The sequence below is a fragment of the Pseudomonas sp. TH04 genome (genome assembly GCF_016651355.1).
In the GTDB taxonomy this organism is placed as follows: Bacteria; Pseudomonadota; Gammaproteobacteria; order Pseudomonadales; family Pseudomonadaceae; genus Aquipseudomonas; species Aquipseudomonas fluorescens.
The window spans coordinates 6,227,206-6,269,627 of record NZ_JAEKEA010000001.1; the positions used below are offsets into that span (position 1 = coordinate 6,227,206).

32 protein-coding genes (1 of these 32 running past the window's edge) are annotated in these 42,422 nt (G+C 62.5%); 19 read left to right on the forward strand and 13 right to left on the reverse strand.

The genetic code is table 11. From position 1 onward, the window contains the following. On the forward strand, positions 1-635 hold the 3' portion of the coding sequence (locus JFT85_RS28185; protein WP_069552706.1) for an L-iditol 2-dehydrogenase. It extends 139 nt beyond the left edge of the window; 635 of the gene's 774 nt are visible here — the last part of the coding sequence; its start codon lies off the left edge, out of view; the stop codon is at positions 633-635. A 139-nt stretch (positions 636-774) separates the two neighbouring features. On the opposite strand, the gene JFT85_RS28190 is transcribed toward JFT85_RS28185, so the two are convergent. Beyond that, positions 775-1,467, reverse strand: a complete 693-nt coding sequence (locus JFT85_RS28190) for an NUDIX hydrolase (protein WP_053256623.1) — start codon at positions 1,465-1,467, stop codon at positions 775-777. 146 nt (positions 1,468-1,613) lie between these two features. Between JFT85_RS28190 and JFT85_RS28195 the strand changes: the two genes are divergently transcribed. From JFT85_RS28195 to JFT85_RS28210, 4 genes are all read left to right on the forward strand, one after another. After that, a complete protein-coding gene (locus JFT85_RS28195; RefSeq protein ID WP_053256622.1) occupies positions 1,614-2,261 on the forward strand; it encodes a nicotinamidase in 648 nt (215 codons plus the stop codon). Positions 2,262-2,272: 11 nt separating this feature from the next. Further along, the gene (pncB, locus tag JFT85_RS28200; RefSeq protein ID WP_201230834.1) at positions 2,273-3,490 is read left to right on the forward strand and encodes a nicotinate phosphoribosyltransferase; all 1,218 of its coding nucleotides are present in this window, start codon (positions 2,273-2,275) and stop codon (positions 3,488-3,490) included. Position 3,491: 1 nt separating this feature from the next. Continuing rightward, positions 3,492-4,331, forward strand: a complete 840-nt coding sequence (gene nadE / locus JFT85_RS28205; RefSeq protein ID WP_073637747.1) for an ammonia-dependent NAD(+) synthetase — start codon at positions 3,492-3,494, stop codon at positions 4,329-4,331. A 99-nt stretch (positions 4,332-4,430) separates the two neighbouring features. Further along, positions 4,431-4,916 carry a hypothetical protein gene (locus tag JFT85_RS28210; RefSeq protein ID WP_139372233.1) on the forward strand — a complete coding sequence of 162 codons (486 nt, stop codon included), beginning with the start codon at positions 4,431-4,433 and terminating at the stop codon, positions 4,914-4,916. Positions 4,917-4,955: 39 nt separating this feature from the next. On the opposite strand, the gene JFT85_RS28215 is transcribed toward JFT85_RS28210, so the two are convergent. From JFT85_RS28215 to JFT85_RS28245, 7 genes are read right to left on the reverse strand one after another with little or no spacing between them, the layout of a single operon-like run. Beyond that, complete coding sequence (locus tag JFT85_RS28215; RefSeq protein WP_078828464.1) at positions 4,956-5,987, reverse strand: ABC transporter substrate-binding protein; 1,032 nt, start codon at positions 5,985-5,987, stop codon at positions 4,956-4,958. A gap of 13 nt (positions 5,988-6,000) precedes the next feature. Beyond that, the gene (locus JFT85_RS28220) at positions 6,001-7,098 is read right to left on the reverse strand and encodes an NAD(P)/FAD-dependent oxidoreductase (RefSeq protein WP_078828463.1); all 1,098 of its coding nucleotides are present in this window, start codon (positions 7,096-7,098) and stop codon (positions 6,001-6,003) included. Further along, positions 7,095-8,438 carry an FAD/NAD(P)-dependent oxidoreductase gene (locus JFT85_RS28225; protein WP_069552702.1) on the reverse strand — a complete coding sequence of 448 codons (1,344 nt, stop codon included), beginning with the start codon at positions 8,436-8,438 and terminating at the stop codon, positions 7,095-7,097. Before JFT85_RS28225 ends, JFT85_RS28220 begins: the two co-directional genes overlap by 4 nt. After that, the gene (locus JFT85_RS28230; protein WP_069552701.1) at positions 8,435-8,725 is read right to left on the reverse strand and encodes a (2Fe-2S)-binding protein; all 291 of its coding nucleotides are present in this window, start codon (positions 8,723-8,725) and stop codon (positions 8,435-8,437) included. Before JFT85_RS28230 ends, JFT85_RS28225 begins: the two co-directional genes overlap by 4 nt. Further along, positions 8,725-9,519, reverse strand: a complete 795-nt coding sequence (locus tag JFT85_RS28235) for an ABC transporter permease (RefSeq protein WP_053256614.1) — start codon at positions 9,517-9,519, stop codon at positions 8,725-8,727. The genes JFT85_RS28230 and JFT85_RS28235 overlap by 1 nt, the downstream gene beginning before the upstream one ends. Before the next feature lie 4 nt (positions 9,520-9,523). Then, positions 9,524-10,369 carry an ABC transporter permease gene (locus JFT85_RS28240; RefSeq protein WP_201230836.1) on the reverse strand — a complete coding sequence of 282 codons (846 nt, stop codon included), beginning with the start codon at positions 10,367-10,369 and terminating at the stop codon, positions 9,524-9,526. Beyond that, the gene (locus tag JFT85_RS28245; RefSeq protein WP_073637743.1) at positions 10,366-11,394 is read right to left on the reverse strand and encodes an ABC transporter ATP-binding protein; all 1,029 of its coding nucleotides are present in this window, start codon (positions 11,392-11,394) and stop codon (positions 10,366-10,368) included. Before JFT85_RS28245 ends, JFT85_RS28240 begins: the two co-directional genes overlap by 4 nt. A gap of 242 nt (positions 11,395-11,636) precedes the next feature. Between JFT85_RS28245 and JFT85_RS28250 the strand changes: the two genes are divergently transcribed. After that, positions 11,637-12,467 (forward strand): IclR family transcriptional regulator, encoded by an 831-nt coding sequence (locus JFT85_RS28250; RefSeq protein WP_201230837.1) that lies wholly within the window; start codon positions 11,637-11,639, stop codon positions 12,465-12,467. A gap of 120 nt (positions 12,468-12,587) precedes the next feature. Here JFT85_RS28250 and JFT85_RS28255 read toward each other — a convergent pair whose 3' ends face one another. Further along, entirely contained in the window at positions 12,588-13,253 is a 666-nt protein-coding gene (locus JFT85_RS28255) for a response regulator (protein ID WP_053256610.1), read from the reverse strand. Then, positions 13,228-16,611 (reverse strand): ATP-binding protein, encoded by a 3,384-nt coding sequence (locus JFT85_RS28260; RefSeq protein ID WP_201230839.1) that lies wholly within the window; start codon positions 16,609-16,611, stop codon positions 13,228-13,230. The genes JFT85_RS28255 and JFT85_RS28260 overlap by 26 nt, the downstream gene beginning before the upstream one ends. Before the next feature lie 302 nt (positions 16,612-16,913). Between JFT85_RS28260 and urtA the strand changes: the two genes are divergently transcribed. From urtA to JFT85_RS28315, 11 genes are all read left to right on the forward strand, one after another. Further along, positions 16,914-18,122 carry an urea ABC transporter substrate-binding protein gene (gene urtA / locus JFT85_RS28265; protein WP_053256608.1) on the forward strand — a complete coding sequence of 403 codons (1,209 nt, stop codon included), beginning with the start codon at positions 16,914-16,916 and terminating at the stop codon, positions 18,120-18,122. Between the two features lie 136 nt (positions 18,123-18,258). Next, positions 18,259-19,176 (forward strand): urea ABC transporter permease subunit UrtB, encoded by a 918-nt coding sequence (gene urtB / locus JFT85_RS28270; RefSeq protein WP_053256607.1) that lies wholly within the window; start codon positions 18,259-18,261, stop codon positions 19,174-19,176. A gap of 10 nt (positions 19,177-19,186) precedes the next feature. Then, positions 19,187-20,347: an urea ABC transporter permease subunit UrtC gene (gene urtC / locus JFT85_RS28275; protein WP_201230841.1), complete on the forward strand. Its 1,161-nt coding sequence runs from the start codon at positions 19,187-19,189 to the stop codon at positions 20,345-20,347. Then, a complete protein-coding gene (gene urtD, locus JFT85_RS28280) occupies positions 20,344-21,102 on the forward strand; it encodes an urea ABC transporter ATP-binding protein UrtD (protein ID WP_053256605.1) in 759 nt (252 codons plus the stop codon). Before urtC ends, urtD begins: the two co-directional genes overlap by 4 nt. Before the next feature lie 10 nt (positions 21,103-21,112). Further along, a complete protein-coding gene (gene urtE, locus JFT85_RS28285; protein ID WP_069552693.1) occupies positions 21,113-21,802 on the forward strand; it encodes an urea ABC transporter ATP-binding subunit UrtE in 690 nt (229 codons plus the stop codon). A gap of 218 nt (positions 21,803-22,020) precedes the next feature. Next, on the forward strand, positions 22,021-23,250 hold the full coding sequence (gene fmdA / locus JFT85_RS28290) for a formamidase (protein ID WP_069552692.1): 1,230 nt from the start codon (positions 22,021-22,023) through the stop codon (positions 23,248-23,250). A gap of 2 nt (positions 23,251-23,252) precedes the next feature. After that, the gene (locus tag JFT85_RS28295) at positions 23,253-23,600 is read left to right on the forward strand and encodes an FmdB family zinc ribbon protein (protein WP_053256602.1); all 348 of its coding nucleotides are present in this window, start codon (positions 23,253-23,255) and stop codon (positions 23,598-23,600) included. Between the two features lie 15 nt (positions 23,601-23,615). After that, positions 23,616-24,659 carry an aliphatic amidase gene (locus JFT85_RS28300; RefSeq protein ID WP_053256601.1) on the forward strand — a complete coding sequence of 348 codons (1,044 nt, stop codon included), beginning with the start codon at positions 23,616-23,618 and terminating at the stop codon, positions 24,657-24,659. A 3-nt stretch (positions 24,660-24,662) separates the two neighbouring features. Next, on the forward strand, positions 24,663-25,646 hold the full coding sequence (locus JFT85_RS28305) for an AAA family ATPase (protein WP_053256600.1): 984 nt from the start codon (positions 24,663-24,665) through the stop codon (positions 25,644-25,646). Between the two features lie 40 nt (positions 25,647-25,686). Next, positions 25,687-26,259, forward strand: a complete 573-nt coding sequence (locus tag JFT85_RS28310; RefSeq protein WP_201230842.1) for a DUF2239 family protein — start codon at positions 25,687-25,689, stop codon at positions 26,257-26,259. Positions 26,260-26,284: 25 nt separating this feature from the next. Beyond that, positions 26,285-27,640, forward strand: coding sequence for an MATE family efflux transporter (locus JFT85_RS28315; protein WP_053256598.1), 1,356 nt, complete (start codon positions 26,285-26,287; stop codon positions 27,638-27,640). On the opposite strand, the gene JFT85_RS28320 is transcribed toward JFT85_RS28315, so the two are convergent. Next, positions 27,624-28,217 carry a TetR/AcrR family transcriptional regulator gene (locus JFT85_RS28320; protein WP_069552688.1) on the reverse strand — a complete coding sequence of 198 codons (594 nt, stop codon included), beginning with the start codon at positions 28,215-28,217 and terminating at the stop codon, positions 27,624-27,626. The two genes, JFT85_RS28315 and JFT85_RS28320, sit on opposite strands and share 17 nt — an antisense overlap. A 142-nt stretch (positions 28,218-28,359) precedes the next feature. Here JFT85_RS28320 and JFT85_RS28325 point away from each other — a divergent pair, with 142 nt between their 5' ends. Further along, positions 28,360-29,550 (forward strand): MFS transporter, encoded by a 1,191-nt coding sequence (locus JFT85_RS28325; protein WP_201230843.1) that lies wholly within the window; start codon positions 28,360-28,362, stop codon positions 29,548-29,550. Here the strand turns inward: JFT85_RS28325 and JFT85_RS28330 are convergent. After that, positions 29,533-29,898, reverse strand: coding sequence for a toxin-antitoxin system HicB family antitoxin (locus JFT85_RS28330; RefSeq protein ID WP_201230844.1), 366 nt, complete (start codon positions 29,896-29,898; stop codon positions 29,533-29,535). The genes JFT85_RS28325 and JFT85_RS28330 overlap by 18 nt on opposite strands. Then, positions 29,895-30,146: a type II toxin-antitoxin system HicA family toxin gene (locus JFT85_RS28335; RefSeq protein WP_053256594.1), complete on the reverse strand. Its 252-nt coding sequence runs from the start codon at positions 30,144-30,146 to the stop codon at positions 29,895-29,897. The genes JFT85_RS28330 and JFT85_RS28335 overlap by 4 nt, the downstream gene beginning before the upstream one ends. 208 nt (positions 30,147-30,354) lie before the next feature. Between JFT85_RS28335 and JFT85_RS28340 the strand changes: the two genes are divergently transcribed. Further along, positions 30,355-42,422, forward strand: a 12,068-nt coding sequence (locus JFT85_RS28340) for a non-ribosomal peptide synthase/polyketide synthase (RefSeq protein WP_201230845.1), incomplete at its 3' end; no start/stop codon positions are given.

Sequence of the window (42,422 nt, forward strand, 5' to 3'; positions counted from 1 at the left end):
CGGCAGAGCTGGGCCCACAGGCTTATGCGGTGGCGATGGACGTCACCGACCAAGCCTCCATCGACGGCGCGCTTGCCGCCGTGGTCGCCCACGCCGGCAAGCTCGATATTCTGATCAACAACGCCGCGCTGTTCGACCTCGCACCCATCGTCGACATCACCCGCGACAGCTATGACCGGCTGTTCACGATCAACGTGGCCGGCACGCTGTTCACCTTGCAGGCGGCGGCGCGGCAAATGATCAGCCAGGGCCATGGCGGCAAGATCATCAACATGGCCAGTCAGGCCGGGCGGCGGGGTGAGCCGTTGGTGGCCATCTATTGCGCGACCAAGGCCGCAGTGATCAGCCTTACGCAATCGGCGGGGTTGAACCTGATCAAGCAGGGCATCAATGTCAACGCCATCGCCCCCGGTGTAGTCGACGGTGAGCATTGGGACGGTGTGGATGCACTGTTTGCCAGGCATGAAGGCCTGGCGCCCGGTGAGAAAAAAGCGCGGGTCGGCGCCGAGGTGCCTTATGGACGGATGGGCACGGCGGAGGATTTGACCGGGATGGCGATTTTTCTGGCGTCGAAAGAGGCCGACTATGTGGTTGCCCAAACCTACAACGTCGATGGCGGCAATTGGATGAACTGAAGCCGAGCACCCATCAACCGTGTGGGAGGGGGCTTGCGCCCGATTGCGGTATGACCGTCAGCAAATGCAGTGGCTGACCCGCCGCTTTCGGCAGCAAGCCCGCTCCCACCGTTGATTTTCATTGTGGGTGAATAGCGAGTTACTCGGCAAAACTGCGATCAAAGAAGTAAATCTCTCCAGGCTTCAGGTTCTGCACCGTCGCCTGCGGCCTGCCGCCATTGCCGTGCTTCTTGCGCCCGGTCTCGCGCAGATATCCCGCCTCCGTCAGCTTCAACAAGCGCTGGCGAATACTGGTCTTCAGTACCGGCCGTGAAAGCACCAGCGAGAAAATCGTGGTGGCTTCCGGCGCGCTGAATTCATTGCCCAGGAACATCAGCGGCAGGTTGCTGTACAGCGACTTGGACAACAGCCGCTCCTGCACCGCCGCCACGATCAGGTTGTGATCGAATGGCAGCTTGATACTGCCAGCGGCCACTGCGTTCAGCGAAAACCAGCCTTGATGCTCACCCAGGCTCACCTCATCGGCGACGATGGCCAGGTAGTAAGTGGAGGATGACCAGCAGCGTGGGTCACGAAACGCATCGCCCACCGTCCCGACCTGTTCACTCAAGGCCAGGTTGAAACCTACCTTGTCACTCGCCCGCAAGCGTTCTACCGCATCCTTGAGGCTCAGATCTTGCACGCCGCCGTTCACCACCACGCCCGGTAATGCCCAGTGCCCGGCAAAAGGCTCGGCTTCGCGCTTATTCAGCAGCAGCTTCAATTCCCCGGCAGCACGGCAGTAGAACAGCACGCACAGGTCGACGGTATGGAGGTAAGCGCTAAGTGGCATGTGAAATCCTTGTAGACAGCGGTGGAGCACAGTCTAACCCATCGAACAGCCATGTCATGTACTGAATAAAGCCTAGTCAAATAAATGTTTCTTGCAATGAAAGTACACGACGTGTACTTTTGTTTGCAGGCCACAGGAGAACTGCCATGCCCCTTTCGAAAACTGCCATTGCTTCATTCGACGTCGATGCCCAGAAAAGCTTCACGCCACTGTGCCCCAACGAATTGCCTGTGGCCGGCGGCGACCAGATCGGCGCTGAACTCAACTACATGGCCAGCCTGGCCGGCCGTCGTGTCGGCAGCAAAGACGCGCACACCCCGCACGCGCCCTGGGTGGTCACGCAGCACAGCGAGATGCTGCAACCCACCGGCCTGGCCCACGCGGATGTCACCTGGGTCAGCCACTGCGTACCGGGCACCGACGGTTTTACATTGCTGGATGAATTACCCGTTCCGTATGACTACGACTACTTCATCTGGAAAGGCGTCGAACCCGATCTGCACCCCTACGGTGCCTGCTACCACGACTTGCACGACAAGCTGTCCACCGGCGTTATCGAGTATCTGAACGCCCACGGCGTCACCCGGGTGATCGTCGGCGGCCTGGCCCTGGATTACTGCGTCAAGACCACCGCGTTGCAACTGCTCAAGGCCGGCCTGGAGGTGATCCTGCACTTGCCTGCGTGTCGAGCAATCAGCGAGGAGGGCGGCGTGCAGGCCGTTGGTGAATTGCAAAAGGCCGGTGCCGTGATCAGCAACACCCGCGAAGAACTGGCCGCGATGGCCACGCGTTAAGGAGAACCACCATGGAAAGTGCGTACGACTATGAATCCCCGGTGATCCAGGGCTTGCTCGACACTGATTACTACACCTTCACCATGATGCAGGCGGTATTGCACCAGCACCCGAATGTCGATGTGGAATACAACTTCATCGTCCGCTCGCCGGAAAAGCTTGGCCACTTGATCCCGGCACTGCGTGACGAGCTGGAAAAGCTCGCCGGCCTGCACATGCGCGAAGGCGAGCTGCGCTTTCTGTTCAACCCACGCTTTCGCGAATACCTCACTGCGGATTACGAGCGTTTTCTGGGGTTGTTCCGCTTTAATCTGCGCTATATCCACGTCAGCGAGGTTGACGGCCAACTGAACATCCGCGTGGTGGGCCCGATGCTGCACTGCATCATGTTCGAACAGCCGGTTTTGGCGCTGGTCAGCGAACTGCGCAACCGCGACAAGTACCCCGACGTAAGCCTCGAAGACGTCACCCGCAAGCTTTACCAGAAGTTCGACTGGCTGGAGAAAAACCTCAGCCGCGATGAGCTGGCCGACTTGCGTGTCTCCGACTTTTCAACGCGCCGGCGGCTGTCATTCAAGGCCCAGCGCGAAGTGGTCGATATCATGCGCCGTGACTTCCCTGGCCAATTTGTCGGCACCAGCAACGCGCACCTGGCCTATGAGTTTGACCTGCCGCTGATCGGCACCATGGCGCACCAGTGGCTGATGGTGCACCAGCAACTGGGCCGCTTGCGCGAGAGTCAGAACGCCGCGCTGGAAAACTGGGTGCGTGAATACCGCGGCCGCCTCGGCATCGCCTTGACCGACTGCATCAGCACCGATTTTTTCCTCAAGGACTTCGACCTGTACTTCGCCAAGCTTTACGACGGCCTGCGCCAGGACTCCGGTGACCCGATCTTATGGGCTGACAAAGTTCTGGCGCGCTACAAAGCAATGGGCATCGACCCGATGACCAAGGACCTGATGTTTTCCGACGGCCTGAACTTCGAAAAATGCCTGCCGATCCTGCGGCACGTGCGTGGCAAGGCCCGGTTCGGTTTCGGTATGGGCACCAGCCTGGCCTGCGATGTCGAGGGCGTGCAACCGCTGAGCATCGTCATGAAGCTGGTGCGGGTGCACGGCGAGCCGGTGGTGAAATTTTCCGATGATCCGATCAAGAACGTCTGTGAAGACGCCTCGTTCTTGCAGTACGCGGCGAAGGTGTTCAACGTGGGCAGTGTGGAGGTGTGACATGCAAGCACGTATCGCTGAGGAACTGAACATCAACCGCGCGTTGGTCAGTGGCGGTGAGCCTCGGGAAATCCAGCGGCGCATCGATTTCATCAAGGCCACCTTGCGCAGCTCCGGCTGTAAGGCTCTGGTGCTGGGCATCAGCGGCGGCGTCGATTCGCTGACCGCGGGCCGTCTGTGCCAATTGGCGGTGGAGCAATTGCGTAGCGAAGGCTACGCCGCGCGCTTTATCGCGATGCGGCTGCCCTATAAAACCCAGGCCGACGAGCGTGATGCCCAGGCCTCGCTGAACTTCATCACAGCGGACCACGTCGACACGTTGAACATCGCCGCCAGTGTCGACGGCCTGATGGCCAGCCTCACCGCCACCGAGGCTGGCGCCGCTCAGGTCGACTTCATCAAAGGCAACGTCAAGGCCCGCACGCGGATGATCGCGCAATACGCCGTGGCCAATCTGCACAACGGGCTGGTGGTCGGCACCGACCACGGCGCTGAAGCACTGATGGGGTTCTTCACCAAATTCGGTGACGGTGCCTGCGACCTCGCACCGCTGTCAGGCCTGACCAAAACCCAGGTACGCCTGCTTGCCAGCGCCCTGGGCGCGCCCGCTGAGCTGATCCACAAACAACCCACCGCCGACCTCGAAGACCTGGCGCCAGGCAAGGCGGATGAGCAGGCGTATGGCTGCACCTATGCAGAGATTGACGCGTACCTGATGGGCGAACCGGTGAGTGCGCGGGTGAGGGCGATTGTCGAACGGGCTTATGCCAATACGGCGCATAAACGCGCATTGCCGGTGGTTCCCGACTCGATCGGCAACACCCACCGCGTCAAAAAATAAGAACTTTCTTAGATTTTTGCAGGACGCGACTCACTACTCTCTGTGTTTTTACACCCGCGGCTTCGGTCCGTGCCACGGCTTGACTGGGGAGGCCAGAGAGTGAGGGAGTCAACCATTAACCGTCTTGCCCAATGCTTGCCGGAAATGACCGCCATGGTGTTCATGGCCCAGTTCTCAGCGGCCACCGTTACGTTGCTGACTAAAAAGACCTACCTGTGCTCTGTGGCCGCGCCGCTGCAAACCGGAGGCTGCCTGGGCCTCTTTGTCGGCTTGACGGCTTTTTCTGCGTTTGCCCATTGGATGCTGGCGCGCGGGCGCAGCTGCGCAACCGGCTTGCAGCTGGGGTATTTCATTTTCTGCCTGCTGCTGGTGACACCGACCCTGCAATACCGGCCCCACGCGCTGGTTTACGCATTGGGTATCGTGCTTCCGCTGCTGGGCCTGATTCTGATGAGCACGCAGCGTTATCAAGACATGCAACTGAAACTGGCGGAAATTCGCGTGCGCAAAACTGCCACTCAAGCGCTCTTGAAGAAGTACTCACATAACCCAACCACCGAATCGCGCCACACGAGCCGCCCGTAACGCTCGCGCAAGATCACGCGAGCGCTGCTGGCTTTGCGGTTAGCGTTCGATCGAGCGGCTCCACCGCGCATTCCACTCCGGCCGCGCCTGATTGACCTGGTCCCAATCAATTGAAATCGCCGTCTGCAGGTAACCCTGCATTGCCTCCACCCGCGCACGGGTTTTGTCGGTGGTCGGTGTAGTTGGGTTCGACGGAATCTGGTCGCCGTCCTCCAACGCCGGCGCCTGGGCTTGTGCCGTCAACAAAAACGCCGCGAGTTTTTGCGCCAGTTCCGGTTGGTCATTACGGGCAATCACGCATTCGGCCACGTTGAGCACCACCGCGCCTTCCTTCGGTTGCGCATATTCCATCGGGATGCCCAGCAGTTGCTGAGTGGTGACTTGGGTCGGGGTCAGGGGGAAGATCGCGGCTTCATCGGTTTGCACCATCTCGGAGATCTTCGCGGAGCTGGCGATGTATTCCAGCACGTTGGGGCCGATGGTCTTCGGCCAGGCCTTGAAGCCCGGTTCCACGTTGGTTTCGGAGCCGCCCTGGATACGGTTGAACATCAAAAAGCCGTGCAGGCCGAAGGTGGAGGAGGCGAGGGACTGGAACACCACTTTGTCCTTGAAGCGCGGGTCGGCCAGGTCCATCCACGAGGTGGGTGCGGCCCAGCCTTTTTCCTTGAACATCTTGGCGTTGTAGCCCAGGCCGGTAACGCCCAGCGTCACGGCCACAGCCTCTTGCTTGATTTTCGCCTTGGCCGGGATCTGCTCCAGCGACGGGCTCGGCGCCAGCTTGTCGCACAGGCCCATGGCGATGGCGCGGTACATGATGCCGTCGTCGAGGAACATCACGTGCATCTGCGGGTTGTCTTTATTGGCCTGGACCTTGGCGAGGATGTCCGACGAGGTGCCGGGCACGATCACCACCTTGACGTTATTGGCTTTTTCGAAGGCGGGCAGCACCTTGTCGGCGTACACCCGCTCCATGGTGCCGCCGTTCATGCCCAGGTACAGCGTCGGCGCAGCATGGGCGAGGGAGGCGAGCAGTGCGAGGGGCAAGCAGGACAGCGCGATATGTGTGTTCATTGGGTTTTTCCTCTCAGGCTTGGAAACGACGGATGGAAAACGCTTCGATGGGTTGGCGGCTGGCCCCGGCGCAGACGATCTCTGCCAGGGCTTCACCGACGGCGGGGCCGAGCTGGAACCCGGCGCCGGCAAAGCCGAAACCGTGGAGCAGGCCAGGTTGGGTGCTGCTTGGGCCGATCACCGGCTCATGGTCGGGGAGGTAACCTTCGGTGCCGCTCCAGGTGCGGATCGCCTGGGCGCCCTTGAGGAACGGGTACAACTCGCCGGCATTGCGCAAAATCTCCAGCACTGCCGCTTGCCCCGGGCGCGCCGTTTGCGGGCCCAGCGCAAACCCGCGGCCGCCGCCAAGGATGCAATTGCCCCGGGCGACCTGACGCGCGTATATCCCACCGCCTTCAACCCCGGTACTGACGTTCATCACCACCGGCAGCGGCTCGGTGACCAGCATGGCCGGGTGCGCCGCGGTGATCGGCACCGGCTCGCCGAACTGTTCGGCGACGTGACCGGCCCAGGCGCCGGCGCAGTTGAGCAGCCAGGCTGCTTGCAGGTGCAGGCCGTTGGCGCAGTGCACGTGGAAGCGTTGGCCGTCATGTTCGATGCGAATCACTTCGGCCTGCTCGTACACCGAGGCGCCGAGGCGCTGCGCTGCACGGGCGAAGGCGGGCGAGACCAGGCGCGGGTTGGCATGGCCGTCTTCAGGGCACAGTGACGCGCCGACCGCCACATCGCCGACCCAGGGAAAGCGTGCGCGCAATTGCGCGTAATCCAGCAGTTGCAAGCCCAGGTCAAAGTCCCGGGTTTGCTCGGCATACGCCTGCAGCGCGGCGAAATCCGCCTGGCTGCGCGCCAATTTCAAATGCCCGCAGCGCACGTACTCGCCGTCAATGCCGATCAACCCCGGCAAGTCGGCCCACAACTGATGGGCGCGTTGCGACAACGGCAACTGATGCACCGGCCGCCCCTGGCGCCGCACGCCACCATAGTTGACGCCGCTGGAATGAGAGCCACAGAAATCTCGCTCTACCAGGGCCACACGCTGGCCTTTGTGTGCCAGCGTCCGCGCCGCCGAAGCACCGACGATGCCGCCGCCCAGTACGATGACGTCGATCATGGCTGCACCTCCACGCCAAACGGCAGCGGTTTGATCGGCGCCTGGCCACGCAGGCGGCCTACGCTTTCAATCCCTCGACCACTGCGCTCGGCCACAATCTCGGCTGCGGCCAGCCCGCACATGCGGCCCTGGCAACGGCCCATGCCGACCCGGCAATGGGCCTTGACGCGGTTGAGTTCCCAATGGCCTTCATCCACCACCGCGCGCACCTCGCCGACGCTTACCTCTTCGCAGCGGCACAGGATCAGTGCATCCGGCGCCTGCGCAGCCCACTGTTGAGGAAAGGGGAAGGCGGTTTCCAGGCCATGGCGAAAGCGCTGGATGCCTGCCAGTTGCTGCTCCAGTTGGGCAGCGCGGCGCTGATCGATGGTGCTGCCTGAATCTTCCAGCACGGCCAATGCCGCGCGTTCACCGGCGATTTGCGCGGCGTCGGCGCCCATGATGCCGGCCCCGTCGCCCGCCAGGTACACGTTGTTTACGCTGCTGCGCCCGGCGCTGTCGCGCTGCGGCAACCAGGCACGGTTCAAGCTGCTCCAGGCAAAGTCACAGCCGAGCAGGTCCGCCAATTGTGTCTCGCTGCGCAAGGCATGGGCGAAGGCCACGGCGTCGCAGTCCAACCGGTGCTCACCCCAGCGAATCCCGGTGACCCGCAGTTCGCCGTCAATCTGCGTGAGCGTTGCGCCCTGATGCACGGGAATGCCATGGGCTGTCAGCCAGGCGCGATAATACAAACCTTTGGCCAGGGTCGCCGGTTGCCCGAGTAACGCCGGTAATGCACGGCACTGTGCGCTGAACGGCGCGCTGTCGAGCACTGCGACTACCTTGGCGCCGGCCTTGGCGTATTGGTAAGCCACCAGGTACAGCAACGGCCCGCTGCCACACAATGCGACCCGTTCACCGATGGCGCAGCCTTGATATTTCAAGGCGATTTGCGCCGCGCCCAGGCTGTAGACCCCCGGCAAGGTCCAGCCGGGCACCGGCAGGATACGGTCCGTGGCGCCGGTCGCGACAATGATCCGGGCATACTCGATGCTCTGCGCACGGTGGTTATTCAACATGTCCAGCCGACCGTCCTCGGCGTTCCAGACCAGGGTTTGCGGTCGGTAGTCGATCAATGGCGCCAGCTCATCCAGGGTGCGGTGCACGGCCTCGGCCTTGCGCGCTTCAAACCCATAAAGTTGCTTGGGCGAGCGCTGGAAGTTCGCCGGTTGGCGCCGATAGATCTGCCCGCCACCGCGCAGGCTTTCATCCACCAGACAAGGCTGGATGCCATGGTCGAGCAGGGTACGCGCCGCGCTGATACCTGCCGGGCCGGCGCCGACAATCACGATGGGTTTCATGCCTGGCGCCCCGGATCGCGGCTGATCGCCTGGCCTTCTTCCAACAGCGTCGAACACGCCCGCACACGGCGCCCGTCGCCCAGCCGCACCCAGCAATCCTGGCAGGCGCCCATCAGGCAGAAACCGGCACGCCGCTCGGCACTGAAATCGCTGCCGCGCAGGTGATCGGCGCAGGTCAGCATGGCGGTCAGCAGCGTGTCGCCCAGCAAGCCCGTGGCCGGCTGCCCATCCAGGGTGAAGGCCAGGGCAGGGCGCGCGGTTTCGGCCAATCGTTTGAACAATGCCATCAATGTTTCCCCACCAGCACGCGGTCCAGGCCGTAGACCCGGTCGAGCAGGATCATGGTCGCTGCGGTCAGCGCAATCACCAGTGCCGAGACCGCCGCCATCATTGGGTCGATGGACTCCGTGGCGTACACGTACATGCGCACCGGCAAGGTTTGCGTGGCCGGCGAGCTGACGAAGATCGACAGGGTCACTTCATCGAAGCTGTTGATAAACGCCAGCAACCAGCCGCCGGCTACACCGGGCAAAATCATCGGCAAGGTAATCTGACGAAACAGCGTAAAGCGGCTCGCACCCAGCGACTCCGCCGCCTGCTCGGCACTGCGATCAATGCCGATTGCCGCGGCCAGCACCAGGCGCAGCACATACGGCGTGATGATCACCACGTGGGCGAGCATCAGCCAGGTGAAGCTGCCATTCACGCCCATCAAGGCAAACAGCCGCAGCATCGCCACCCCCAGCACCAGGTGCGGGATGATGATCGGCGACAGGAACAGCGCACTGAAAAAATTGCGCCCCGGGAATTGATATCGGCTGATCGCCAAGGCCGCCGGCACTGCGATCAGTGTGGCCAGGGTCGCGGCGGTAAACGCCAGGATCAGGCTGTTATAGAACGCCTGGATGAAGTCGGCACGCTCGAACACCGCGCGAAACCAGCGCAGGGAGAAGCCCGACGTCGGCAGGCTCAAGGTGTTTTCGGGGGTGAAGGCCACCAGGCATACCACCACCAGCGGCGCCATCATGAACAGCACCACCAAACCGTGGAAACCCAGGGCCAAAGGACCGTTTCTGGACATGCGCTTAAACCCCCAGGGACTTTTTGTAGCGGCTTTCGACCATGCGGTTCCAGCTCAGCATGATCAGCAGATTGACCAACAGCAGCACCACCGCGATGGTCGCGCCCATGGGCCAGTTGAGTTCCGAGAGGTACTGGTCGTACACCACGGTGGCGACCATTTTCAGGCGGCGCCCGCCAAGCAGGCCGGGGATCGCAAACGAACTGGCGGCCAGGCCGAACACGATCAGGGTGCCCGAGAGCACGCCGGGCATGACCTGCGGCAACACGATCTTGCGCATGACCGTGGCCTGGCTCGCACCCAGCGACAGGGCGGCCTGTTCGGCCGACGGGTCGAGCTTTTGCAGCGAGGTCCACACCGGAATGATCATGAACGGCAGCATCACGTGCACCAGCGCGATGATCACCGCAAACGGCGTATACAGCAGTTTCACCGGGCGCCCGCCGAGCGCCTGGATCACCTGGTTCACCAGCCCGTCGGCACCGAGCAGCAGGCTCCAGCCGAAGGCGCGCACCACCACCGAAATCAACAGCGGCGTGAGGATCAGGATCAGGAAGATCGAGCGCCACGGGGTGCCCATGCGGCTGAGGATGTAGGCCTCGGGCACGCCGATGACCACGCACAACAAGGTCACCAAGGCACTGATCCAGAAGGTGCGCCAGAAGATCTCGTAAAAGTACGAGTCACTGAACAGCGACAGGTAATGCGCGACGGTCCACTGATCGGCCTTCACGCCGACCTGGTAGTCGAACACGTTGAACGACAGCACCAGCGTCATCAGCAGCGGCAGGATCAACAGCCCGGTAAACAGCACCAGGGCCGGTAACGACAACACATAACCCCGACTCATGCGCGCACCTCATCCGCCGCCAACACGCGCAGCAGCCCGGCGTGCCAGTCCAGGCCCACCGCGGCGCCGCAAGCGAGCGGCGCGCTGCCGTCGTTGCTGCGCACCACGGTGATTTCACCCAGAGGGGTATGGACGCGGTACAGCCATTGGCTGCCGAAGAAGTAACTGTCGAGGACCTTGCCTTGCACGCGCCCGGTGCCGGCGTCCACCAGGGTGATTTTTTCCGGGCGCAGGCTCAGGGTCAGTTCACCTGCGCCGCTGATGTAACGCACCTGGGGGGCGCCGAGTTCGTCATAGTCGCCCGGCAACAGGTTGGCTTTGCCGACAAAATCCGAGATGAAGCGCGTGCGCGGGTGCTCATACAGGTTGTACGGCGCGTCGATCTGGGTCACGCGCCCGGCCTGCATCACCACCACGCGGTCGCTGATGGACAGCGCTTCGGCCTGGTCGTGGGTGACCATCAAGGTGGTGATGCCCACGGCGCACTGGATGCGGCGAATTTCAAACTGCATTTCTTCGCGCAAGTTGGCGTCAAGGTTGGACAGCGGTTCGTCGAGCAGCAACACCGGCGGCTCGATCACCAAGGCGCGGGCCAGGGCCACACGCTGGCGTTGGCCGCCGGACAGTTCACGCGGGTAGCGCTCGGCGTGGGGCGCCAGGCGCACCAGCTCGAGCACGGTTTTGACTTTGCTGGCGATCTCGGCGACCGGCACTTTGCGCATCTTCAGGCCGAAGGCGACGTTGTCGCGCACGGTCATGTGCGGGAACAGCGCGTAGCTTTGGAACACCACACCCAGGCCACGGCTGGCGGGCTTGGCGTGGGTGATGTCACGCCCGTCGAGCAGAATCTGCCCGCCGCTCACGTCGACGAAACCGGCGATCATTTGCAGGGTGGTGGTCTTGCCGCATCCCGAGGGGCCGAGCAGGGAAACGAACTCGCCTTTTTCCACCGCAAGGTCGGTAGCGACCACCGCGTCGACGGCGCCGTAGCGTTTGCTCAAGGCGTTGAGTTGGAGAAATGCCATGTCTGCGTTCCACCTTTTTTGAGTCGCGTCGAAACGCGCTTTTTTGTTTTGGGCAGATGCGAAAAGAGTGTTGCGGGTGCGTTGGCGCTCGATCTCGAGTCGGCTGCCATTTGTTGTTCATTTCGCCCCTGTGGACGCAGATTAGGACGAAGACTAGGATGGGCGAAAGATGGAATTTCACTGAATGGACTATTATTTTCAGTTTTATTCATTCACTAGAATTTATGCCTGGGTTTAGCCTTATGGATTCCACTGAGCGGAATGAAACCAGTAAAGAAGTCGGTGCGGGCGGCGTGTCTCGGCTGTTCGCGCTGCTGCGCACCTTGGGCGAGGTGCCGGAAGGCGGCGAACGGGTGACCCAACTCGCGCAACAGGTCGGCTTGTCCCAACCCACCACCCACCGCCTGCTGCGCAGCCTGATGGACGAAGGCATGGTCGAGCAGGACGCACGCAGCAAACGCTATCGCCTGAGCCTGGAGTTTTTCGCGCTGGCAGCCAACGCGGGCAAGACCGGCAACCTGCGCGACCTGGTACGGCCGAGCATGTTGCGCCTGAGTGCTTCCCTCGGCGATTCGCTGTTCCTGCTCGCGCGCAGCGGCTTTGATGCGATCTGCCTGGACCGCAGCGAGGGGCCCTATCCGATCCGTACGTTTACCGGCGATATCGGTGGGCGCGTGGCGTTGGGCGTGGGGCAGGGCAGCTTGGCGATTCTGGCGTTCTTGCCGGAGGAAGAGCGTGAGACGGTGATTCGCTACAACCTGCCACGCCTCAAGGACTTTCACCTGTATGACGAAGTGCTGCTGCGCTCGGAGGTCGAGAACGTACGGCGCCTGGGCTATGCAGCGCGCAATACCGGGGTGTTGGAAGGCATGGCGGGGGTGGCGGTGCCGATTCTGAATCGGGATGGGCATGCGGTGGCGGCGCTGAGTGTGGCGACCATCAGTGATCGGTTGGGGACGAGCCGCTTGCCAATGGTGGTTGAGTTGCTCAAGCGCGAAGCGGCGGCGATTGGGCCGAGGATCAACCCGTTTGATCCGACCCTGCGCAGGCCGTCGCAGACCTTCGGTGGGTAATCCGTCTGCGCCACGATGAAGCACCCGTGTGGGAGCGGGTTTGCTCGCGAATGCGATAGATCAGTTATGGATAGGTCAACTGACACACCGCTTTCGCGAGCAAGCCCGCTCCCTCCGTGTTCAGATCGCCGCCAGGGCCACGGACGTCGCGGCCGTGCGAGTCTCCACACCCAACTTCACGTACACATGCTCCAGGTGCTTGTTCACCGTCCTGGGGCTCAACCCCAAAATATCGCCGATATCCCGATTGGTCTTGCCGCACGCCACCCAGCGCAGCACTTCCACCTCGCGCTCGGTCAGTTGGAACCTGGCCGACAACAGCCGCTGCGCTGGCGCGTCTTCCAGGGTCAGCACACTCGGCTGCGTCGCCGCCCGTGCCGAGAGCAAGATGCGTGAGGTGCGCAAATGCGCTGCCACCCGTGCCAATACTTCGTCGGTCTGGATCGGCTTGGTCACATAGTCGCTGCCGCCCACTTCAAAGCCCTGCACCACATGCTTGCTGTCGGTCAGCCCGGTCATGAACACCACCGGGATGTCGGCGCTGGCGGGCTGCGCCTTGAGCCGCCGGCAGGTTTCGAAGCCATCCAGGCCGGGCATCATCGCGTCCAGCAGGATCAGGTCCGGGCGCCGTCGTTGCACGCGGTTCAGTGCGCTGAGGCCGTCGAGGGCGACCAGCACCATGTAGCCGGCGTCGTCGAGTGCATCGGAGAGCATGGCGAGGTTGTCCGGGGTGTCGTCGACGATCAGCACCACGCCGGGTTCAGTGCTGCGGGTGAGTGCATTCATCTTCGGCCTCCTTGAGGGTTCGGTTGAGTTCATCCAGGCGGAAACCCTTGAGCAAACCGCGCACTTTGCTGATGAATGCTTCAGTGTCCGGGCGGTGTTCAAGGATCTTGTCGAGTTTGTCGTGCAGGCCGCGCACATAGCCGATGGCGCTGAGTTCGGCGAGCGCGGCGAGGTCTTCAGGGCTGGGCAGGACCCTGGGCGGCGCCGGCGCCCTGGAGGTCTTGGTGCGGCGTAACCACTGCAACTGCAGATGCTGTTGCAGGCGCCCCAGCAGCTCCGGGGTGCGCACCGGCTTGGCCAGGTAGTCATTGCAGGCGGCGGCGATGCTGCGTTCGCGGTCGTCGGTAAAGGCGTTGGCCGAGATCACAATAATCGGCGCGCTGGACAGCGCGTTGCGGCGGATCAAACGGCTGGTTTCCAAGCCATCCAGCGTCGGCATCGACAAGTCCATCAGGATCAAGTCCGGTGCCAGCAACGCCACCTGGCGAATCGCCTCCTGGCCGTTACTGGCCTGGATCACTTCAAAACCCAAGGGGGTGAGCATGCCGCTCAGCACCTTGCGATGGTCGACGTGGTCGTCCACCACCAGGATGCGTCGGCGCGCACCCTGATAGCCGATGATGTCGTGCTCCACATGCACCACCGCTTGCGGCGCGCGCACCTGGGAAAGAAACAGCCGCACCTGGAAGCACGTGCCCTTGTCGAGTTCGCTGGAGACCCGCAGTTCACCGCCCATTAACGAGGTGAGCATGCGTGTGATGGTCAGCCCGAGGCCCACGCCCTTGTCCTGGCGCATTAAATCGCCGCGTTCGAACGGCTGGAAAATCCGTTCGATCTGCTCCGGATCAATCCCGATGCCGGTGTCGATGATTTCAAAATTGGCGGTCTCGCGCATGTAGCTGACCCGCAGGCACACCTCACCGCTGTCGGTAAAATTCACCGCGTTGCCCAGCAGGTTGATCAGGATCTGCCGCACGCGCTTTTCATCGCCACGCACCACGGCCGGGATCTTGCCCACGCAGTCGAGGCGAAAGCGCAGGCCCTTGTCCTGCGCCTGCGGAGTAAACATCTGCTCCAGGTCGTGAATCAGCTCCGGGAAGGGGATTTCGGTGAGTTCCAGGCGCAGCTTGCCGGCCTCGATCTTGGCCACGTCGAGCAGGCCGTCGATCAGCGACAACAGGTGCGAGCCGCTGCGCAGGATGGTCGCCAGGGCGTCCTGATGCTGCTCGGGCATAGCGTTGTCGCGCTGCAGTATTTGGGTAAAACCGAGGATGCTGTTGAGCGGCGTGCGCAGTTCGTGGGACAGCCCGGTGACGTAGCGGCTCTTGGCGGCATTTGCCGCTTCAGAGGCTTCCTTGGCCTGTTGCAGGGCTTGGTCGGTGAGGCTGTGGGCGTCGATTTCCTGCATCAAAAGCAGGGTCTGGCGGTCGGATTCTTCCTGGGCGACACGCCGGCTTTCGCGGGTCAGCACCACCCACCAGGCGAGTACGGCAGCGAATACCGAGAGCGTGAGAAACGCCTTGAAGAACGCCTGATACAGCGTCTCTGAATGCGGCAGCCCCTGGGCAGCCTGAACGTAGATCAGAGCCAGGGCCCCCGCGAGCAGCAGCACCAGAACCAATAACAACCCCAGATAATGTGCCAGCCGGGTATGCAGGCGGGGCATCAACGTGTTCGGCAACAGCCAGCGCAATGCGCTTTCAAACTGGCTGACCAGCCGGGCGTGGGGCTTGCAGCGATCACCGCAACGAGCATCCAGCGAGCAGCACAGTGAGCAGATGGGCGTGCTGTAGGCCGGGCAGAACGCCATGTCGGCGGTTTCGAACGGGTTGCTGCACAGGCCGCAGACCGCGTGGGTGGCAGGCGCCACCGGATGAATCAGTTGGACATCACTGGTGCGGGCGATGTAGTACTTGCCTCGGGTCAGCCAGGCCAACAGCGGCGCCATGATCAGCGCAGTGCCCAGCGCGACGAAGGGCGGCGCGGCCTGGGCGAGTGCGCCGAACACACCGAAGTGGGCGAGGATCGACAGCAATGAAGCGATCAGCATTGAGCCGACGCCCACCGGGTTGATGTCATAGAGGTGGGCGCGCTTGAACTCGATGTGTTGGGGCGACAGGCCCAAGGGCTTGTTGATGACCAGGTCGGCCACCAGCGTGCCGATCCAGGCAATCGCGATGTTGGCGTAGAGCCCCAGCACCTGGTCGATGACATCGAACACGCCAAGCTCCATCAGCATCAGCGCAATCGCCACGTTGAACACCAACCACACCACCCGGCCGGGGTGGCTGTGGGTTACGCGGGCGAAGAAGTTCGACCAGGCCAGGGAACCGGCGTAGGCGTTGGTCAGGTTGATCTTCATCTGGGAGATGAACACGAACAGCACCATCGCGCCGAGCGCCCATTCCGGCGAGCTGAACACGTAGCGGAACGCGACGAGGTACATCTGGGTCGGCTCGGCGGCGCGTTCCATGGGGATTTCATGTTGCAGGGCAAGGAAGGCCAGGAAGGCGCCCGCGAACATTTTCAACGCCCCGGGGATGATCCAGCCGGGCCCGGCACAGAGCAGCGCGGCCCACCAGCGTTTGCGGTTGGCGGCGGTTTTTTCCGGCAGAAAGCGTAGGTAGTCGACCTGTTCGCCAATCTGCGTCACCAGCGACAGCGCCACCGTGCAGGCGGCGCAGAACGCCAACAGGTTGAAACCACCGCCGTCGCCACTGCGCCCGACGAAACTGGTCCAGTCGCTGAAGGCATCGGGGTTCTTCCACCACACGAAGCCGTAGGGCAGCACCAGCAACAGCAGCCAGACCGGTTGCGTCCACAGTTGCAGGCGGCTGATCAGGGTGACGCCGTAGGCCACCAGCGGAATCACCAGCAGCGAGCAAATGACATAGGCGATGGCCAACGGGATATGAAAATACAACTCCAGCGCCAGGGCCATGATCGCCGCTTCCAGGGCGAAGAACAGGAAGGTGAAGCTGGCGTAGATCAGCGAGGTGATGGTTGAGCCGATGTAGCCGAAGCCGGCGCCGCGGGTCAGCAGGTCCATGTCCACGCCGTAACGCGCCGCGTAATAGCTGATGGGCAGGCCGGTGAGGAAGATCACCAGGCTGATCGCGAGGATCGCCCAAAAGGTGTTGGTGAAGCCGTAACTCAAGGCCAGGACACCGCCGATGGCTTCCAGCGCCAGGAACGACACGGCGCCCAGGGCGGTGTTGGCGATGCGCAGTTCCGACCATTTGCGAAAGGATTTTGGCGTGTAGCGCAGAGCATAGTCTTCCATGGTCTCGTCGGCGACCCAGGTGTTGTAGTCGCGGCGGATCTTGACGATGCGCTGAGTGCCAGGGGTGGGGTGCACGGTGGGAGGCTCCGCAGAGTGGGCAAGTTTAAATGAGCAAGTTCCATGCCCCGATTCAAAATGTAGGCACTGGCTTGCCTGCGACAGCGCTGGGTCAACCCCTGCAGATGCAGCCTGATACACCGCCATCGCAGGCAAGCCGGCTCCCGCATTGATCGAGGGTGTCCGGGCGGTCGGGATCCTGCTCGAAAATAGTGCGCAGCGGCATACGTCAAATGACGTACACCGTTACGTCAGGCTGCGTATACCCGCGCTGGCGCGCTGCCGCCATGCTGGAACCCTCATTGCAGAGGAGTCGCCCCATGGCACCACGATTGATCCGCTCCAAACCCCTCTTGGCCTTGTCATTGCTGGCGGCCGCGCTGTTCAGCCAGGGCGTGCTGGCTGATAACGAAGGCCTGGCCGTGACCCCTACCGAAGTGACCGTCGGCCAGTTGCACTCGGCCACCGGCACCATGGCGATTTCCGAAACCGGCTCGATTCAGGCCGAGCGTCTGGCTATCGAGCAGATCAACGCCTCAGGCGGGATTCTGGGACGGCAGATCAAGGTCATCCAGGAAGACGGCGCCTCCGACTGGCCGACCTTCGCTGAAAAAGCCAAGAAGCTGCTGGTCAACGATAAAGTCGCCGCCGTATTCGGCTGCTGGACCTCGGCTTCGCGCAAAGCCGTGCTGCCGATCTTCGAGAAAGAAAACGGCTTGCTCTACTACCCGACCTTCTATGAAGGCCTGGAACAGTCGAAAAACGTGATCTACACCGGCCAGGAAGCTACCCAGCAAATCCTCGCCAGCCTCGACTGGATCGCCAAGACCAAAGGTGCCAAGACGTTCTACCTGGTCGGCTCGGACTACATCTGGCCGCGCACCTCGATGAAGATCGCGCGCAAGCACATCGAAAACGTACTGCACGGCACCGTGGTCGGCGAAGATTACTACCCGCTGGGCAATACCCAGTTCGGCTCGCTGATCAACAAGGTCAAGCTGAAGAAACCGGACGTGGTGTTCGCGGCCGTGGTCGGTGGTTCCAACGTGGCGTTCTACAAACAACTGAATGCGGCGGGTGTGAACGCCGCCAAGCAAACCTTGCTGACCCTGTCGGTGACCGAGGATGAATTGCTCGGCATTGGCGGCGAAAACATGGCCGGTTTCTACGCCTCGATGAAGTACTTCCAGAGCCTGGACAACCCCAACAACAAAGCCTTCGTCGAAGCCTTCAAGGCCAAGTACGGCAAGGATGCGGTGATCGGCGACGTGACCCAGGCGGCCTACCTCGGCCCATGGTTGTGGAAAGCCGCGGTGGAGAAGGCCGGCAGTTTCGACGTGGATAAAGTCGTGGCCGCCTCGCCGGGCATCGAGCTGAAAACCGCGCCGGAAGGCTACGTGAAGATCCACGAGAACCATCACCTGTGGAGCAAGTCGCGTATCGGTGAAGTGCAGCCCAACGGCCAGTTCAAAGTGATCTACGAGTCGGATCTGATTGAGCCGAACCCGTTCCCCAAAGGCTATCAATAACACCGGGGCCGGCACTGATCCAACTGTGGCAACTGGCTTTATGTGGGAGCTGGCTGGCCTGCATCGCAGGCCAGCCAGCTTCCACATAAATCAACAGCAGAATGCATCTCAACCTCCCGCTCAGGAGACCATCATCATGGAATGGCTATCGGAATTTGGGGCCATCGCGGCAATGCAGGGGTTCAACGGCCTGTCCGTGTTCTGCGTGCTGTTGCTGATGGCATTGGGGCTGGCAATCATCTTTGGCCAGATGGGCGTGATCAACATGGCTCACGGTGAATTCCTGACCATCGGCGCCTACACCACCTACGTGTGCTCCAGCCTCACCGCACACTTTGCGCCGAGCTTCCAACCCTATTACTTCTTCTTCGCCATCGCCCTGTCATTCCTCGTCGCCGGCGCCGTCGGCTGGCTGGTGGAGTGGGCGATGATCAGCCGTTTGTACAAGCGGCCGCTGGACACCTTGCTCGCCACGTGGGGCTTGTCGCTGGTGATGCAGCAAACCTTCCGTTCGGTGTTTGGCGCCCGTGAAGTCAGCGCCGAACCACCGGCCTGGCTGATGGGCTCGGTGAACTTCACCGACGCCATCGAAATCCCGCGCAACGGCCTGTTCATGATGGGCCTGACCTTGCTGCTGACCGCCGCAATCTTCCTCATGCTGTACCGCTCGCGCTGGGGCTTGCAGGTGCGCGCCACGGTACAGAATCGCCTGATGAGCCGTGCCGTGGGCATCAATACGCGCAAGGTCGACCGCATGACATTCGCCCTCGGTTGCGGCGTCGCCGGTGTGGCGGGCGCGGCCTTCACCACCATCGGCTCCACCGGGCCGACGGCGGGTTCGCAGTACATCGTCGATACCTTCCTGGTGGTGGTGTTCGGCGGCGCGCAAAGCCTGTTCGGCACCATCGCCTCGGCGTTCGTGATTGCCCAGACCCAATCGCTGTCGGAGTTTTTCCTCAGTGGCTCGATGGCCAAGGTGCTGACCTTGTCGTCGGTGATTCTGATCCTGATGCTGCGCCCGCAAGGGTTGTTCTCCATCAAAGTGCGCAAGTAGAGGCGAGCAGATGAAGGCTTTAGACAAGCTGCTGGGCGGCCAGCAAAACCTGATCGGCATTGTGCTGTTGGCGCTGCTGATCCTGGTGGTATTTCCCCTGACCCTGGATGCGTTTCGCCTGAACATGGTCGGCAAGTACCTGACCTACGCGTTCGTCGCGGTGGGGCTGGTGCTGTGCTGGGGCTATGGCGGGATTCTCAGCCTGGGGCAGGGCGTGTTCTTCGGAGTGGGTGGCTACTGCATGGCGATGTTCCTCAAGCTGGAAGCCTCGGACCCCGAAAGCACCAAGATCCAATCCACGCCGGGCATTCCGGACTTCATGGACTGGAACCAGATCACCGAGTTGCCTTGGCTGTGGCAGCCGTTCCACAGTTTCAGCTTTACCCTGGTGACGGTGATTGCGGTGCCGGTGCTGCTGGCCTTCATTATCGGCATGGCGCTGTTCAAGCGCCGCGTGGGCGATGTGTATTTTTCCATCGTTACCCAGGCGATTGCGCTGATCCTCACGGTGCTGATCGTCGGCCAGCAAGGCCTGACGGGCGGCGTCAACGGCATCACCGACCTCAAGACCCTGCTCGGCTGGGACCTGCGCACCGACAGCGCGAAAATGATCCTGTATTTCATCAACGCCGGTTTGCTGTTCGGCTGCATCTTTATGGGCCGCTTCATTCTGGCGTCCAAGCTCGGCCGGCTGCTGATGGCCATGCGCGACAAAGAGGAGCGTGTGCGCTTCTCCGGCTATGACGTGGCCAGCTTCAAGATCTTCGTGTTCTGTGTGGCTGCCGCGTTCTCGGCGATTGGCGGGGCGATGTTTGCCTTGCAGGTGGGCTTTATGTCGCCGTCGTTCGTCGGCATCGTGCCGTCGATCGAGATGGTGATCTTCGCTGCTGTGGGCGGGCGCATGTCGTTGCTCGGCGCGGTGTATGGCGCGCTCTTGGTGAACTACGGCAAGACCTACTTTTCCGAGTCCTTCCCGGAACTGTGGCTGTACCTGATGGGCGGGCTGTTTATCGCCGTGGTCATGTACTTTCCCAACGGTTTGGCCGGTTTGTGGGAGAGCCATGGACGCCAGGCTCTGGCGACATTGCTACGGCGCAAACCGGTGGTGAAAGCCGCCGCATCCGTGGCCAAACCCAAGACCGAAAGCAAAATCCTGGAGACCCAGCCATGACCGCCGTCGGCTTTGAAATGAATAAACCGGTGCTGGCTATTGAAGGCCTCACGGTGTCGTTCGACGGCTTCAAGGCGGTCGACAACCTCAACCTGTATATCGACCGTAACGAAGTGCGCGTGGTGATCGGCCCCAATGGCGCCGGCAAAACCACCGTGCTCGACCTGATCTGCGGCAAGACCCGCGCCACCAGCGGCAGCATCCAGTTTGACGGCCAGGAACTGACCAGGATGCGCGAGTACAACATTGTGCGCGCTGGGGTGGGGCGTAAATTTCAGAACCCGTCGATCTACGAAAACCTCACGGTGTTTGAAAACCTTGAGATGTCTTATCCCGCCGGCCGCAAGGTTTGGGGCGCACTGTTTTTCAAGCGCAACGCGCAAGTGATCGCGCGGGTGGAAGAGGTGGCGCGGGAGATCTTCCTTGGCGATTTGCTGCAGCAACAGGCCGACCTCTTGTCCCATGGGCAAAAGCAGTGGCTGGAAATCGGCATGCTGCTGATGCAAGACCCCGAGTTGTTGATGCTCGATGAGCCGGTGGCGGGCATGAGCGTCAACGAGCGCGCGCAAACCGCCGAGCTGCTCAAACGCATCAGCCAGGGGCGTTCGGTGCTGGTGATCGAGCACGACATGGAATTCGTCAAAAGCATTGCCCACAAAGTCACGGTGCTGCACCAGGGCAAGGTGCTGGCCGAGGGCAGCATGGAGTCGGTGCAAAACAACCCTAAAGTTATCGAAGTGTATTTGGGCCACTGAGGAATCCGGCATGTTCAAGATTGACCAGTTGTCCTGCGGCTACGGCCAGAGCCAGATCCTCCACGACCTGGACCTGAACGTGGCCAAGCGTGAAATCGTCGCGGTGATGGGCCGCAACGGCATGGGCAAGACCACCCTGTTCAAAAGCCTGATGGGCATCCTGCCGCAGTGGAAAGGCCAGGTCAGCGTGGACGGGCACGATGTGTCGGCGCTGGAAACCCACGAGCGGGTGGCGCGCGGTATCGCCTATGTGCCCCAGGGGCGCATGATTTTCCCGAGCATGACGGTGCTCGAAAATATCCAGACCGGTTTGCCGGCATCCGCGCGGGGCAGGGTGCCAGAGGACTTGTATGCGTTGTTCCCGGTGTTGCATGACATGCAGTCGCGCAAAGGCGGCAACCTCTCGGGTGGGCAACAGCAGCAGTTGGCGATTGCGCGGGCGCTGGCGACCAACCCCAAGGTGTTGTTGCTGGATGAGCCTACGGAGGGGATTCAGCCGTCGATCATCAAGGACATTGCGCGCACGTTGAAAGAGATTCGCAACCTGCGGGACTTGACCATTGTGGTGTCCGAGCAGGTGTTGTCGTTCACCCTGGAAATCGCCGACCGATTCCTGGTGATTGAAAAGGGCCGCTTCGTGATCGAAGAAACCCGGGATCGGGTGGACGAGGCGACCATCAGCCGCTACCTGTCCGTCTAATCAATACCGATCAAATGTGGGAGCGAGCAAGCCCGCGAATAGGGTGTACCAGTCGACATATCTGTTAACTGACACACCGTATTCGCGGGCAAGCCCGCTCCCACAGTCGTTCTGCGTCCGCTCTGAAAAACTCATACGTCATCCAACGTATTCCCCGTTTCCCCCGGCTCCACGAGACTGGATCGAACGTACCACGCCATCCGTCCAGGAGCCAGTCCATGACCGAAACGCTGATCAAAGTCGACCTCAACCAGCCTGTCACCGAAAACGAAAATATCCATAACCGCTGGCACCCGGATATCCCGATGGCCTGTTGGGTCAAGCCCGGCGATGACTTCATCCTGGAGACCTACGACTGGACCGCCGGTGCGATCAAGAACAACGACGACGCCAGCGATGTGCGTGATGTGGACCTGTCCACCGTGCATTACCTCTCCGGCCCGGTGGGTGTGCACGGCGCCGAGCCGGGCGACCTGCTGGTGGTGGACTTGCTCGACATCGGCGCCAAGGCCGATTCGCAGTGGGGCTTCAACGGTTTCTTCTCGCGGCAGAACGGCGGTGGTTTCCTCACCGATCATTTCCCCAGCGCGCAAAAAGCCATCTGGGATTTCAAGGGCATGTTCACTAGCTCGCGGCACATTCCGGGGGTTAACTTTGCCGGCCTGATCCATCCCGGCCTGATCGGGTGCCTGCCCGACCCGGTGATGCTCGCCGACTGGAACCGCCGCGAGCAGCAATTGATCGACACCGACCCGACCCGCGTGCCGCCGCTGGCGAATGCGCCGCTGGCGGCCACCGCGCATATGGGCAAGCTCAAGGGCCCGGCGCGCGATGCCGCCGCTGCGACCGGCGCACGCACCGTGCCGCCGCGTGAACATGGCGGTAACTGCGATATCAAGGATTTGTCCCGCGGTTCGAAGATCTTCTTTCCGGTCTATGTCAACGGTGCCGGGCTATCGGTGGGTGACTTGCACTTCAGCCAGGGCGACGGCGAAATCACCTTTTGCGGCGCCATCGAAATGGCCGGCTGGGTGCATATGAAAGTCGAGCTGATCAAGGGCGGCATGGCCAAGTACGGGATCAAGAACCCGGTATTCAAACCGAGCCCGGTCACTCCGAACTACAAGAACTATCTGATCTTCGAAGGCATCTCGGTGGACGAGCAAGGCCAGCAGCACTACCTGGACGTCAACGTCGCCTACCGTCAGGCCTGCCTGAATGCGATCAACTACCTGACCAAGTTCGGCTACTCGCCGGCCCAGGGTTACGCACTGCTCGGATCGGCGCCGGTGCAGGGGCACATCAGCGGCGTGGTGGACATTCCAAACGCATGCGCCACCTTGTGGTTGCCGACGGAAATCTTCGAGTTCGACATCAACCCCAACGCCAACGGGCCGACGAAATTCCTCGACGGCAGTATCGACCTGCCCATCGCCCCGGACCTGTAGCCATGCCGACCTACGAATACGCCTGCCCAGCGTGCGGCACGTTCACCCTGCTGCGGCCAATCGCCCAGCGCCACGCACCCAGCCAGTGCCCCTACTGTGACGGGCCGGGCGGGCAACTGAGGGTGTCGGCGCCGGCGTTGCAGACCCTGTCGGCCAACCAGCGCAAGGCGATCGCCGGCAACGAACGCAGCGCCCACGCACCGCAAACCGTCGGTGAGTACCAGGAAAGCCGACGGCACCCCGCGGGTTGCAGCTGCTGCGGCACCAGCAAGCCGGTGGAACCGAGTAAGGCTAACCCGTTGGGCCTCAAGACCCGGACCGGGCCACGGCCGTGGATGATCAGTCACTAGACCAGGAGTGTTGTTATGCGTCATGGCGATATTTCCAGCAGCCCGGACACCGTCGGTGTCGCGGTGGTGAACTACAAGATGCCGCGCCTGCACGCCAAGGCCGAGGTGATCGATAACGCGCAGAAAATTGCCGAGATTATTCTCGGCATGAAACAGGGCCTGCCAGGCATGGACCTGGTGGTGTTCCCGGAATACAGCACCATGGGCATCATGTACGACCACGACGAGATGATGGCCACCGCCGCGAGTATTCCCGGCGAAGAGACGGCGATTTTCTCGGCGGCGTGCCGTCAGGCCAATACGTGGGGCGTGTTTTCCCTGACCGGTGAGCGTCACGAAGAACACCCCCGCAAGGCGCCTTACAACACCTTGGTGCTGATCAATAACCTCGGCGAAATCGTGCAGCGTTACCGCAAGTGCATTCCCTGGTGCCCTATCGAAGGCTGGTATCCGGGGGATCGCACCTATGTGTGCGAGGGGCCCAAAGGCATGAAGATCAGCCTGATCATCTGCGACGACGGCAATTACCCGGAGATCTGGCGCGACTGTGCGATGAAGGGCGCCGAATTGATCGTGCGCTGCCAGGGCTACATGTACCCGGCCAAGGAGCAGCAGGTGCAGATGTCCAAGAGCATGGCCTGGGCGAATAACTGCTACGTGGCGGTGGCGAATGCGGCAGGGTTCGACGGGGTGTATTCGTACTTCGGTCACTCGGCGATCATCGGCTTTGATGGGCGCACATTGGGCGAGTGCGGCGAGGAAGAGATGGGCATTCAGTACGCCCAGCTTTCTGTGTCACAGATCCGTGATGCGCGGGCCAACGACCAGTCGCAGAATCACTTGTTCAAGCTGTTGCACCGTGGCTACACCGGTATGCATGCCTCTGGCGATGGCGACAAGGGGGTGGCCGACTGCCCCTTCGAGTTCTACCGCACCTGGGTGCTGGACGCGCAAAAAGCCCAGGAGAACGTCGAGAAAATCACCCGCAGCACGCTGGGCGTCGCCGAGTGCCCGGTGGGGCAGTTGCCCCATGGCGGGACAGAAAAAACAGCGGGGTAGGGCATGCGCTTTACCTTTGAACCGGCCCAGGTGATGGCGTTGCTGCGTAGCCGTATTGTTGGGCAGGAGGCCGCGCTGGCCGAGGTTGAGCGCTTGCTCAGGGTGGTCAAGGCTGATATCGGTGAGCGTGACCGCCCCTTGAGCGTCAACTTGTTCATGGGGCCGACCGGCGTCGGCAAAACTGAAATCGTGCGCCTGCTTGCCCAGGCGTTGCACGGTCGCACCGACGGCTTTTGCCGGATCGACATGCACACCCTGGCCCAGGAACATTACGCCGCCGCGCTCACTGGCGCGCCACCGGGGTATGTAGGCAGCAAGGAAGGCATCAGCCTGTTCAACAGCGAGTTGATCCAAGGCACCTACAGTCGCCCCGGTATCGTGTTGTTCGATGAACTGGAGAAAGCCAGCCAGGAAGTGGTGCGCAGCTTGCTCGGCATTCTGGAAAACGGTCAGCTGACGTTGGCCGGTGGCACGCGCACCCTGGACTTTCGCAACAGCCTGATCTTCATGACCAGCAATATCGGCGCGCCACAGGCACGTCGTCATCGTCAGCGGTTTGCCCAGGGCTGGCGGCGCTTGCTGCGCGTCTTTGTGCGGAATGAGGCGGCGGTGCTGGAAGACGCGTTGCACAGCCACTTCGAACCCGAGTTTCTCAACCGTATCGACCGCATCCTGATGTTCGAACCTATCGACAGCCGCTGGCTGGACGCGCTGTTGGAGGTGGAGCTTGAGAAACTCAACCAACGCTTGGCGGCGCATCAGCGCTCGTTAAGCGTGGATGCGCCGGCGAGAATGTGGCTGTGTCGCCGGCACGATGCACGGTTTGGCGCACGCGCGCTGGGCCGACGCCTGCGGGTAGAACTGGAACCGGCGATTGCCGAGTGCTTGCTCAGTGACCCCACGGTGCAAAGGATGCGCGCGACGCTGCACGGCGAGCGTTTGCATGTTTCACGACAATCGCCTTGCACGCTGGAAAATGACGCCTAATATGATCCGGGTAAAACAAATAACACCCGGATAATAATTGATGTCGACGCAAAACACTCCCCGTTTCACCGCCTTTTTCCGCCAGCAGCGCGTGGCCACCGGTAGTTATCCCGAGGTGGCGACTGTTTTGGCAGGCCTTGATCTGCCGATGGGCAGCTTCCTGGTGTTCGACGACGCTACCGGCACCCAGGTCGATTACCCGTGGCCACTCGATTACGCGCCAGAGCAACCGGCCCAGGCTGAAACCGATGACGAGCCGCCCACCGCCCCCTCGGTCGGTCGCCCAAAGCTGGGCGTGGTCGCGCGGGAGGTCACTTTGCTGCCTCGCCATTGGGCGTGGCTGGGCGAGCAACGCGGTGGCGCTTCAGCGGCCTTACGCCGGTTGGTGGATGAGGCGCGCACCGCCAGCGCCTCCCGTGATCAACTGCGCCAGGCCAAAGAGGCCAGCTACCGTTTCATGAGCGCCATCGGCGGCAACTTGCCGGGTTTTGAAGACGCTTCACGCGCGCTGTTCGCTGAGGATGCGGCCGACTTTTCGCGCAAGGTCGCGCATTGGCCGGTAGACGTGCAGACTTACCTGGCCTGGCTGTCGCGCAATGCTTTCCCCGTCTAACAATAATTCCGGGACTCGAACCACCATGCAAGTTACTCAACAACGGCCGCTGTGGCAGATCTACCTGATTTTTCTGGCACCGATGGTGCTGTCCAACTTTCTGCAAAGCTTCTCCGGCACCCTCAACGGCATCTATGTTGGGCAAATGCTGGGCACCCAGGCGTTGGCGGCGGTGTCGGGAATGTTCCCCATCGTGTTTTTCTTTATTGCCTTGGTGATAGGCCTCGGGGCAGGGGCTTCGGTGCTGATCGGCCAGGCGTGGGGCGCCCAGGAAACGGGGCTGGTCAAGGTGATTACCGGTGCAACCCTGACACTCGGAGCGCTGGTGGGGTTGATCGCGGCAGTTCTCGGGAGTTTGTTCGCGCGCCCGGCATTGCAGGCGTTAGGGACACCGGTCGACGTACTCGACGATGCGGTGGGGTATGCCCAGGCAATGATGCTGATCATGCCGCTGCTGTTGGTCTTCATCCTCTACACCCAGCTACTGCGCGGCGTCAGCGACACGATTTCACCGCTGCTGGCGCTGATGGTCTCGACCCTGGTCGGCCTGCTGCTGACGCCGGCGCTGATTCGCGGCTGGATCGGCCTGCCGCCCATGGGCATCCAGAGTGCGGTGTATGCGGGCCTGGTCGGTAATGCCTTGGCCATGCTGTTTCTGATCCTGCGCCTGCGCCATAAACACCATGTGATGGCGCCGGACCGTGAACTGTTTGCGGCATTGCGCCTGGACCGGGTCATCCTCGGCAAAGTCCTGCGTATCGGCTTACCGACCGGTTTACAGATGGTGGTGCTGTCGCTGTCGGAGCTGGTCATTCTGGCCTTGGTCAACAGTCATGGCTCCCAGGCTACAGCGGCCTATGGTGCGGTGACGCAGATCGTCAACTATGTGCAATTCCCGGCGCTGTCGATTGCCATAACGGCATCGATCCTCGGCGCACAGGCGATTGGCGCCGGGCGCCTGGAGCGCATCGGGCCGATCCTGCGCACCGGGTTGTTGATCAACATTTGCCTCACCGGCGGCCTGATTCTGCTCGGTTACCTGCTGTCGCACTGGCTGCTGGGCCTGTTCATCACTGACGACGCAGCGCGGATCAAGGCTGAGCACTTGCTGCATATCATGCTGTGGAGCGTTCTGGTGTTTGGGTTCCAGGCCGTGATCGGCGGGATCATGCGCGCCAGCGGCGTGGTGTTGATGCCGGTCGCGATTTCGATCTTTTGCGTACTCTGCGTGGAGCTGCCGATGGCGTACCTGTTCAATGCGCACTTCGGACTCGAAGGGGTATGGATGGCGTTTCCGGTGACGTATCTGGCGATGCTCGTGCTGCAGACCGCCTATTATCGGCTGGTATGGCGGCACAAGCAGATCAAACGGTTGGTCTGATCGGCTGCCTCAGGCCTTGCAGCAAAAGCTCCAGGCCCAGCAGGCCTTCTTCCAGGCGTTCGCCCGGGTGTTCATCGCGGGCGATCCACAACGCGGTATTGACCAGGCTGCCATTGATCAATTGAGCCAGCGCGACGCTGGGGGCTTGCAGGATGGCACCGGTCTGCATCAACGCCTCCAGCAATTGGCGCAACGACTCCACACAATGGTGTTGGGACCCGGTGTCGCCTAATACGGCGGGCGCATCCTGCAACACAATGCGTTGGATCTCGCCCTCCTGGGCCATGCGCAGATAGGCTTGGCAGCGATCACAAAAACCGCGCCAGGGGTCCTGGGCCTGTTCGGTGATGTGCTGCAAGCGTGCGTCCATCTCACTGTCGAGTTGCGCGACCACCGCGGCCAACACACCTTTCTTGTCACCGAAGTGGTGGTACAACGCGCCGCGAGTCAGGCCGGCGCGCGCGGTAAAATCATCCATCGACGTGTTGGCGTACCCTTGCGTGGCGAAGGCCTCGCGGGCACTGGCGATCAGCCGGGCGCGGGTTTCTTCGATCATTTCGGTACGGGCTCGGCTCATCGATAAGGCTCGCCTTGGGCTGTTGAGTGATTGACATACGCTGCGTATGTTACGCATGCTCTGCCACATACGCACCGTATGTATTTTGCCTCGATCACTGCAGATAGCAAGTTTGAAGGCGCAAAGGAAGAGGTTAAGCAGGATGGCAAATCCCTATGCCGAGTTATTCCAGGTCCCAGGTAGCAGGGCTTTTGTCTTGGCGGGCATGCTGGCGCGCATGCCGATATCGATGACCGGTATCGGCCTGATTACCATGCTTTCGCAAGTACAGGGTGGCTATGGCCTGGCGGGCGCGGTGGCGGCGGTGTTCGCCCTGGCAACGGCGTTTTGCGCGCCGCAGGTGTCGCGGCTGGTAGACCGGCACAGCCAGGGCAAGGTACTGCCGATCGCCGCAATTATCGGTGGCGGGGCGTTGTTGCTGTTGTTGCTGTGCACGCGCTTGCAGGCGCCGAACTGGACCTTGTTCCTGTTCGCCGCCCTGGCCGGCTGTATGCCGAACATGTCGGCCATGGTGCGGGCACGTTGGACCGCGTTGTTGCGCGGTCAGCCGAGGCTGCAAACCGCGTTTGCCCTGGAGTCGGTGCTGGATGAGGTGTGCTTTATCATCGGCCCGCCGATCTCGGTAGGCCTGTGTGTCGTGCTTTTTCCGGAGGCCGGGCCGTTGGCCGCAGCCGTGTTGCTGGCCGTGGGGGTCACGACCTTCGTGCTGCAACGCGCGACAGAACCCCCTGTGCATGCGCACACCACGCATCACGGCGGTTGGCTGATCGCTTCGCCTTCGGTGCTGATCCTGATGATCCTGCTGCTGGCCATGGGCGTGATCGTCGGCGTCGTGGACGTAGTCAGCGTGGCGTTCGCCCAGCACCAGGGCCAACCGGCGGCGGCAAGCATCGTGCTGTCGGTATATGCCGTCGGTTCGTGTCTGGCGGGCTTGGCATTTGGCACCCTCAAGCTCAAGGCGCCGTTGCCCCGCCAGTTTCTGTTCTGCGGCGTGGCAACCGCGTTGACCACTTTACCGTTACTGCTGGTGACCAATATCACCGGGTTGGCGGTAGCGATCTTTGTTTCCGGTTTGTTCTTCGCCCCGACCTTGATCGTCTCCATGGCCCTGGTTGAGCAGGTCGTGCCACCCAGCCGCCTGACCGAAGGCATGACCTGGCTGATCACCGGCCTGAGCATCGGCGTGGCCATTGGCGCTGCCAGCTCCGGTTGGATGATTGATCATTTCGGCGCTACCAGCGGGTTTTGGGTGGCGTTGGCGGCCGGTGCAATTGTGTTGGGCGCCGCTGCGCTGGGGTATCGGCGGTTGGGACCGTCAACCGAGCACCGATAGCGGTTCTGCGCAGTGATGTTGCAAAAACTCATTCAACGCCTGGCGTGTCAGGTCATTGAGCGTGACTTTTTTACGTGTGGCCGCCAGTGCCGCTGCCAAGTGCAGGTCATGGCCGACCCGTACGTTGAATGAGCCCTTGCAAGGCTTCTCTGGCGTTTGCCCCAGCGCGTGGCATGTCGCGAGGTAGTCATCGACGGCCTCACGGAACGCAGCGTCCAACTCTGCGACGGTTTTCCCTTCGTAACTGACCAGCGCCTTGATAAACAGAATCTTGCCGAACAGGCAGTTGTCTTCGAGGCTGGCTTCGATAGAGCCGAAGTAGCCGTTGTATTTCAGTTGGTTGTTCACTGAATCAGTTCTCCTGATTTCAATTGTTCGATGATCTGGCGCCGAATGTAGTGTTTCAGTTCGTTGCCGGGGTGAGGCTTGTGCAAGCTGATCATTGCACTGGGGTCGCCGATGTCGAACTTGACGCGGCTTCCAGCCCCTTCAATCTGTGTGTAGCCCAAGCGATGCAGCAGCGTTACGAGCTCTGGCCAGGTAAAGGCCATGTGCTCGTTGAGCAGTTTGGCGAGCAGCTTTTCATTTTTTGACACGGCGATCCCTGCGTGTAACTAAATGTAGTTGCAAAAAGTGGTGTCCGTCAATGCTAGCTCGGTTTTGTGTCGCTTTAGCAGGATTGATGTAACCCCTGATGACACCTCGCTCCACGCCCCCCACCCCCGCTAATTTTTCCCCGCCCGGTTCGTTTTATAGGGACGACGTGCCTTTGTGCTTCCTGCCTATTGCTCCGGACTCCAAGAAATGAATGCTGAAGACTCCTTGAAACTTGCTCGCCGGTTTATCGGGTTGCCCCTGGAAAAACGCCAGGTTTTCCTGCAAGCCCTGCAGAAAGAAGGCGTGGATTTTTCCCGGTTTCCGATACCGGCTGGGGTGGCAGTGGAGGATCGCCAGGCGCTGTCCTACGCGCAGCAGCGCATGTGGTTTCTGTGGCAACTGGACCCGGCCAGCGCTGCCTACAACTTGCCCGGGGCCGTGCGGCTAAAGGGTGAACTCAACCTGGGGGCGCTGGAGCAAGCGTTCGCCAGCCTGGTGGCGCGGCATGAAACCTTGCGCACGGTGTTCCAGCGCCAGGCCGATGGGCGCCTGGCTCAGGTGGCGATAACGCCGTCGCTGGCCGTCGAACCTCTGGACTTCAGCAGCCTGGCCGCCGATCAGCGCGAGCAGGCCGTCAACGAGGCGGCAACGCGTCAATCGCTGCTGCCCTTCGATCTGGAGCACGGTCCGCTGCTGCGTGTGCAATTGCTCAAGCTCGACGCGCAGGAACACGTGCTGCTGCTGACCCTGCACCACATCGTCTCCGACGGTTGGTCGATGAATGTACTGATCGACGAATTCATCCGTTGCTATGACGCCCACGCGCGCAATGAGGCGCCGCAATTGCCGGCGTTGCCGATCCAGTACAGCGACTATGCGCTGTGGCAGCGTCGCTGGCTGGAGGCAGGCGAGCAGGCGCGTCAGCTGGAATACTGGCAGGCGCGTCTTGGTGATGAACATCCGGTGCTGGAGTTGCCGACGGACCGCTCGCGCCCGGCGATGCCCAGCTACCAGGGCACGCGGCATAATTTCGCGATCGACGCGGGCCTGGCTGCGCAACTGCGCAGCTGCGCGCAACAGCATAACGTCACCCTGTTCATGCTGCTGCTGGGCGCCTTCAATGTGCTGTTGCATCGCTACACCGGGCAGAGCGACATACGGGTTGGCGTGCCGATTGCCAACCGTAACCGCAGTGAAGTCGAAGGGCTGATCGGTTTCTTCGTCAACACCCAGGTGCTGCGCACGCAGCTGACCGGGCAGACCCGTGTTGCCCACTTATTGCAAAGCATCAAGGCGCACGCGCTGGGCGCGCAGGACCATCAGGAGCTGCCATTCGAGCGCCTGGTGGAAGCGCTGAAAGTCGAGCGCAGCCTCAGCCATACGCCGCTGTTCCAGGTGATGTACAACCATCAGCCGGTGGTCGCGGACATCGCTTCAGTGCGTACCGCTTCCGGCCTGGAGCTGGCACTTGTGGAGTGGCAGGGCCGTACCACGCAGTTCGACCTGACCCTCGACACTTATGAAAAATCCGGCACCCTGCACGCCGCGCTGACCTACGCGAACGACCTGTTCGACGCACCCTCCATTGCGCGCATGGCCCGGCACTGGATCAGCCTGTTGCAGGCCATGGTGGCCGACGGTGAACAACGTATCGGCGAGCTGCCGATGCTGGATGGCGATGAGCGGCACAGGTTGGTGCATCACTGGAACCAGACCGCTGAGACGTACCCGACCGACGTGGGTATTCATCAACTGATCGAAGACCAGGTGCAGCGTACTCCGCACGCGCCAGCGTTGGTCTTTGGCGCCACCACGTTGACCTACGCCCAGCTCGACGGCCGCGCCAACCAGTTGGCCCATGCCTTGCGTGAGCGGGGGGTTGGCCCGGACGTGCTGGTGGGGGTTTGCGTCGAGCGTTCCGTTGAAATGGTGGTGGGCTTGCTTGCGATCCTCAAGGCGGGTGGCGCCTACGTGCCGCTGGACCCGGAATACCCGCCGGAACGCCTCGCCTATATGATCGAAGACAGCGGCATCACGCTGCTGCTCAGCCAGCACAGCCTGTTGGCGGTGCTGCCCGCTGCAGGCCTCCAGGTGATTGCCCTGGACCAAGCGCCGGGCTGGCTCGAGGGCTACAGCCTCGAATCGCCCACCGTGGATAGCCACGCGCTCAACCTGGCCTACGTGATCTACACCTCCGGCTCCACCGGCAAACCCAAGGGGGCCGGCAACAGCCATCGCGGTTTGGTCAACCGCCTGTGCTGGATGCAACAGGCCTATGGCCTGAATGCCAGCGACGCGGTCCTGCAGAAGACCCCGTTCAGCTTTGACGTCTCGGTCTGGGAATTCTTCTGGCCGCTGATGACGGGTGCGCGCCTGGTCGTCGCTGCGCCTGGCGAACATCGCGAACCGGCGCGCCTGATCGACACCATTGGCCGTCACGGCATCACCACCGTGCATTTTGTGCCGTCGATGCTCCAGGCGTTTATCCACGAGCCAGACGTACATGCCTGCACCTGCCTCAAACGTATCGTATGCAGTGGCGAAGCCTTGCCGCTGGATGCGCAAGTGCAGGTGTTCGCCAAGCTGCCAAACGCCGGCTTGTTCAACCTCTATGGCCCCACCGAAGCCGCCATCGACGTCACCCACTGGACCTGTGTCGACGAAGGTGCCGACAGCGTGCCCATCGGCCGCCCGATCGCCAACCTCGCCACCTATGTGCTCGACGCCGAGCTCAACCCGGTGCCCGCCGGTGTGTCCGGCGAGCTGTACCTGGGTGGCACTGGCCTGGCGCGCAGTTATCACCGCCGCGCGGCGCTGACGTCCGAGCGTTTTGTGCCGAGCCCGTTCGTCAACGGTGAGCGTCTTTACCGCAGTGGCGACCGCGTGCGTCAACGAGCCGATGGGGTGATCGAATACCTCGGCCGTCTTGATCATCAGGTCAAGCTGCGCGGCTTGCGTATCGAGTTGGGCGAAATTGAAACACGCTTGATCCAGCATCCCTCGGTGCGTGAGGCGGTGGTGCTGGTGCCGGGCGGTAAACAATTGGTGGCTTACCTGGTACTCGAGAACGAACAACCCGCGGACCTCAAGGCCTGGCTGCTCAGCAGTTTGCCGGAGTACATGGTGCCGTCGCACTTCGTGCCCCTGGCCAAACTGCCGGTGACCGCCAACGGCAAGCTCGACCGCAAAGCGCTGCCGCTGCCGGAGGCTGCCCCGCAGCAAGCGTTTGTCGCCCCTGAGAACGCACTGCAAAAAGCCCTGTCGGCCATCTGGCGCGATGTGCTCGGTGTGCCGCAAGTCGGCCTGGATGACAACTTCTTTGAGCTGGGTGGCGATTCGATCATCTCCATCCAGGTGGTCAGCCGCGCCCGGCAAGCGGGGGTTCGCCTCAGCCCGCGCGACCTGTTTCAGTACCAGAGCGTGCGCAGCCTGGCGCTGGTGGCGAGCTTTGAACAGGCGAGCGTTATCGATCAAGGCCCGGTGACCGGCGAAGTGCTCCTGACCCCCGTGCAGCACAGCTTTTTCGCCCAGGCAATCCCGGCCCGCCACCATTGGAACCAGTCATTGCTGCTCACCCCGCGCGAGGCGCTGGAGCCTGCTCGGCTGGATGCAGCCCTGGCGCAACTGGTCAACCATCACGATGCGTTGCGCCTGCGGTTTACGCAGCACGCCGATGGCTGGCAACAAGCCCACGGCGCTCCGAGCACGCAATCAGCAGTGTGGCAAGCCAACCTCAGCACCGACGCTGAACTGGCTGCGCTGTGTGATGAAGCCCAGCGCAGCCTGGACCTGGAGCAAGGCCCGCTGTTGCGCGCAGCCCTGGTGCAGATGGCCGATGGCACCCAGCGCCTGCTGCTGGTGGTCCATCACCTGGCAGTCGACGGCGTGTCCTGGCGCATCCTGCTCGAAGACCTGCAACAGGCTTATCGCCAAGCTGCATTGCCGGCCAAGACCAGCAGCTACCAACAGTGGGCGCAGCAGTTGCAGGCCCATGCGCGTACCCTCCAGGGCCAACTGCCGTTTTGGCAGGCGCAGGCCTGCGAGGCTGAGCTGCCGTGCGACAACCCTCAAGGTGGCCTGCAAAATCGCCTCGGCGCCACGCTCGAAACCCGCCTTGATGCCGAACAGACTCGCCAACTGCTGCAGGATGCACCGGCGGCCTATCGCACCCAGGTCAACGACCTGTTACTGACCGCATTAGTGCGGGTGATCAGCCGTTGGAGCGGCCAGGCCGGCGCATTGATCCAGCTCGAAGGCCATGGTCGCGAAGACCTGTTCGACACCCTCGACCTGAGCCGCACTGTCGGTTGGTTTACCAGTTTGTTCCCTGTGCGTTTGCAGGCCGATGGCGATCTGTCGAGCGCGATCAAGTCGATCAAGGAGCAACTGCGTGCGGTCCCGGACAAGGGCGTGGGCTACGGCCTGCTGCGCTACCTGGGCGACGCGCAATCGCGCGACACCTTGGCAGGCCTGGCCGCGCCGCGTATCACCTTCAACTACCTGGGGCAGTTCGACCGCCAGTTCAATGACTCGGCACTGTTCGTACCGGCCGCGCAAAGCAGCGGCCAGGCTCAGGACCCGGAAGCGCCGTTGGCCAATTGGCTGACGGTGGAAGGGCAGGTGTACGGCGGGGAGCTGTCCCTGCAATGGGGCTTCAGCCGGGAGATGTTCACGCCGGCGACCATTCAGCATCTGGCGGATGAATACGCGGCGGAACTCAAGGCGTTGATCGAACACTGCTGCGCAACGCCGGCAGGGCAGGTGACGCCCTCGGACTTCGCGCTGGCTCGCCTCACCCAGCAGCAACTGGATGCGCTGCCCGTGGCCGGGCCGGATATCGCTGATCTCTACCCGTTGTCGCCGATGCAGCAGGGCATGCTGTTCCACACGTTGTATGCGCCCGAGGCGCAGGCCTATATCAACCAGCTTCGCCTGGATATTGAGGGCCTCGATCTGCTGACCTTCGGCCGTGCCTGGCAAGCGGCGCTGGACCGGCATGACATCTTGCGCAGCAGCTTCCACTGGCTGGGCCTGGACAGTGCCCATCAGGTGATCCAGCGTCAGGTCGACGTGCAATTGCAAGTGATCGAAGACGTGGCTGCCGACGTCGATGCACTGGCCGATGCCGAGCGCTCACGCGGTTTTGAGTTAAACGCCGCGCCGCTGTTTCGCTTGATGTTGGTACGCGGCGCCGGGTCCGGCTGGCACTTCATCTTCACCAGTCATCACATCCTGATGGACGGCTGGAGTAACGCGCAGTTGCTCGCTGAAGTCATTGCCCACTATGCAGGCCAGGCGTTGCCGGCGCCGCTGGGGCAGTTCCGCGATTACCTGGGCTGGCTGCAACAGCAACCCAGCGGCGAGACCTTCTGGAAACATGCGCTGGCGCCGTTGCAAGCGCCAACCTTGCTGGCCCAAGCCCTGCGCACGCCGGTCGACGGTGTGGGCATGGCTGACTATCAAGTGTCAGTGGGCAACGATTTTACCCAGGCCCTCGGCGAGTTTGCCCGCCACCAAAAAGTTACCCTCAATACCGTGCTGCAAGGGGCCTGGAGCCTGTTGCTGCAACGCTACACCGGCCAGGATTGCGTAGCGTTCGGCGCCACCGTCGCCGGGCGTTCAGCGCCGTTGCCGGGCATTGAACAGCAACTGGGCTTGTTCATTAACACCTTGCCCATCATCAGTGCCGCCTCGCCGGCCCAATCGGCGAGCGCCTGGCTGAGTGAGCTGCAAGCCCTGAACCTCAGCTTGCGCGACCATGAGCATGTGCCGCTCTACGACATCCAGGCGTGGGCCGGTCAGCAAGGCGCGGCGTTGTTCGACACCTTGCTGGTGTTTGAAAACTTCCCGGTGGCCGAAGCACTCAAGCAAGGCGCGCCCGCAGGCCTGACCTTCGGCCGGCTGCACAACCATGAGCGCACTCACTACCCGCTGACCCTGGGCGTCGAGCTGGGGGCCAGCCTGCGTCTGGAATTCAGCTACGATCGCGCCCACTTCAGCCAGCAACAAGTCATCCGGTTGGGCGCTAACCTGCGTCATCTTTTGACGCAACTGGTGGCGGACGCGCACGTACCGCTAGGCAACCTGCAGCTGCTGGACGCCGCCACACAGCAGCAGGTGCTCACACTTATCCAATCGGTCTGCGGCGCCCAGCGTCATCAACGGGTGCACGAGCGCATCGCCGCGCAGGCCCAGGCCACACCCGACGCACTCGCGGTGCAGGCGGGCAGTGAACGGCTGAGCTATGCCCAGCTCAACGCACGCGCCAACCGCCTGGCCCACCGCCTGGTGGAACTCGGCGTCGGGCCGGGCCAACGGGTAGGCCTGGCCAGTCGGCGTGGCCCGCAGTTGATCGTCAGCCTGCTGGCGGTTCTCAAAACCGGCGCGGCCTATGTGCCGCTGGACCCCACATACCCGGCCGAACGCTTGGCCTACATGCTGGCGGACAGTCGCCTCGACCTGTTGCTCAGCCAAACCGGTTTGCTCACCGAACTGGCACTGCCGCAAGGGCTGCTGCGCGTGGCGTTCAGCGCGTCCGGTGAAGAGCTGGACGGCTACCCTGCGACCAATCCAGCCAACTCGGCGGCGGCGGCCGACCTGGCCTACGTGATCTATACCTCCGGGTCTACCGGCCAGCCCAAAGGCGTGGCCATCGACCATGCTGCCCTCGGCCAGTTCTGCGACAGCGCCGAGGCGTACAGCCGCCTGTGTGCCGAAGACCGCGTGCTGCAATTTGCGACGTTCAGCTTCGACGGGTTTGTCGAACAGTGCTACCCGCCGCTGTGTGTGGGCGCCGCCGTGATCATGCGCGGCGATGAGCCGTGGGACGTTGGGCAATTGGCCGAAGAGATCGTTGAGCAGGGCGTGACCCTGGCCGACTTGCCGGCCGCCTACTGGTACCTGCTGGCCAAGGAATGTGCGCTCGACCGCCGCACCTTGGGCAACCTGCGCCAAGTGCATGTGGGCGGCGAGGCCATGTCGGTGGAGGGCGTGCGCGCCTGGCACGCGGCGGGGTTGGGCGAGGTGCGGCTGGTCAACACCTACGGGCCGACCGAGGCAACTGTGGTGTCCAGCGTGCACGAGTGCCAACTGGCGGATGCCAGTGATGCGTTCGGTGTGCCGATTGGTCAGGCGATCGCCGGTCGCTCGCTGTATGTGCTCGACAGCGGGTTCGAGCTGCTGGCCACCGACGGTGTCGGCGAATTGTGCATTGGCGCCGAGGCGGGCCTGGCCCAGCGTTATTTCGACCGTCCGGCATTGACCGCTGAACGCTTCCTGCCGGACCCGTTTTCGCGGGTGCCGGGCGCGCGGCTGTACCGCAGCGGCGACCTCGCGCGTTACAACGAGGCGGGAGCGCTGGAGTACGTCGGGCGTAGCGACCATCAGGTGAAAATTCGCGGCTACCGCATCGAAATGGGCGAAATCGAAGCCTGCCTGCAAGCCTTGCCGCAAGTGCGTGAAGCCGCTGTCATCGCCCAGCCGAGTGCGCTCGGTATGCAATTGGTCGCCTATGCAGTGCCTGCCCATGGGCAGACTCTGGATGCGCAATCGCTGGCGGCAACCCTGCGCCAAGCGCTGCCGGACTACATGGTGCCAAGCCATTGGGTGTTGCTCGCCGCGTTGCCGTTGAACTCTAACGGCAAGCTTGACCGCCGTGCGCTGCCCGCGCCCGACCTGAACCTGCGTCAACAGGCGTATGTGGCGCCACAAAGCCCGCTGCAAAAGCAGCTGGCGACGATCTGGCAAGCGGTGTTGCAGGTCGAGCAGGTGGGCCTCACGGACCACTTCTTCGAACGCGGTGGCCATTCGTTGTTGGCCACCCAGGTGATTTCCCGGGTGCGTCACGCGTTGAAGTGCGAAGTCCCGCTGCGCGCACTCTTTGAGCAACCGACGCTGGAGGCATTCGCCACGCTGTGTTCAGGTGTGCATCAACAGAGCGCGCCACCGCTGGTGGCCCTGGAGCGTGGGCAGCCGATGGCGCTGTCGTTCGCCCAGGAACGCCAATGGTTTTTGTGGCAATTGGACCCTGCCAGCGCGGCGTATCACCTCCCCACGGCCCTGCATCTGCGCGGCGACCTGGATATCCGCGCGCTGGAGCGTGCGTTCCAGGCGCTGGTGTTGCGCCATGAACCTTTGCGCAGCACGTTTGTTGAAGACGCTGAGCAGACCTGGCAGGTGATCCATCCCGCCCTGGCGATGCCTGTCGAGCAGGCGAAGGTAGAGGCCGCGGCGATCCAGCAGTGTGTGGAGCAAGAAATCCAGCGCCCATTCGACCTGCGCAGCGGCCCGCTGATGCGCGTCAAACTGTTGGTGATTGCGCCCGATCACCATGTGCTGGTCATCACGCAACACCACATCATCTCCGACGGTTGGTCGATGCGCGTGATGGTGGATGAGCTGGTGGCGCTGTATCAGGGCCAGGCTCAATTGCCGGCGCTGCCGATCCAGTACGCCGACTATGCCGTGTGGCAACGCAACTGGATGGCGGCAGGTGAAAAACAACGCCAGCTCGATTACTGGCAACAGCGCCTGGGCGATGAGCATCCGCTGCTGGAGCTGCCGCTGGACCACCCGCGCCCGGCGGTGCAGCGTTATCGCGGCGCGCGGCAGCAGGTCCAGCTTGAGCCTGCGCTGGTCAACGACCTCAAGGCGCTGGCCCAGCGCGAGGGCGTGACACTGTTCATGCTCTTGCTGGCCTCGTTCCAGACCCTGCTGCATCGCTACAGCGGCCAGTCCAGGCTGCGCGTCGGCGTGCCGATCGCCAACCGCAACCGCCTTGAAACCGAGCGGCTGATCGGCTTCTTCGTCAATACCCAAGTGCATCAGGCCGACGTCGACGGGCAGATGCTCTTCAGCCAATTGCTCGCTCAGGTCAAGCAGCGCGCCCTGGAAGCGCAGGCCCATCAGGATCTGCCCTTCGAGCAGTTGGTCGAAGCGCTGCAACCGGAACGCAGCCTCAGCCATAACCCGCTGTTCCAAGTGATGTTCAACCACCAGGACACACTGCGTGCCGGCCCTGTGCACTTGCCAGGCCTGGCGTTGCAGCCGCTGGATTGGGCAGGCCACACCACACAGGTTGACTTGAGCCTCGAAACCGAAGAGTCCGCCGAAGGCCTGTGGGCCTCACTGACCTACGCGACCGACCTGTTCGAGCCCGCAACTGTGGAGCGCCTGGCGCAGCATTGGCAGAACCTGTTACGTGCGGTGGTGAGTGACGCCGCGCAAGCGTTGGATGAGCTACCGATGCTCAGCGCGCAGCAATGGCAACAGACCGTACACAGCTGGAACGCCAGCCACGTCGATTACCCGCACACGCGCGGCGTGCACCAGTTGTTCGAGGCCCAAGTACGCGCGCAACCGGACGCGAGTGCGCTGCAATTCAATGGCGACGCCCTCAGCTATCGCGAACTCAACCGCCGCGCCAACCGCCTGGCCCATCGCCTGATTGCGGCGGGCGTCGGCCCTGACGTGCTGGTGGCGGTGCATGTCGAGCGCTCGCTGGACATGGTGGTCGGTCTGTTGGCGACCCTCAAGGCCGGTGGCGCTTATGTGCCGCTCGACCCGCAGTTCCCGGCCGATCGACTGGCCTTCATGCTGGAAGACAGCCGCGCCCAGGTGTTGCTGACCCAACCACACCTGAACGGTCGCCTGGCGCAACCGGACGGTCTGCAGGTGCTGTTGGTGGACGCGGTCGACGCCAGCGGTGCCGAGCATGATCCGCAGGTGACTATCACGCCGGAGCATTTGGCTTACGTGATCTACACCTCCGGCTCCACCGGCAGGCCCAAAGGCGTGATGGTCCGTCATCAGGCGCTGTGCAGCTTTGCCTGCGGCATGGCCGCTAGCCTGGAATTTGGCTCCGACGCGCGGGTGCTGTCGCTGACCACCTTCTCGTTCGACATCTTCGCCCTGGAACTGTACGTGCCGCTGAGCGTCGGCGGTACGGTGCTGCTGAGCGGCCAGGAACTGGCCCTCGACCCGGAGGCGATTATTGATCTGGTGCATAACCAATCCGCCCGCGTGCTGCAAGCCACCCCATCGACCTGGCGCATGTTGCTGGAAAGCCCGCGCGCCCATTGGTTGCAGGGCATCAAGTGCCTGTGTGGCGGCGAAGCGCTGCCGGTTGACCTGGCCCAAGGCCTGCTCGATCTGCAGGGCCCCGTGTGGAATCTCTATGGTCCGACGGAAACCACGATCTGGTCGGCTGCCCATCGTCTGTCAGCGGCGCAGCCTTTTGTCGGGCGACCGATTGCCAACACGTCGTTGTTTATTCTCAACGCCGGGCTAACGCCTTGCCCGCAGGGCGCGGCCGGTGAATTGTTGATCGGCGGCGCGGGCCTGGCGCGTGGTTATCACGAACGGCCAGCGCTGACCGCAGAGCGCTTTGTGCCCAACCCGTATGGTGCACCGGGTGAACGCCTGTACCGCAGCGGCGACCTGGCACGCTATCGCCCCGACGGTGTGGTTGAGTACATCGGCCGGGTCGATCAGCAGGTCAAGGTGCGTGGTTTCCGTATCGAGCTGGGTGAAATCGAGGCGTGCCTGCGTGAGCTCGTGGCGGTGCGTGAAGCTGTGGTGCTGGCCGACAACGACCGCCTGATCGCCTACCTGGTGACCTTCGCCGCCGAACAGCAGGCGAGCTTGCGTGACCAGTACAAGGCGGCATTGCGCGAGCGCCTGCCGGACTACATGGTGCCGGCGCACTTGGTATTCCTTGATAGCCTGCCCTTGACGCCCAATGGCAAGCTCGACCGCAAGGCGCTGCCCAAGCTGGATGCCGGTGTGTTGCAGAAAGCGCCGGTGGCCCCGGTCAGCCAGCGAGAGCAACAGGTCGCGGCCATCTGGGCGCAGGTGCTGGAGCTGCCGCAGGTGGGCCTGGACGATCACTTCTTTGAGCTGGGCGGGCATTCGCTGCTGGCCACGCGAGTGGTGTCGCGGGTACGTCAGGCACTGGCGCTGGAGGTTGCGCTCAAGACCCTGTTCGAACAGCCCGTGCTGGGTGATTTCGTGCGCGCGTTGGGCGCGGCGGGCGTCACGGCGCCGGCGCTGCTCAAGGCCGATCGCACGCAACCCTTGCCACTGTCCTACGCCCAGGAACGCCAGTGGTTCCTCTGGCAACTCGACCCGCAAAGCTCGGCGTACCACATCCCCAGTGCCCTGCGTTTGAAAGGCGCGTTGGACGTGGCGGCGCTGCAACGCAGTTTCGACACGTTGCTGGCGCGCCATGAAAGCCTGCGCACACATGTGCGCCAGGACGCCAGCGGCGCCGTGCAAGTGATCGAAGACCTGGGCCTGATCGAAATCGAACGGGTCGACGCTGATGAGGCCGCGCTCAAGGTGCACATCGCCGAGGCGGTTGCGCAGCCGTTCGACCTGCTGCGCGGGCCGTTGCTACGGGTCAAGTTGTTGCGCCTGGCCGAGGACGATCACGTCGTGGTGCTGGTGCAGCACCACATCGTTTCCGATGGCTGGTCGATGCAGTTAATGGTCGAGGAGTTGGTGCAACTGTACGCAGCCTTCAGCGTCGGCCGCACGCCGCAACTGCCGGCATTGCCGATTCAGTACGCCGACTACGCGCTGTGGCAGCGCAACTGGATGGAAGCCGGCGAGACCGCGCGGCAATTGACCTACTGGCGTGAGCAGTTGGGCGGCGAGCAGCCCGTGCTGGAGTTACCGTTCGATTACCAGCGCCCGGCGTTGCCAAGCCATCGCGGTGCGCGCCTTGGCGTTGAACTGGCAGCTCCGCTGCTGGCCGGCTTGCGCAACCTTGCGAACAAAGCCGGCGTCACCTTGCCGATGGTGTTGCTGGCGGCGTACCAGGTCTTGCTGCATCGCTACAGCGGCCAGGAAGACGTGCGCGTCGGGGTGCCGATCGCCAACCGCAACCGCCTTGAAACCGAGGGGCTGATTGGCTTCTTCGTCAACACTCAGGTGCTCAAGGCCGACCTCAACGGCCAGATGAGCGTGGCGCAACTGTTGCGCCAGGTGCGCCAGCGGTCGTTGGAGGCGCAGGCTCATCAAGACCTGCCGTTCGAGCAACTGGTGGAGGCGTTGCAGCCGGAACGCAGCATGAGCCTGAGCCCCTTGTTCCAAGTGCTGTTCAACCACCGCGTGACCTCGGCGGGCAATCATTTGCAGCGGTTGCCGGGGCTGCAGGTCGAGGTGTTGAGCGGGGATGAAGGCGTTGCTCAGTTCGACCTGGCGCTGGATGTGGAGGAATCCCGCGACGCGCTGCGTGCATCCCTGAGTTACGCCACCGATCTGTTTGCGCACCG

What these genes read in the sequence shown, in the direction of transcription:
- JFT85_RS28245 (WP_073637743.1), bottom strand. Translation starts at nt 11,394, where the DNA reads ATGGCATTTCTCCAACTCAACGCCTTGAGCAAACGCTACGGCGCCGTC.
- JFT85_RS28240 (WP_201230836.1), bottom strand. Translation starts at nt 10,369, where the DNA reads ATGAGTCGGGGTTATGTGTTGTCGTTACCGGCCCTGGTGCTGTTTACC.
- JFT85_RS28250 (WP_201230837.1), top strand. Translation starts at nt 11,637, where the DNA reads ATGGATTCCACTGAGCGGAATGAAACCAGTAAAGAAGTCGGTGCGGGC.
- urtC (WP_201230841.1), top strand. Translation starts at nt 19,187, where the DNA reads ATGAAGGCTTTAGACAAGCTGCTGGGCGGCCAGCAAAACCTGATCGGC.
- JFT85_RS28225 (WP_069552702.1), bottom strand. Translation starts at nt 8,438, where the DNA reads ATGAAACCCATCGTGATTGTCGGCGCCGGCCCGGCAGGTATCAGCGCG.
- urtE (WP_069552693.1), top strand. Translation starts at nt 21,113, where the DNA reads ATGTTCAAGATTGACCAGTTGTCCTGCGGCTACGGCCAGAGCCAGATC.
- JFT85_RS28255 (WP_053256610.1), bottom strand. Translation starts at nt 13,253, where the DNA reads ATGAATGCACTCACCCGCAGCACTGAACCCGGCGTGGTGCTGATCGTC.
- JFT85_RS28300 (WP_053256601.1), top strand. Translation starts at nt 23,616, where the DNA reads ATGCGTCATGGCGATATTTCCAGCAGCCCGGACACCGTCGGTGTCGCG.
- pncB (WP_201230834.1), top strand. Translation starts at nt 2,273, where the DNA reads ATGGAAAGTGCGTACGACTATGAATCCCCGGTGATCCAGGGCTTGCTC.
- JFT85_RS28295 (WP_053256602.1), top strand. Translation starts at nt 23,253, where the DNA reads ATGCCGACCTACGAATACGCCTGCCCAGCGTGCGGCACGTTCACCCTG.
- JFT85_RS28220 (WP_078828463.1), bottom strand. Translation starts at nt 7,098, where the DNA reads ATGATCGACGTCATCGTACTGGGCGGCGGCATCGTCGGTGCTTCGGCG.
- JFT85_RS28310 (WP_201230842.1), top strand. Translation starts at nt 25,687, where the DNA reads ATGTCGACGCAAAACACTCCCCGTTTCACCGCCTTTTTCCGCCAGCAG.
- JFT85_RS28325 (WP_201230843.1), top strand. Translation starts at nt 28,360, where the DNA reads ATGGCAAATCCCTATGCCGAGTTATTCCAGGTCCCAGGTAGCAGGGCT.
- JFT85_RS28235 (WP_053256614.1), bottom strand. Translation starts at nt 9,519, where the DNA reads ATGTCCAGAAACGGTCCTTTGGCCCTGGGTTTCCACGGTTTGGTGGTG.
- JFT85_RS28315 (WP_053256598.1), top strand. Translation starts at nt 26,285, where the DNA reads ATGCAAGTTACTCAACAACGGCCGCTGTGGCAGATCTACCTGATTTTT.
- nadE (WP_073637747.1), top strand. Translation starts at nt 3,492, where the DNA reads ATGCAAGCACGTATCGCTGAGGAACTGAACATCAACCGCGCGTTGGTC.
- JFT85_RS28230 (WP_069552701.1), bottom strand. Translation starts at nt 8,725, where the DNA reads ATGGCATTGTTCAAACGATTGGCCGAAACCGCGCGCCCTGCCCTGGCC.
- JFT85_RS28215 (WP_078828464.1), bottom strand. Translation starts at nt 5,987, where the DNA reads ATGAACACACATATCGCGCTGTCCTGCTTGCCCCTCGCACTGCTCGCC.
- JFT85_RS28195 (WP_053256622.1), top strand. Translation starts at nt 1,614, where the DNA reads ATGCCCCTTTCGAAAACTGCCATTGCTTCATTCGACGTCGATGCCCAG.
- urtA (WP_053256608.1), top strand. Translation starts at nt 16,914, where the DNA reads ATGGCACCACGATTGATCCGCTCCAAACCCCTCTTGGCCTTGTCATTG.
- urtB (WP_053256607.1), top strand. Translation starts at nt 18,259, where the DNA reads ATGGAATGGCTATCGGAATTTGGGGCCATCGCGGCAATGCAGGGGTTC.
- fmdA (WP_069552692.1), top strand. Translation starts at nt 22,021, where the DNA reads ATGACCGAAACGCTGATCAAAGTCGACCTCAACCAGCCTGTCACCGAA.
- JFT85_RS28190 (WP_053256623.1), bottom strand. Translation starts at nt 1,467, where the DNA reads ATGCCACTTAGCGCTTACCTCCATACCGTCGACCTGTGCGTGCTGTTC.
- JFT85_RS28305 (WP_053256600.1), top strand. Translation starts at nt 24,663, where the DNA reads ATGCGCTTTACCTTTGAACCGGCCCAGGTGATGGCGTTGCTGCGTAGC.
- JFT85_RS28320 (WP_069552688.1), bottom strand. Translation starts at nt 28,217, where the DNA reads ATGAGCCGAGCCCGTACCGAAATGATCGAAGAAACCCGCGCCCGGCTG.
- urtD (WP_053256605.1), top strand. Translation starts at nt 20,344, where the DNA reads ATGACCGCCGTCGGCTTTGAAATGAATAAACCGGTGCTGGCTATTGAA.